At 50.0% G+C, this 57,671-nt stretch carries 51 protein-coding genes, 2 pseudogenes and 1 riboswitch (2 of these 54 cut by a window edge); of the genes and pseudogenes, 34 read left to right on the top strand and 19 right to left on the bottom strand.

Features of this window, described 5'->3' with window-relative positions; translation table 11 throughout:
* Together NSQ22_RS03705 and NSQ22_RS03710 are read left to right on the top strand one after the other, a co-directional pair.
* Positions 1-717, top strand: partial view of an ABC transporter permease gene (locus NSQ22_RS03705; protein ID WP_339264599.1) — the 3' portion only. 276 nt of this gene lie to the left of the window's left edge; 717 of the gene's 993 nt are visible here — the last part of the coding sequence; the start codon falls outside the window, past its left edge; it ends in the stop codon at positions 715-717.
* Positions 683-1,480 (top strand): ABC transporter ATP-binding protein, encoded by a 798-nt coding sequence (locus NSQ22_RS03710; protein WP_011886880.1) that lies wholly within the window; start codon positions 683-685, stop codon positions 1,478-1,480. Before NSQ22_RS03705 ends, NSQ22_RS03710 begins: the two co-directional genes overlap by 35 nt.
* A 59-nt stretch (positions 1,481-1,539) precedes the next feature.
* On the opposite strand, the gene dat is transcribed toward NSQ22_RS03710, so the two are convergent.
* Positions 1,540-2,403, bottom strand: a complete 864-nt coding sequence (gene dat, locus NSQ22_RS03715) for a D-amino-acid transaminase (RefSeq protein WP_011886881.1) — start codon at positions 2,401-2,403, stop codon at positions 1,540-1,542.
* Positions 2,404-2,607: 204 nt separating this feature from the next.
* Here dat and NSQ22_RS03720 point away from each other — a divergent pair, with 204 nt between their 5' ends.
* Together NSQ22_RS03720 and NSQ22_RS03725 are read left to right on the top strand one after the other, a co-directional pair.
* A complete protein-coding gene (locus NSQ22_RS03720) occupies positions 2,608-3,324 on the top strand; it encodes an AzlC family ABC transporter permease (RefSeq protein WP_008879100.1) in 717 nt (238 codons plus the stop codon).
* On the top strand, positions 3,317-3,622 hold the full coding sequence (locus NSQ22_RS03725) for an AzlD domain-containing protein (protein ID WP_008879099.1): 306 nt from the start codon (positions 3,317-3,319) through the stop codon (positions 3,620-3,622). The genes NSQ22_RS03720 and NSQ22_RS03725 overlap by 8 nt, the downstream gene beginning before the upstream one ends.
* A gap of 91 nt (positions 3,623-3,713) precedes the next feature.
* Here NSQ22_RS03725 and NSQ22_RS03730 read toward each other — a convergent pair whose 3' ends face one another.
* Entirely contained in the window at positions 3,714-4,304 is a 591-nt protein-coding gene (locus tag NSQ22_RS03730; protein ID WP_011886882.1) for an SCO family protein, read from the bottom strand.
* Between the two features lie 192 nt (positions 4,305-4,496).
* On the opposite strand from NSQ22_RS03730, the gene aceA reads away from it, so the two are divergent.
* The 9 genes from aceA (at position 4,497) to NSQ22_RS03775 (ending at position 20,059) form a co-directional block, all read left to right on the top strand.
* A complete protein-coding gene (gene aceA / locus NSQ22_RS03735) occupies positions 4,497-5,783 on the top strand; it encodes an isocitrate lyase (protein ID WP_011886883.1) in 1,287 nt (428 codons plus the stop codon).
* A 104-nt stretch (positions 5,784-5,887) separates the two neighbouring features.
* On the top strand, positions 5,888-6,082 hold the full coding sequence (locus tag NSQ22_RS03740; RefSeq protein WP_008879094.1) for a hypothetical protein: 195 nt from the start codon (positions 5,888-5,890) through the stop codon (positions 6,080-6,082).
* A gap of 132 nt (positions 6,083-6,214) precedes the next feature.
* Positions 6,215-6,763: a competence protein ComK gene (locus tag NSQ22_RS03745; RefSeq protein WP_008879093.1), complete on the top strand. Its 549-nt coding sequence runs from the start codon at positions 6,215-6,217 to the stop codon at positions 6,761-6,763.
* A gap of 93 nt (positions 6,764-6,856) precedes the next feature.
* Positions 6,857-7,480 (top strand): TVP38/TMEM64 family protein, encoded by a 624-nt coding sequence (locus NSQ22_RS03750; protein WP_011886884.1) that lies wholly within the window; start codon positions 6,857-6,859, stop codon positions 7,478-7,480.
* Positions 7,477-8,031, top strand: a complete 555-nt coding sequence (gene lepB, locus NSQ22_RS03755; protein ID WP_011886885.1) for a signal peptidase I — start codon at positions 7,477-7,479, stop codon at positions 8,029-8,031. The genes NSQ22_RS03750 and lepB overlap by 4 nt, the downstream gene beginning before the upstream one ends.
* A 262-nt stretch (positions 8,032-8,293) precedes the next feature.
* On the top strand, positions 8,294-11,797 hold the full coding sequence (gene addB, locus NSQ22_RS03760) for a helicase-exonuclease AddAB subunit AddB (protein ID WP_301336406.1): 3,504 nt from the start codon (positions 8,294-8,296) through the stop codon (positions 11,795-11,797).
* A complete protein-coding gene (gene addA / locus NSQ22_RS03765; protein WP_339264189.1) occupies positions 11,794-15,522 on the top strand; it encodes a helicase-exonuclease AddAB subunit AddA in 3,729 nt (1,242 codons plus the stop codon). Before addB ends, addA begins: the two co-directional genes overlap by 4 nt.
* Before the next feature lie 17 nt (positions 15,523-15,539).
* Positions 15,540-16,718: an exonuclease SbcCD subunit D gene (locus tag NSQ22_RS03770; protein ID WP_011886887.1), complete on the top strand. Its 1,179-nt coding sequence runs from the start codon at positions 15,540-15,542 to the stop codon at positions 16,716-16,718.
* Positions 16,715-20,059 (top strand): SMC family ATPase, encoded by a 3,345-nt coding sequence (locus NSQ22_RS03775; RefSeq protein ID WP_339264191.1) that lies wholly within the window; start codon positions 16,715-16,717, stop codon positions 20,057-20,059. Before NSQ22_RS03770 ends, NSQ22_RS03775 begins: the two co-directional genes overlap by 4 nt.
* Before the next feature lie 89 nt (positions 20,060-20,148).
* Here NSQ22_RS03775 and NSQ22_RS03780 read toward each other — a convergent pair whose 3' ends face one another.
* The 7 genes from NSQ22_RS03780 to NSQ22_RS03810 all read right to left on the bottom strand — a co-directional run bounded on the left by NSQ22_RS03780 (position 20,149) and on the right by NSQ22_RS03810 (position 22,384).
* Positions 20,149-20,370, bottom strand: a complete 222-nt coding sequence (locus NSQ22_RS03780; RefSeq protein ID WP_008879086.1) for a spore germination protein — start codon at positions 20,368-20,370, stop codon at positions 20,149-20,151.
* The gene (locus NSQ22_RS03785) at positions 20,370-20,759 is read right to left on the bottom strand and encodes a spore germination protein GerPE (RefSeq protein ID WP_008879085.1); all 390 of its coding nucleotides are present in this window, start codon (positions 20,757-20,759) and stop codon (positions 20,370-20,372) included. The genes NSQ22_RS03780 and NSQ22_RS03785 overlap by 1 nt, the downstream gene beginning before the upstream one ends.
* On the bottom strand, positions 20,756-20,947 hold the full coding sequence (locus tag NSQ22_RS03790; protein WP_008879084.1) for a hypothetical protein: 192 nt from the start codon (positions 20,945-20,947) through the stop codon (positions 20,756-20,758). The genes NSQ22_RS03785 and NSQ22_RS03790 overlap by 4 nt, the downstream gene beginning before the upstream one ends.
* Positions 20,948-20,949: 2 nt before the next feature.
* Positions 20,950-21,546, bottom strand: a complete 597-nt coding sequence (locus tag NSQ22_RS03795) for a spore germination protein GerPC (RefSeq protein ID WP_011886889.1) — start codon at positions 21,544-21,546, stop codon at positions 20,950-20,952.
* An 83-nt stretch (positions 21,547-21,629) separates the two neighbouring features.
* Positions 21,630-21,854, bottom strand: a complete 225-nt coding sequence (locus NSQ22_RS03800; RefSeq protein WP_011886890.1) for a spore germination protein GerPB — start codon at positions 21,852-21,854, stop codon at positions 21,630-21,632.
* 15 nt (positions 21,855-21,869) lie between these two features.
* The gene (locus NSQ22_RS03805) at positions 21,870-22,091 is read right to left on the bottom strand and encodes a spore germination protein (protein WP_008879081.1); all 222 of its coding nucleotides are present in this window, start codon (positions 22,089-22,091) and stop codon (positions 21,870-21,872) included.
* A 68-nt stretch (positions 22,092-22,159) separates the two neighbouring features.
* Positions 22,160-22,384 carry a spore germination protein gene (locus NSQ22_RS03810; protein ID WP_008879080.1) on the bottom strand — a complete coding sequence of 75 codons (225 nt, stop codon included), beginning with the start codon at positions 22,382-22,384 and terminating at the stop codon, positions 22,160-22,162.
* A 146-nt stretch (positions 22,385-22,530) separates the two neighbouring features.
* On the opposite strand from NSQ22_RS03810, the gene NSQ22_RS03815 reads away from it, so the two are divergent.
* The 3 genes and pseudogenes from NSQ22_RS03815 (at position 22,531) to NSQ22_RS03825 (ending at position 24,807) form a co-directional block, all read left to right on the top strand.
* Positions 22,531-22,755: a spore germination protein gene (locus NSQ22_RS03815; RefSeq protein ID WP_008879079.1), complete on the top strand. Its 225-nt coding sequence runs from the start codon at positions 22,531-22,533 to the stop codon at positions 22,753-22,755.
* Positions 22,756-22,879: 124 nt separating this feature from the next.
* Positions 22,880-23,386, top strand: a pseudogene (locus tag NSQ22_RS03820) (AMP-dependent synthetase); the annotation flags it as partial.
* A 251-nt stretch (positions 23,387-23,637) separates the two neighbouring features.
* Positions 23,638-24,807, top strand: a complete 1,170-nt coding sequence (locus tag NSQ22_RS03825) for a DUF418 domain-containing protein (protein ID WP_108437919.1) — start codon at positions 23,638-23,640, stop codon at positions 24,805-24,807.
* A 12-nt stretch (positions 24,808-24,819) separates the two neighbouring features.
* On the opposite strand, the gene NSQ22_RS03830 is transcribed toward NSQ22_RS03825, so the two are convergent.
* Positions 24,820-25,002, bottom strand: a complete 183-nt coding sequence (locus NSQ22_RS03830; protein WP_223812822.1) for an aspartyl-phosphate phosphatase Spo0E family protein — start codon at positions 25,000-25,002, stop codon at positions 24,820-24,822.
* 309 nt (positions 25,003-25,311) lie between these two features.
* Here NSQ22_RS03830 and NSQ22_RS03835 point away from each other — a divergent pair, with 309 nt between their 5' ends.
* The 3 genes from NSQ22_RS03835 to NSQ22_RS03845 all read left to right on the top strand — a co-directional run bounded on the left by NSQ22_RS03835 (position 25,312) and on the right by NSQ22_RS03845 (position 29,677).
* Positions 25,312-26,220, top strand: coding sequence for a fumarylacetoacetate hydrolase family protein (locus NSQ22_RS03835; RefSeq protein ID WP_008879077.1), 909 nt, complete (start codon positions 25,312-25,314; stop codon positions 26,218-26,220).
* Between the two features lie 140 nt (positions 26,221-26,360).
* Positions 26,361-26,714: a YisL family protein gene (locus NSQ22_RS03840; RefSeq protein ID WP_008879076.1), complete on the top strand. Its 354-nt coding sequence runs from the start codon at positions 26,361-26,363 to the stop codon at positions 26,712-26,714.
* A 122-nt stretch (positions 26,715-26,836) separates the two neighbouring features.
* Positions 26,837-29,677, top strand: a complete 2,841-nt coding sequence (locus NSQ22_RS03845; protein WP_011886894.1) for an EAL domain-containing protein — start codon at positions 26,837-26,839, stop codon at positions 29,675-29,677.
* 130 nt (positions 29,678-29,807) lie between these two features.
* Here NSQ22_RS03845 and NSQ22_RS03850 read toward each other — a convergent pair whose 3' ends face one another.
* On the bottom strand, positions 29,808-30,356 hold the full coding sequence (locus NSQ22_RS03850) for a DUF2777 domain-containing protein (protein WP_081157088.1): 549 nt from the start codon (positions 30,354-30,356) through the stop codon (positions 29,808-29,810).
* Positions 30,357-30,625: 269 nt separating this feature from the next.
* On the opposite strand from NSQ22_RS03850, the gene asnB reads away from it, so the two are divergent.
* A complete protein-coding gene (asnB, locus tag NSQ22_RS03855; RefSeq protein WP_081156988.1) occupies positions 30,626-32,473 on the top strand; it encodes an asparagine synthase (glutamine-hydrolyzing) in 1,848 nt (615 codons plus the stop codon).
* A gap of 52 nt (positions 32,474-32,525) precedes the next feature.
* On the opposite strand, the gene NSQ22_RS03860 is transcribed toward asnB, so the two are convergent.
* Complete coding sequence (locus tag NSQ22_RS03860; protein ID WP_081156990.1) at positions 32,526-33,878, bottom strand: MATE family efflux transporter; 1,353 nt, start codon at positions 33,876-33,878, stop codon at positions 32,526-32,528.
* Between the two features lie 127 nt (positions 33,879-34,005).
* On the opposite strand from NSQ22_RS03860, the gene NSQ22_RS03865 reads away from it, so the two are divergent.
* Positions 34,006-34,866: an AraC family transcriptional regulator gene (locus tag NSQ22_RS03865; RefSeq protein ID WP_081156992.1), complete on the top strand. Its 861-nt coding sequence runs from the start codon at positions 34,006-34,008 to the stop codon at positions 34,864-34,866.
* 66 nt (positions 34,867-34,932) lie between these two features.
* Here NSQ22_RS03865 and NSQ22_RS03870 read toward each other — a convergent pair whose 3' ends face one another.
* Complete coding sequence (locus NSQ22_RS03870; RefSeq protein ID WP_081157003.1) at positions 34,933-36,699, bottom strand: alpha-glycosidase; 1,767 nt, start codon at positions 36,697-36,699, stop codon at positions 34,933-34,935.
* Positions 36,700-36,947: 248 nt separating this feature from the next.
* Between NSQ22_RS03870 and NSQ22_RS03875 the strand changes: the two genes are divergently transcribed.
* The 8 genes from NSQ22_RS03875 to NSQ22_RS03910 all read left to right on the top strand — a co-directional run bounded on the left by NSQ22_RS03875 (position 36,948) and on the right by NSQ22_RS03910 (position 44,696).
* Complete coding sequence (locus NSQ22_RS03875; protein ID WP_081157005.1) at positions 36,948-38,222, top strand: extracellular solute-binding protein; 1,275 nt, start codon at positions 36,948-36,950, stop codon at positions 38,220-38,222.
* A 69-nt stretch (positions 38,223-38,291) separates the two neighbouring features.
* Positions 38,292-39,572 carry a sugar ABC transporter permease gene (locus NSQ22_RS03880; protein WP_171355414.1) on the top strand — a complete coding sequence of 427 codons (1,281 nt, stop codon included), beginning with the start codon at positions 38,292-38,294 and terminating at the stop codon, positions 39,570-39,572.
* Positions 39,572-40,414, top strand: a complete 843-nt coding sequence (locus NSQ22_RS03885) for a sugar ABC transporter permease (protein WP_008879065.1) — start codon at positions 39,572-39,574, stop codon at positions 40,412-40,414. Before NSQ22_RS03880 ends, NSQ22_RS03885 begins: the two co-directional genes overlap by 1 nt.
* 73 nt (positions 40,415-40,487) lie before the next feature.
* Positions 40,488-42,023: an alpha-amylase family glycosyl hydrolase gene (locus NSQ22_RS03890; RefSeq protein ID WP_008879064.1), complete on the top strand. Its 1,536-nt coding sequence runs from the start codon at positions 40,488-40,490 to the stop codon at positions 42,021-42,023.
* 16 nt (positions 42,024-42,039) lie between these two features.
* Positions 42,040-43,059, top strand: a complete 1,020-nt coding sequence (locus tag NSQ22_RS03895) for a LacI family DNA-binding transcriptional regulator (protein ID WP_008879063.1) — start codon at positions 42,040-42,042, stop codon at positions 43,057-43,059.
* 177 nt (positions 43,060-43,236) lie between these two features.
* A complete protein-coding gene (locus NSQ22_RS03900; protein WP_099232966.1) occupies positions 43,237-43,917 on the top strand; it encodes an O-methyltransferase in 681 nt (226 codons plus the stop codon).
* A gap of 103 nt (positions 43,918-44,020) precedes the next feature.
* Positions 44,021-44,305, top strand: a complete 285-nt coding sequence (locus tag NSQ22_RS03905; protein ID WP_230459261.1) for a hypothetical protein — start codon at positions 44,021-44,023, stop codon at positions 44,303-44,305.
* 40 nt (positions 44,306-44,345) lie between these two features.
* Positions 44,346-44,696 (top strand): antibiotic biosynthesis monooxygenase, encoded by a 351-nt coding sequence (locus NSQ22_RS03910; RefSeq protein WP_029761421.1) that lies wholly within the window; start codon positions 44,346-44,348, stop codon positions 44,694-44,696.
* Between the two features lie 535 nt (positions 44,697-45,231).
* Here the strand turns inward: NSQ22_RS03910 and NSQ22_RS03915 are convergent.
* From NSQ22_RS03915 to NSQ22_RS03925, 3 genes are all read right to left on the bottom strand, one after another.
* Entirely contained in the window at positions 45,232-46,095 is an 864-nt protein-coding gene (locus tag NSQ22_RS03915; protein ID WP_029761420.1) for an SDR family oxidoreductase, read from the bottom strand.
* A 339-nt stretch (positions 46,096-46,434) separates the two neighbouring features.
* Positions 46,435-49,845, bottom strand: a complete 3,411-nt coding sequence (gene metH, locus NSQ22_RS03920; protein ID WP_029761419.1) for a methionine synthase — start codon at positions 49,843-49,845, stop codon at positions 46,435-46,437.
* Complete coding sequence (locus NSQ22_RS03925) at positions 49,838-51,688, bottom strand: bifunctional homocysteine S-methyltransferase/methylenetetrahydrofolate reductase (protein ID WP_328191260.1); 1,851 nt, start codon at positions 51,686-51,688, stop codon at positions 49,838-49,840. Before NSQ22_RS03925 ends, metH begins: the two co-directional genes overlap by 8 nt.
* A 72-nt stretch (positions 51,689-51,760) precedes the next feature.
* Positions 51,761-51,862: riboswitch (SAM riboswitch) on the bottom strand.
* A 620-nt stretch (positions 51,863-52,482) separates the two neighbouring features.
* Here NSQ22_RS03925 and NSQ22_RS03930 point away from each other — a divergent pair.
* Genes NSQ22_RS03930 through NSQ22_RS03945 form a run of 4 tightly spaced genes read left to right on the top strand, consistent with a single transcriptional unit; the run spans position 52,483 to position 56,224 of the window.
* Positions 52,483-53,574 carry an ABC transporter ATP-binding protein gene (locus tag NSQ22_RS03930; protein ID WP_051358533.1) on the top strand — a complete coding sequence of 364 codons (1,092 nt, stop codon included), beginning with the start codon at positions 52,483-52,485 and terminating at the stop codon, positions 53,572-53,574.
* Positions 53,544-54,350, top strand: a complete 807-nt coding sequence (locus tag NSQ22_RS03935; RefSeq protein WP_008879052.1) for an ABC transporter permease — start codon at positions 53,544-53,546, stop codon at positions 54,348-54,350. Before NSQ22_RS03930 ends, NSQ22_RS03935 begins: the two co-directional genes overlap by 31 nt.
* Positions 54,347-55,150, top strand: a complete 804-nt coding sequence (locus NSQ22_RS03940) for an ABC transporter permease (protein ID WP_008879051.1) — start codon at positions 54,347-54,349, stop codon at positions 55,148-55,150. The genes NSQ22_RS03935 and NSQ22_RS03940 overlap by 4 nt, the downstream gene beginning before the upstream one ends.
* On the top strand, positions 55,151-56,224 hold the full coding sequence (locus tag NSQ22_RS03945; RefSeq protein WP_029761831.1) for an ABC transporter substrate-binding protein: 1,074 nt from the start codon (positions 55,151-55,153) through the stop codon (positions 56,222-56,224).
* Between the two features lie 67 nt (positions 56,225-56,291).
* Here the strand turns inward: NSQ22_RS03945 and NSQ22_RS03950 are convergent.
* Positions 56,292-56,531: pseudogene (locus NSQ22_RS03950) on the bottom strand (DUF1572 family protein); the annotation flags it as partial.
* 167 nt (positions 56,532-56,698) lie between these two features.
* On the bottom strand, positions 56,699-56,905 hold the full coding sequence (locus NSQ22_RS03955; protein WP_008879049.1) for a hypothetical protein: 207 nt from the start codon (positions 56,903-56,905) through the stop codon (positions 56,699-56,701).
* Positions 56,906-57,081: 176 nt separating this feature from the next.
* Between NSQ22_RS03955 and NSQ22_RS03960 the strand changes: the two genes are divergently transcribed.
* Positions 57,082-57,237 (top strand): hypothetical protein, encoded by a 156-nt coding sequence (locus tag NSQ22_RS03960; RefSeq protein WP_216361405.1) that lies wholly within the window; start codon positions 57,082-57,084, stop codon positions 57,235-57,237.
* Between the two features lie 188 nt (positions 57,238-57,425).
* Here NSQ22_RS03960 and NSQ22_RS03965 read toward each other — a convergent pair whose 3' ends face one another.
* Positions 57,426-57,671 carry the 3' end of a YajQ family cyclic di-GMP-binding protein gene (locus NSQ22_RS03965; protein WP_008879048.1) on the bottom strand. Its footprint extends 246 nt past the window's final position, so the window shows 246 of its 492 coding nt (coding positions 247-492); its start codon lies off the right edge, out of view; the stop codon is at positions 57,426-57,428.

Below are 57,671 nucleotides of genomic sequence, written 5' to 3' on the forward strand. Positions count from 1 at the left end.
TTGTATTCAATTAATCTGCGTATTATGGGAAAATCGAATGTACCGCTGTTGCAGCAGGAGACGGTCATTACGAAGATCACAGCTGCTTGGCAACAAACTGGATTCGATGCGGTGCTCAATCAACTGCTTTCCTTTACGGGATTTGCACCGCGGACATGGGCTATCTTATGTTCGATGGCGGTGCTAACGTTGGTGGTCAAAGGGGTTCTTGATTGGTTAATGAAAACAGAGGTTGGGATCGCGCTGCGGGCGGCCGGAGACAACAAACCGATGGTAGCGAGCTTTTCCGTCAACACAGATTGGCTCATCGTCTTTGGACTCGGGCTGTCAAATGCGCTTGTCGCCTTTTCTGGAGCGCTTATCGCCCAGTATGGGGGATTCAGCGATGTCAACATGGGGGTCGGGATGATTGTCATCGGTTTAGCTTCGGTGATTATCGGCGAGGCGTTGTTCGGCGCCCATTCGGTTGTGCGCGCGACGTGGGCGGTCATCGGCGGCGCTATCGTTTATCGTCTTATTTTGGCGCTCGCTTTACGTGTCGAGTTTTTGGAGACGGGCGATGTGAAATTGATTACCGCACTCATTGTCATATCGGCGCTCATCGTGCCAAACGTGTGGGCGGCACAAAAAGAAAAGCGGCGGAAAAAGCGGAAAGCGCAGCAATTGGAAAGGGGGGAGCCCGTTGCTGGAGCTAAAACGAATTACAAAAGTATTTAATGAAGGCACGGCTGATGAGAAAATTGCGTTGCGCGGCATTGATTTAACGCTTTCCCCCGGCGATTTCGTCACCGTCATCGGCAGCAACGGTGCTGGAAAGTCGACGTTGATGAACATCATCGCTGGGCGGCTGTCTCCTGACACGGGTGAAGTATGGATCAACGGCCGCAACGTGACGACGCTCAAGGAGCACGTGCGCGCCCGCTATATTGGACGCGTCTTTCAAGATCCAATGGCTGGCACTGCACCGCATATGACGATTGAAGAAAATTTAGTGCTCGCCTACAATCGGACGAAGCGGCGCACGCTTCGCCTCGGCGTCACGAGGCAAAAGCGTGAATGGTTTCGGGAAACGCTACAATCGCTCCATTTAGGGCTGGAAAATCGGCTTACCGCCAAAGTGGGCCTTCTTTCCGGTGGAGAGCGGCAGGCGCTCTCGTTATTGATGGCGACGTTTACGAAGCCGGATGTGCTTTTGCTTGACGAGCATACTGCTGCCCTCGATCCGGCGCGGGCCGAGCTTGTGACCGAACTGACGAAGCAAATCGTCGCCCAACACAATTTGACGACACTGATGGTGACGCACAATATGGAGCAGGCGATTCGCCTTGGTAATCGGCTCATCATGATGGATGGCGGACAAGTCATTTTTTCCGCCGAAGGAAAGGAAAAAGAGGAATTGACGGTCGAGCGGCTACTTGAGGAGTTTCAGCGCATCCGAGGCAGCCAATTCGCCAGCGACCGCGCTGTGCTCAGCTCATAAACAAAACGAGGTGTCCCAAGGAAGAGCGTGGGGACACCTCGTTTGTTCAACTAAGCCAGTCAAGCGTTGCTTGTGGCCGGTTGTGTCGCCTTTTGGTAAGCGGCTTGCAACGATTTTGTTACCGTTCCTGGCTGGCCGTTGCCGATTGTTGTGTCATCGACTTGAATGATCGGAATAATAGCTGAGGTTGTGCTTGTTAAAAATAGTTCGTCTGCTTCGGCAATATCATGAACCGAAAACGCTTTTTCAATCAGTGGGATGCCAAGATCGGCGCAAAACTGCTTCACTTTCGTGCGGACGATGCCGTTTAAAATCCGTTCTGTCGCCGGATGGGTGTACACCGTTTCGCCTTTGACAAGAAACATATTGGACGAACTGCCTTCGGTCACGACGCCGTCACGGTGGAGAATGGCTTCAAACGCTCCACGCTCGACCGCTTCTTGTTTCGCTAGCACGTTCGGCAACAAATTCAAGCTTTTAATATAGCAGTACTCCCAACGAACGTCTTTCGTTAAAATGGCGCGTACGCCGTGTGTCATTTCATCTGTTTTTCTTGCCATCGGTTGGATGTAGGCATACAAATTGGGACGATTTTCTGTCGGGAACGCATGGTTGCGCGGAAAGCTGCCTCTTGTCACTTGCAAATACAAAATCGCATCTTCGTGCACATCATTCATACGGCGAAGCTGTTCAAGCCGCTCGGACAGCTCTTCGGGAGCAAATGGGACAGACAAGCGAATAGCCGCTGCCGAACGGTACAGGCGGTCGAGATGTTCTTGAAGCCAAATATATGCTCCGTTGTATAGGCTCACTACCTCATAGACGCCATCGCCAAACTGCAAGCCGCGTTCTTCCATGGGATATGTTACTTGCTCGCAGCGGAGAACGCCACGTTCGGTCAATACATACGGTTTCACTGACATAAAAGTGCACTCCTTTTCAATTGCGCGAATAATAAATCAATTCGATTATATCATAAATTGATTTCCTCCCCTACTCCCGCTTTGCTCTAAGCGGGGGTTTCCTGATTAATAGAAATAAAAGAATTGACATATGTTCGGGTTGCGAAATGACAGCAATTTTTAGACAATAAACATATCAAACTAGTGAAACGGGGGAATGGATGGATGGAAACGACATGGACGGCTAGTAAAATGGCGCCGTTTCGTCAAGGGATGCAGGCCGGAGTGGCGATCGCCATCGGCTATATGCCGATTGCCCTGACGTTTGGGCTGCTTGCCAAGACGACCGGGCTGACGCTCGCGGAAACAGTGCTTATGAGCGTCATCGTCTTTGCTGGCGCCTCGCAATATATTGCGCTCAGCTTGCTTTCGGTCGGTACCGGTATATTTGAAATCATTTTAACGACATTCATTTTAAACATTCGCCATTTTTTAATGTCCGCTTCCCTCAGCGAAAAAGCGGAGCCGGATGAGCTTTGGAAAAAGGCGCTGTATGCATTTGGCATTACGGATGAAACGTTTTCTGTTGCGGCTATGAAAGAGGGAACGGTCAACGCCTCGTATATGTTTGGATTGATTATGATGGCGTACGGTAGTTGGGTTGTCAATTCCGGCATCGGTTATGCTGTCGGGAAGAGTTTGCCGGAAAGCTTGCAAGACAGCATGTCAGTCGCTTTGTACGCCATGTTTATCGGCTTGCTCGTCCCGGCGCTAAAAAAGCAGCGGAAAACGGTATGGTTGGCAGGATTGGCCGCCGTATTCAACTCGCTCGGTACCTTTGTCTTTCATCTATCTAAAGGATGGTCGATCGTACTGGCGACGCTTCTTTCGGCAGTCGTTGTTCAATGGTTGGCGAAAGAGGGAGGGAATAAGGATGAATAACGCGATCATTTGGATGATTATTGGCATGGGACTCGTCACTTACTTGCCGCGAATGTTACCGCTTGTGCTGTTCGGACGCGTCGAGCTGTCGCCATTTTGGCAAGGGGTGCTGAAAAATGTGCCGTACGCTGCACTTGGTGCACTCGTTATTCCTGATATTTTTTTCATTCAAGACGATATTCTTTTTGGGATCATCGGTTTTGCGGCGGCTGTGATTGCGGCCTGGCTAGGAGCGAATGTCATTATTGTCGTGCTTGCTTCGGTCGCAGTTCTTAGTTGTTATTCTATGCTTATTTAAAGTGTCAATCGTTCAATGCGAATGGTCAATAAAAAAGGGAGCAGACAATGCTCCCTTTTTCATTTCCATAGGTTGCCCGTATATCGAACCGTCATGATAATTCATCCATAATCACTTCGTACACTTCATCAACACGAAATCGTGATTCCCCCATGCCGATCTGTTCAATGACCCGTCCGTCCCGATTGAGCAAGTAAGCGAGTGACGTATGCACCATCATGCCGTTTCCGGGGTCACGGTATTGGAAGTTGAAGGCGTCTGCCGTCTTTTTTGTCTCTGCTTCACTGCCACGCAAAAACACCCACCCTTGTCCATCAGCAGTCACTCCAAACGTATTCGCATATGTTTGCAGTTTTTCCTTCGTGTCGCGTGCGGGGTCAATGGTGATCGTAACGAATTCCACGTCACGCCCGAACACTCCAGCTTTTTGCAGCCGGTCGCGCAGTTTCGCCATCTGCATCGTCGTATTTGGGCAAATATCCGGGCAGTTCGTATAGATGAATTCGACAAGTCGAACTTTTGGAGGCAAGTCGTCAAAGGAATAAGGGGCTCCCCATGCTGTTTCCATCGTCACATCATCGGGCAGACGCATAGCAGACGGTTTATAAACAGCAAAGTAAAAGATGCCGATGCTAATGCCAACAAGCACAAGGGCTGCGACAATCATATACCATTTTTTCATGATCATCACTCCTCTACTATTGATCATACCAAAATGATGGACAGAAAAAATATCGTTTTTATGAACGTTATGCGTCTATTTTCTTAATTAAAAAAAGTTTCAAAAAAACACTTGCATTTTTTTCTAACTGTTATATAATAAAAACCGTAAACATAACAATGTAATATAACAATAGGGATGGGGGAAGGAAAAATGGCGTCATTTGCTGAACGTGTCCGACAATTGGAGGAAAGTTGGAAAAATGAAGAGCGCTGGAAAGGGGTCGTCCGTCCGTACAGCGCCGAAGATGTTATTAAACTGCGCGGCTCGCTTGATATTGAGCATACGCTCGCTCGACGCGGAGCTGAAAAGTTATGGAAGCTGTTAAATACGGAAGATTACGTTCATGCGCTCGGTGCGTTGACCGGAAATCAAGCCGTGCAACAAGTGAAAGCTGGATTGAAGGCCATTTACTTAAGCGGCTGGCAGGTAGCGGCCGATGCCAACCTCGCAGGACATATGTATCCGGATCAAAGCTTGTATCCGTCCAACAGCGTTCCGCATGTAGTCAAACGTATTAACCAAGCGTTGCAACGTGCAGATCAAATCCAATATTTAGAAGGTAGTGGAGATGTTGACTATTTTGTGCCGATCGTTGCTGACGCGGAAGCTGGATTCGGCGGCCAGCTGAACGTGTTTGAGCTCATGAAAGCGATGATCGAAGCCGGGGCGGCCGGCGTCCATTTCGAAGATCAGCTGTCGTCGGAGAAAAAATGCGGCCATTTAGGTGGGAAAGTGCTCTTGCCGACGCAAACGGCGGTGCGCAACTTGATCGCAGCGCGGCTTGCTGCTGACGTCATGGGTGTCCCGACTGTGCTCATCGCTCGCACCGATGCGAATGCTGCTGACTTGATCACAAGCGACATTGACCCGCGCGATCAACAGTTTATTACCGGCGAACGGACGACGGAAGGGTTTTATCGCACACGGGCAGGCCTCGACCAAGCGATCGCTCGCGGACTTGCTTACGCGCCGTATGCCGACCTTATTTGGTGTGAAACGAGCGAACCAAATTTGGATGAAGCACGCCGATTCGCGGAAGCGATTCACGAGCAATTTCCAGGTAAGCTGCTCGCGTACAACTGCTCGCCGTCATTTAACTGGAAGAAAAAATTGGACGACGAAACGATCGCCAAATTCCAGCAAGAGCTCGGTAAAATGGGATACAAGTTCCAATTCGTCACTCTCGCCGGCTTCCATGCGCTCAACTACAGCATGTTTGAGTTGGCACGCGGCTACAAAGATCGCGGCATGGCAGCATACGCCGAACTGCAGCAAGCCGAATTTGCCGCTGAAAAGTACGGCTACACGGCAACGCGCCATCAGCGTGAAGTTGGTACTGGCTATTTCGATGAAGTCGCTCAAGTCATCTCCGGCGGCCAGTCGTCCACAGTCGCCTTAAAAGGGTCAACTGAGGAGGAACAGTTTACAACTGCTTAATGTAAATCAACAATGGATGTAGATGAAGGCCCGGTCTCTCCGGGCTTTTTTAGTGCATAAAAGGAAAAAGATGGCGCACCCTATAGGCATAGGGAGGCGATGGGATGGAAAAGAGAACAAATGATCTGCCGGAATTGATGCCCGCTGAATTTCGCGTTAGTACAGATCTCCATTTTGAACAATGGACGATGAATGAGGAAACGTACGCGGGCGATTCAGTCGGTGAACATACTGCGCTTGAGCAGGCTAATGAATACTTAGCAGCCAAAGAGATCGGCCAAATATTTGAAAATTCATAGCATACCCATGACGATCGTCATGGGTTTTTTTATGATAAAAAGACTAATAATTTTTTTCAAAATATAGAAAAATATAACTTTTGATGGTATGATAGAAGTAGTTATCAGTTGATTAGGAAAGGGGATGAATCGATGAAAGTGAATGAATTTATCGTGCTAGAACATTTTGTCGTAAGCCGTTATACAATGGCAATTCTTCCGTACTTGTTGAACAGCGACATCTATGCAAAAGTCATTGAGGAAGATGGCGAATATATTGTCAAAAAAACGCCAACCGACATCATTAAACAGAGCTGTGATTATTATGGATGCAGCTTCCAAGGTAGAAAAGAAGGAACAAAGGCGTTGATCGGCATCACTCATAAGGCACCGATCGCCGTCGAACCGTCCAATGGAATTTATGTCTTCCCGACTTCTTCCCCGAGAGATTCCGGCTGCGTTTGGTTGTCCCATATGCATGTCTATAGGTATGAACCTGCTAAATATGAGCGAACCGTCGTCTATTTCCGCAACGGAAAAAGCGTATTCCTCGATGTATCCTACAAATCCTTTATCAATCAATTATATCGAACGGCTCAATTGCGGACGAAACTGTCAGACCGAATGGAAGCAAGAGAGCGCAAGCTACAATACATATTCCGCATGCAGCAGAAAAAAGAAAAAGATGTGCCAGAGCATTGATGGTAAAAATGGGCTTTCACAAAGATGAGTTCAAATTGCACGACCGAGCGTGTAAAATAAAAATATAAACGGCATTTGAATGGAGAAAGATGCATGAATATGGAAACATTCGAACAATGGTTCACGCTCGATTACGTGCTTTCCTTGCTCGAACATTACCGCTCATTTGGCGTGTTTCCCGGCATTGCCGCGACGCTGCTCGAGTCGTTTTTTCCGATTTTGCCGATGGTCGTTTTTGTCATGGCGAACGCCGCTGCGTTTGGATTGTGGAAAGGATTTTTCATTTCTTGGCTCGGTGCTTCGCTTGGATCGCTCATCGTGTTTTGGTTAACGCGGAGAATCGGCCGGCAGCGTTTCTTTCATTTTGTCCGCCGCCATCAAAAAGTGCGTCGGTTCATGCACTGGATCGAACGACACGGATTTGGCCCACTGTTTTTGCTTTATTGTTTTCCTTTCACTCCGTCAGCGCTCATTAATATTGTCGCTGGGCTGTCGGGCATCAGCCGCCAACAGTTTGTGCTTGCGGTATTGCTTGGAAAGATGGTCATGATTTTTATGATTAGTTTTATCGGTTATGACATCGTGGCGCTTGTTCGTCAGCCATTGCGCACGGCTGGAATTGCTTTGGTTGTTTTGTTGCTTTGGTATGCAGGAAAACGGGTAGAAGCAAGATTTTCGCTGACAGAAAAACAACATGGCGAGGGGGGTGGGGAATGACGAAAGAAAAGAAAAAGGAAAAACGGAGATATCATTGGCCATGGCTGACCGTCGTTTGCTTCATCGTGGCGCTCCGTTTTTTTGTTTTCAGCAGCTACATGGTAGAGGGAAAATCGATGATGCCGACGCTGCAAAGCGGCAATTTGCTGATTGTCAATAAACTGTCCTACGAAATCGGATCGATCCGCCGATTTGACATTGTCGTTTTTCATGCCAACCAAAAGGAGGATTATGTAAAGCGGGTTATTGGGCTGCCGGGGGACCGGATTGAATATAAAAACGATATATTGTATGTCAATGGAAAAAAAGTTGACGAACCATATTTACGACCGTATAAGAAAAAATTGATTAGCGGCAAGCTGACGGGCGATTTTACCCTTGAAGAGGTGACCGGAGAAAGACGAGTGCCGGCCGGTTGCATTTTCGTGCTTGGCGATAATCGGCTTGGCAGTTGGGACAGCCGCCATTTCGGTTTTGTCAAAATCGATCAGGTCGTCGGCAAGGTCGATCTTCGTTATTGGCCGTTTGAACAGTTTGCTTTCCGTTTTTAGGACAGCGACTTGCAAAACTCGGTTGTCGGAGCGCCAGCTAGAGAAAAACTTTATTTCTTTGCCGAAATTTGCCGTCCGAAGCCCATGATTGGAAACGTGAGCTTCGGGCGGCGTTGCTTTGAAATCTTTTTATGGGATTGCTTGGGGTAACGATGTTTTGATGTTTCGTTGCTGTAGTAGATGAATAGAGCTGATACAGCTCGTCAAATACGAACATGTGTGCTAAAATGAAGGATAAAGGAAATGAATGGTGGTGATTGCTATGTCGCTGCGGTTTTTGCTTGGCCGGTCAGGAAGCGGAAAAACGACTGCCTGCCTTGAAGAAATTCGCCGCCAGTTACAAGAAGATCCAAAGGGAAGGACAATCGTCTATCTTGTCCCGGAACAAATGACGTTTCAATGCGAATACGCGTTAATACATACGGAGGGAACGGAAGGGATGATCCGCGCCCAAGTGTTCAGTTTTCCCCGCCTCGCTTGGCGCGTGCTGCAAGAAACAGGCGGCATGAACCGTTACCATGTTCACGACGTTGGCGTGCAAATGATGATTCGCAAAATTATTGAACAGCGCAAACAAGAGCTGAAGCTGTTTGGACGCGCGGCAGACAAAAGTGGTTTTGTCGAACAGCTGCATGAGATGATCGCAGAGTGCAAGCGGTATTGCTTGACGCCGGATGAACTCCGCCGCCATGCCGGAGTGCTTGAAAGTGGATCAGGCCAACCAGGCCGTCGACTGCTAGCGGATAAGTTAAGCGATGTGGCACTCGTTTATGAAGAATTGGAACGAAGCCTTCTTGGCCATTATCTTGATTCGGAAGATTATTTGCGCTTGCTTGTTGAGCACATCCCCCGCTCCAGCTATTTGCATGGTGCTGACATTTATATCGACGGCTTTCATCATTTTTCCCCTCAAGAATATATGGTCATAGAACAGCTTCTTCACCGCTGTCGGCGCGTCACCGTTTGCTTGACGGCCGATCGCCCGTACGATGTCGGGATGCCGGACGAGCTCGATCTCTTTTACTTGCCCGCACAGACATACCGTCAGTTGCGTGAGCTCGCTTTGGCCAACGATATTATGATTGAATCGCCGGTCGTGCTTTCCGTAAACCGTCGCCACCAAGACAAGGCGCTTGCCCATCTTGAAGAGCAGTTTCATCGCCGCCCGCTGCTTCCGTACGAAGCGGAGACCGACGCGATCTGCCTTTACGAGGCGGCCAACCGCCGCGCAGAAATTGAGGCGGTCGCCCGGGAAATCATCCGTCTCGTTCGTGACGAAGGGGCACGCTACCGCGACATTGCGCTCATCATCCGCCAGACGGAGGCATATCGTGACCTTGTGAAAACAGTGTTTTTTGACTTTGACATCCCCTATTTTATGGATGAAAAGGAGCCGATGCATTATCATCCGCTCATTGAACTTGTGCGTGCGGCTTTGGAGACGGTGGTGACGCGTTGGCGCTATGAGGCGGTTTTTCGCGCTGTAAAAACGGATTTGCTCTTTCCGGTTGACGGCGATTTGGCCATGTGGCGTGAGGCGGCTGATAAGCTCGAAAACTACGTACTTGCCCATGGGGTGAAAGGCGAAAAGTGGACGAGCGACGAACGTTGGACATATCGCCGCTACCAGGCGCTTGACGGGCTGAATGTGCCGCAGACGGATGAAGAGCGGCAGTTTGAAGACAAGCTCAACGAATGGCGTGAGGCGTTGGCCGCGCCGCTTCGTCGGCTTGAGCGCCGTCTGCGGAGAGCTGCCGATGGGCGCGGTCTTTGCACGGCTTTATATCTCTTTTTAGAAGAGTTGCAAATTCCAAAAAAACTAGAGCAAATGAGCGCTCAGGCGGAAGCGGATGGACGCCTCGTCGAAGCGCGCCAACACGAACAAGCGTGGAATGCGGTTGTTGATTTGCTCGACCAATATGTCGAAATGCTCGGAGCGGAACCGTTGCCGCTTGCCGAGTTTGCCAAAATTATCGAAGCTGGGCTCGACCGGCTCGAATTCGCTCTCGTTCCGCCAGCGATCGATCAGGTGATCGTCGCTCAGCTCGACCGTTCGCGCCTGATTGATGTCAAGTATGCATTTATCATCGGCGTCAATGACGGCGTCATCCCAGCCAAAGTGAAAGATGAGGGATTAGTGGCCGAGGTCGAGCGAGAGCAATTGCGCGAACTCGGGGTGGCGCTTGCACCAGGAGGGCGGGAACAGCTATTTTACGACCCATTTTTTGTTTACTTGGCTCTTGCCTGCCCGAGCCGACGGCTATACGTTACGTATCCGCTTGCTGATGGTGAGGGGAAAGCGCTCATGCCGTCCCCGCTCATTAAGCAGTTAGTTCAATTGTTTCCGCGTGTATCTGTTCATTTATGCGGCAATGATCCGTTCGATGCTCCCGAAGAGAAGCCGGAGACGTTTGTCACCGTGCCGCGGGCGACACAGACGTACCTCATCAGCCAGCTGCGGGCGTGGAAGCGAAATTATGGTATCGATCCGCTTTGGTGGGATGTATATAACGTGTTAATCAGTCATCCGGAGTGGAGGGCGCGAGTAGAGCAGGCTGTGTCAGGGCTGTTTTATACGAATCAGGCGGTGCTCAAAAGAGAATGGAGCCGACGGCTGTACGGAAAAAAAATTCAGGCGAGCGTCTCGCGCATGGAGCAGTTTCAAAAATGTCCGTATGCCCATTTCGCCTCGCATGGGCTGCGCCTGAAAGAGCGGAACGTCTTTCGCCTTGAGGCGCCGGATGTTGGACAATTGTTCCATGCTGCCATTAAGCAAATTGCTGACCGAGTGCGTGAACAGCACCTTGATTGGAAACAGCTATCAAGATCAGAATGCGAGCGGCTGTCGGCCGAAGCAGTCGAGCGGATTGCCCCGCTCATCCAGCAACAAGTGTTATCAAGTTCTAACCGCTATGAATATATGAAACGAAAATTAAAAAATGTTGTTGCCCGCACGACGCACGTATTGAGTGAACATGCGCGGGCAAGCGGCTTTGCTCCGGTCGGGTTCGAGTTGTCGTTCGGACCGGGCGGCGACTTGCCCCCGCTTCGTTTCCAGCTTCGCGACGGAACAGTGATGGAGCTCGTCGGACGAATCGACCGCGTTGATAAGGCGGAAAGCAGCCAGGGCGTGCTCCTTCGTATCATCGATTACAAATCGAGCGCCAAAACGCTCGATTTGACGGAAGTATATTACGGCTTAGCGCTGCAAATGTTCACGTATTTGGATATTGTGCTGACGTACGCTGAACAGCTTGTTGGAGAGCCAGCGTTGCCGGCAGGGGTTCTTTATTTCCATATCCACAATCCGATTATTCAAGCCAAGCAATGGCTTGACAATGAAATGGAAGTGGCGAGAAAGTTGCTTGAGCCGTTCCGGATGCGCGGGCTGTTGCTCGCCGATGCCGAGACAATTCGGCTGATGGACAGCCAAACAGAAAACGGGCAATGGTCGCTCATTGTGCCTGCCCAGCTGACGAGAACCGGAGCGATCCACTCGCGTTCTTCAGTGGCGAGCGCCTCTGATTTTGCCGCGTTGCGCCAACACGTCCGCCGCTTGTTTGTGGATATTGGTGGGCAAATTGCCGACGGGGTCGTCTCGATCGCCCCGTACAAGCTGAAAAACAAAACGGCGTGCGAGTTTTGCGCCTTTAAACCGGTATGCCAATTTGATGAGGCACTGTCCGGCAATGGATATCGGAAACTCACGCCACAGACGAAGGATGCGGTGATCGAAACATTAGGGAAAAGGGAGGAAGAGTCATGAACGCCACGTTTCGCCCGAAGCCCGCTGGAAGTCGGTGGACGGATGAACAATGGAAGGCGATTGCAGCCGGCGGCCGGGATATTCTCGTCGCTGCGGCGGCCGGATCGGGAAAAACGGCTGTTCTCGTCGAGCGAATTATTCAAAAGGTGACGGCGGAAGAAGGGGCGGTCGATATCGATCGCCTGCTCGTCGTCACGTTTACGAATGCGGCAGCGGCCGAAATGAAAGCGAGGATTGGCGAAGCGCTTGAACGGGAGCTTGCCAATCGGCCGCATTCGCTCCATTTGCGGCGTCAACTCAGTTTGCTCAACCGCGCTTCGATTTCGACGCTCCATTCGTTTTGTTTGGATGTGATCCGCAAGTATTATTATTTGCTCGATTTGGACCCGTCGTTCCGCATTGCCGATGAGACGGAAATCGAGCTGTTGAAAGAAGATGTCCTTGAGGAACTGCTTGAGGAGGAATACGGGAAGGCGGACAATGAGCGCTTTTTCGCTGTTGTCGATGCCTATACCGGTGACCGCAGTGACGCGGAGCTGCAGGAGATGATTTTGGCGCTTTACGAATTCTCCCGTTCCCATCCGGCACCGGACGAATGGTTGGCCGATTTAGTATCGATGTATGATGTCGATGAACAAACGAATGTCGAGACGCTGCCACCGGCACGCTATATCGCCCAACACGCAGCGATGGAGTTGGCGGCGGCTAAGCGGTTTATCGGCTTGGCTTTGGCGCTTGCCGAGAAAGAAAGCGGGCCAAAGCCGTACGAGAAGCGGCTGCGCGAAGATATGGACTTAATCGCTGATTTGGAAAGACGGCTGTCCGGGTCGTGGGATGAGCTATATCATGCGTTGCAATCGCTGTCGTTTGGTCGTCTTCCTCCTTGCCGCGGCGACGGATTTGACGCAGAACTCATCGATGAAGCGAAATCGTTGCGTGATCAGGCGAAGAAGAAAATCGAAGCACTGCGCGACAACGTGTTTTCGCTCCATCCATCCGCCTGGCTTCGCCACATGCGTGAGATGAAGCCGGTCGTCGAAACGATCGCCGCTCTTGTCCGCCGTTTTTCCGCCATGTTTGAAGCAGCGAAACGGGAGAAAGGGATCGTCGATTTTTCCGACTTAGAGCATTACTGTTTGCGCATTTTGCGGCAGTACGATCCGGAAACTGGCGAATGGCAGCCGTCATCCGCGGCTTTGGAATACCAGGCACAGTTTGATGAAGTACTCGTTGATGAATATCAAGATACGAACCTTGTCCAAGAAACGATTTTGCAGCTCGTCAAAAAAGGAAGCGAGCGAACGGGCAACTTGTTTATGGTTGGCGATGTCAAGCAGTCGATTTACCGATTCCGCCTCGCTGAGCCGATGCTGTTTCTTGATAAGTACAAACGGTTTACCGCTGATGGAGAAGCAGGAGGAATGAAAATCGACTTGGCGAGCAACTTCCGTAGCCGTGCTGAGGTGCTTGATGGAACGAATTTTTTATTTGCACAAATCATGGGGGAAGCGGTCGGGGAAATGGTTTACGATGAGGCGGCGCAGCTCAAGTACGGCGCCGATTATCCGGAGGGAACGGATGCCGTTCCGGAAGTGATGATCATCGATCGGCAGCGTACGTCGGAAGAGGACGAAGAGGAAACAGCCGAACTTGAGGCGGCCGAGCTTGAGTCGCGTTTGATGGCGGAAAAAATTAAAGAGATCGTTTCCCGCCCGTTTTATGTGTATGACCGCTCAAGTGGACAACAGCGGCGCGCCATGTATCGCGATATCGTTGTGCTCGTCCGTTCGATGACAAATGCGCCGCAAATGATTGAACAGCTGCAGGCGCAGGGCATTCCGGCCGCCGCTGATTTATCATCTGGTTATTTTCAGGCGACGGAAATTTCGGTTATGTTGTCGCTGTTGAAAGTGATCGACAACCCGTATCAAGATATTCCGCTAGCGGCTGTGCTTCGCTCACCACTATTCCGGTTTGATGAAAATGAGCTTGCTATGATCCGCCTCAGCGACCCAAAAGGCACGTTTTTCGAGGCGTTGCAAGCGTTTTGTCAAAAAACAGCAGAAACGGGTGAGGAAGAGAACGCTAAGGAAAAAGCGATTTCCTTTCTCAACAAGTTGGAAGAATGGCGTACGATGGCGCGCCGCCGTTCATTAGCGGATCTGATTTGGCAGCTGTATCGAGACACACAATTTTATGATTTTGTTGGCGCTTTGCCGGGCGGAAAGCAGCGGCAAGCCAATTTGCGCGCCTTGTATGATCGCGCCCGGCAATATGAATCGACGTCATTTCGAGGGCTGTTCCGCTTTCTCCGCTTCATTGAACGGCTGCAAGAGCGCGGCGATGACTTGGGGGCGGCCCGTCCGCTTGGCGATCAGGAAGATGTCGTGCGCGTCATGACGATCCATAGCAGCAAAGGACTCGAATTTCCGATCGTTTTTCTTGTTGGACTTGCCCGCCCGTTTTATACGCGCGACTTGCATTCCCCGTATTTGCTTGATAAAGAGCTCGGTTTTGCCGCCCGGTTTGTCCATCCGCGGCTGCGCATCAGCTATCCGACGCTGCCGCTGTTGGCCATTCAAGTGAAAAAGCGGCTTGAGCTGCTTGCCGAGGAAATGCGCATTTTGTACGTCGCGCTCACAAGGGCGAAAGAGAAGCTGTACTTGCTTGCTTCCGTCAACGATGCGGATAAGGAGATTGAAAAATGGAAAGGGGTAGCTGCTGAAAGCGGTTGGCTCCTTCCTGACGATGTGCGTGCATCAGCCCGCTCGTACTTAGATTGGATCGGTCGAGCGCTCATCCGCCATCGAGACGGGCGTTCTTTAGTCGAGGTGAATCGGCCGGACGAAATTGCTTTCCATCCGTCGGTGTGGCGTTTTGAGATCGTGTCGGCGGCCAAACTTCGCAACGCTGAGGTATCAACCGATCGGGAGGATGGCGGCGCGCTTGTTGCGCTCGAACAAGGCCGCCCTGTTCCAACTCAAGGGGAATGGGAAGAGGAAGCAAGGCGGCGCTTATTGTGGCGGTATCGCTACGGCAAGGAGACGGTCGTGCGCGCTAAGCAGTCAGTCTCAGAACTGAAAGAACAGCAGGCGTTATTTGGCGAACAGGCGGACGAATGGCTGCCGCGCAAAGGGACGGCACCGCTGTTCTCCCGGCCGCGTTTTATGCAGGAAAAAACGTTGACACCGGCCGAAAAAGGAACTGCGCTTCATGTGGTCATGCGCCATCTCGACTTGCACGCACCGATGGACGAATCGTCAATCCGCAGCCAAATCATTCGGCTTGTGGAAAAAGAATTGCTGTCGGCTGAGCAAGCGGAAACGGTCGATGCCGCCGCGATCGTCGCCTTTTTCGCCACGGACATCGGCCGCCGTCTTTGCGCCGCCCGCGAAGTATACCGAGAAGTGCCGTTCAGCTTAGGGCTTCCGGCTGACGAGCTATACGGCAGCGAAGGGATGGAGAGCGGCCGCCGCCTGCTCGTGCAAGGGGTGGTCGATTGCGTGTTTGCCGATGAACGCGGTTATGTGGTGATCGACTATAAGACGGATGAGGTGACGGGCCGTTTTGCCGGCCAAAAAGAGGAGGCGACCCGCTTTTTGCTTGGTCGTTACGGGGGACAAATGCGCCTCTACCGGCGGGCCATTGAACAAATTTGGCGCGTGCCGGTGGCGGAATGTTACTTATATTCGTTTGACGGTGAATATTTTCTTGCAGTGGAGTGAAGCGGAGGGGGAGAGACATGCGCATTTTGCATACGGCGGACTGGCATCTCGGGCGAACACTCGAGGGTCGAAGCCGGTTGGCTGAGCAGGAGGCGTTTATCGATGAGCTCATCGAAATTGTCGAGAAAGAACAAATTGACGCCATTTTAATGGCCGGTGATGTATTTGATTCCGTCAATCCGCCGGCGGCGGCGGAACAATTGTTTTACGAAAGTTTAGCCCGCCTGTCCGACAAGGGACGGCGGCCAGTCGCCGTCATCAGTGGAAATCATGACCATCCGGACCGCATCAGCGCCGCCCGGACGTTGCTTTCCGATTATCATATTTTTCTGTTCGGCCGTCCGGAAGCTTCCGTTTGCCGAATTGATGTCCCCTCATGCGGGGAGACGATGATGCTTGCTCCGTTGGCCTATCCGTCCGAATCGCGCCTTGCTGAGCTGCTGTCGTCTGATCATCGGGAAGCGGTGCTTCGTGACCGTTATGATGACCGCATCCGTGCACTGTTAGAGATGATGGCCGCTTCATTCACTGAAAAGACGGTCAATATAGTGATGAGCCATCTTTATGTCGCCGGCGGCCGTACGTCCGATTCTGAGCGGCCGATTGAAGTAGGTGGCGCCTATACAGTGGCGGCGACGAGTTTGCCGAAAGCCGCCCAATATGTGGCGCTCGGTCATCTACACCGGCCGCAGGACGTCAAACGGGCGGAGACGGCAGCACGCTATTCCGGTTCACCGCTCGCTTATAGCTTTTCCGAAGCTGGGCATGCCAAATCGGTCACGGTCGTTGATGTGCACCCGGGCGGGGCGGCTAGCGTGACGGAAATTCCGCTTGCCGCCGGCAAGCCGCTCGTCCGTTGGAAGGCGACAGAAGGGCTCGCCCAAGTGTACCGTTGGTGCGAGGAAGGAAAAGACCAGTCGTGCTGGGTTGATTTGGAGCTCCATGTGACTGAGCCGTTAACAATGGAAGAAATTTACCGGTTGCGCAAGCTTCATCCAGGTTTTGTTTATATCCGTCCGGTGTTTCCCCAACGGGTGGAAGAAGAGGCTGAAGTGAGCCGCGAGGCGCTCTCGCTTGAAGAGATGTTCTGCCGTTTTTACAAACGGCAAACAGGGGGACAGACGCCGGATGAAGAGCTCGTCCGCCTTTTTTTAGAGCTGGCGGCGGAAGAAGAGCAGGAGGGGGGAGAGGAGTGAAGCCGATTTCACTGACGATTGCCGGGCTTCATAGTTTCCGCGAAAAACAGACGATCGATTTCACTGTGCTGTGCGATGGTGGCGTGTTTGGTATTTTCGGTCCGACCGGAAGCGGCAAATCAACGATTTTAGACGCCATTACGCTAGCGCTGTTCGGCAGTGTTGAGCGGGCCGCTAACCGCACTCAAGCGATCATCAATCATGCTGAACAAGAATTGTTCGTCTCATTTACGTTTGAGCTCGAAAATGCGGCGGGAGCCAAACGGTATACAGTGGAGCGCAGCTTGAAAAAGGTGGACGAGTGGCGGACGCGAAGCGCCGTCTGCCGGTTGATCGAACATCAACCGGAGCCGGTCGTGCTCGCTGACAAACTGTCCGATGTGGACAAAGCGATTGGACAATTGCTTGGTCTGACGATGGAAGATTTCACCCGGGCGGTCGTCTTGCCACAAGGCAAATTTGCCGAATTTTTATCGCTTAAAGGGGCAGAGCGGCGGCAAATGCTGCAGCGCCTGTTCCATCTTGAACGGTATGGGGACCAACTAAACAAAAAGCTGAAAGATCGGCTTATCGCCGCTGAACAAGAAGAGGAAAAAATCGAAGCGGAGAAGGCCGGGCTTGGTGACGCGTCGAAAGCAGCACTCGAGCAAGCGGAGACAGAGGAGCGGGAGCTGGCAGCGCTGCTGGCGAAGCGAAAAAAAGAGCTTGAGGAAGTCGAAGCAAATGTTGAACGGACGAAACAGCTTTGGGTGTGGCAGCAAGAAAAAGAAACGATCGAAAGAGAGCTGGCTGAGCTGCGTCGGCATGAGCCGGATATCCGTGCGCTCGAAGTAAAAAAAGAGCGCGCTGAGCAGGCTGAGCGCATTTGGCCATACTGGGAACAGTACGAACAGGCGCGACGTTCACAAATAGCGGCCCTCAAACGGTACGAAGAGCTGGCGCGAAAGCTGGAGACGGCCAAGGCTAGCCACGAGGAAGCAGTGCGCCGCTATGAGCAGGCACGGCTGGAAAAAGCGAGGCGAGAACCAGAGTTGCTGGCGCAAACAGAGCGGCTGCGCCAGGCGGAACAACTCGAGCGGCAAATGGAGACAATCAAGCGCGAGCTTGCTGCTCTCGATGAGGAGCACAACCGTTTGGCGGTTCGGGAGAAAGCGGCGCAACGTCAGTTCGAAGAGGCGTCTGCTTGGTATGAACGCGGCATGAAGCGGCAGCAGGAGCTAAAAGAAGAGCTGCAACGATATACGGAGGCACTAGCTAGAAAAGACGAAGTAGAGCGGGCGCATGGGGAGAAGCGGCAGATCGAGCAAGCGGCATCAGCCGTCGCCCGTGTTGATGCACAGCTTCGGCAAAAGGAAGAGGTTTGGCGCCAAGCGGAAGAGGAACGGATCAAGAGGGAACGTCAGGCGGCCGTTGCCGGCGCTCGGCTTCATCAGCTGTTTCGACTTGTGGAGAAAACGTATCATTCCGTCTGTGAGCGGCAGCAAGACATCGAAAAACGGCTGTATGCGTTGCAGCAGGACATCGAGGCGGAGCGGGAGCGGATTGAGGAAGCGCGAACGGCAGAACTGGCGGCTGTACTGGCAGAACGACTCCGCCCCGGGGAGCCGTGCCCGGTGTGCGGGTCGCGCGAACACCCACATCCGTCCACCAAGCCGTATTCCACCGGCCAGGGGCGACTGCCTGATCTTGAGCAGGAGCGGCGACAATGCGAGCAAGATTTACAAACTTTGTTTTCATTAAAGGCGCAGCTCGAACAGCTTGCGGGGCTTGCTGCTGGTCATGGGGTACCTCCTGTCTTTACTGAGGGCCGCCCGACAGAAGAAGTGAGCGATGTCTTCGTTGAAGTACGAGCGCTTCAGCAGGATATCATTGAGCAAAAAGAATCCGTTTATCGGGCGCTTGCACAATGGAACGAAGCGGAAGCAGCAAGGCGTGAAGCGGAAAACGCATGCCGATGGGCAGCAGCTGATATGGAAGCGTTGCAAGCTGAGAGGCGGCGTCTAGAAGAAGAACGGCAGCGGCTTGAACAGCACTGGCGGCAGACCTACCCTTCTTTTTCGCTCGAGACGATCGACATCGTATACGAGCAGCTTCGTGAACAAGAGAAAAAGTGGCGCGATGTGCAAAAACGGCTTGAGGATAGTGTGCCGTTTTTAGAAGAAAAACAGCGGGCAAAAGAGAAAGCGGCTGAAGAACAACGTCGGATCGAGACGGAGCGGGTTCGCCTTGACTCACTCATTAGCACCAAACAGCAGCTATGGGAAGAGTATGAACGACAGCGACGCGAGAAAGCTGGTCCTAACCCGGTGGCTCAGCAACTTCGGGAAGCGGAATCGGAATGGCGCCGGCTGCAAAACGATGAGCAGCAGGCGTATGATGAATGGCAACGTGTCCAAAAAGTGTATCAAACGCTAGAAAGCGAGACAAAAGTGGCCAAGCAGGCGGTCGAAGAAGGCGCACGTCGTGAAGAAGAAGCGCTCGCCCGTTGGCGCCTCGTCCTTGCCGATACTACGTTTGCCGATGCTGAAGAAGCTGAACGGGCGAAAGCGACGAAGGAACAATGCAGCGAGTGGGATGAAGCCATCCGCCGCTATTGGCGCCAAGTTGAACAGGCGGAGCACCGTCGGGCTCAACTTTCGGCGGCCCTTGGCGAGGAGGCAGTGAGCGCTGAACAATGGGAGATGTTGCAGCGTGTATACGCCGAGCTAAAAGCGGAAATGGAAACGATGACGCAACAACTTGGGGCGGTTCAAGGAAAAGTGGCGGAGCTGAGAAAAAAACATGCTCGTTTTGTTGAACTCGAGGCAAAGCAAACGCAGCTCAGCCGGCAAATCGAGCGGTACAAGCAACTGCAGACATTGCTTCGTGGCAATAGTTTTGTCGAGTTTATGGCGGAAGAGCAACTCGAACAAGTGACGGCCATAGCGGCTGAGCGGTTGCAACGGTTGACAAGGCACCGTTACTCGCTTGAACTTGATTCACAAGGCGGATTTCTCATTCGCGATGACGCCAACGGCGGCGTCAGAAGGCCAGTGGCCACGCTCTCCGGTGGGGAAACGTTTTTGACCTCATTGTCACTGGCGCTGGCGTTGTCGGCGCAAATTCAGCTGCGCGGCGAATATCCGCTCCGGTTTTTCTTTTTGGACGAGGGCTTTGGTACGCTTGACGCCGAGCTGCTCGATATGGTGATTTCCGCTTTGGAGAAGTTGCATACACAGCAGTTGGCGGTCGGCGTTATTAGCCATGTCCAAGAAATTCGCACGCGTCTGCCGCGGAGGCTCATCGTTGAGCCAGCGGAGCCATCGGGCCGCGGCACGCGCGTCCGGCTGGAAACGATGTAGAGAGCGTTCATTCAATGAACGGAACGAGTTTTTGGTAAAGTAAAAAAGGGGGCAGTCTGCCCCCTCTGTTTGTTGGCTTTTGGTCATGTTCAGTTGTTAGCGGTAACGTTTTGGTCAAACACATCTGAGTCAATCGTGTTCGTAAAGCTAATGACGTTGTTCGTCATGATGAGGTCACCAGTATTAAAGCCGCCGGATCCGCCTAGTGCTTTTGTAGCGACTTTCGGTGCAATATACAGGCAATCACCCATTTGGACGACGGCGCCGCCTTCGACGGAATTGATTTTAATCGGTCCAACGAATGAAGGCATTACGAATCCCTCCCTCTTGTTGGCGCAGGACCGTCTAGATGGCGGATATGTTTAATTCGTGACTCCGCCTCTACGGTGGAGGTTGACCCGATATGAACGATAGACGAAGAAGAAATCCCGAGCACGCGGACTGACCGAGCTGAAATGACCGGAGATTGATGGAGCGTCTGCTTTGAAGTGATCGGCGACGGAAAAGACCAGCGTGGGATCGGTTTTGTAAAGACGGGGAATGTTTGTTCTCCTTCTGAACCGAAAAACAACTCGTGTTGCCGCTGAACGGCTAAATCGCATGTACGGGCAGAAATCCGTTCTGAATCGCCGATTTGCAATACAGAGCTAATGACTACTGTTTCCGAATGAAATGCTTGCACAACTGACGTTCGCTTCACGATTCTTCCCCTCGAACCTGCACGAGCGGAACGAACGGACCGATAATAAGCGATTCCGGCGGTGTGTCAAACGCAGATGATAAGTTGATCACATCGGCGTCGCCGATTAAAAACAGTGAGGCGCTGGCGACCGCCACAAGATGGATATCGCTGACGTGCACATCGCGGTTGATGACGGTGTAATTCACGTTTATCCCCCCCCAGAAGGCAAATGTTTGAGAAACGCATCAAGCGATTGTTCGATGTCAGCTTTCACTTTTTGAAAAATTTCATTTTCGACCGTCTCATCGCGGTCACCTGGCGGAACATAACCATTGTTCGCTTTCTCCTGCAAATAAAAACGAATGCGTTCGTCCGTTTGCCGGGCAATGTCTTGCAAAATAAATTGCCGGTACGTATCGTCAAGGCTGCGGCCGTATTGGCGTTCAAGCTGTTTTAGCGTTTCCGGTGCTTCCTTGTTGAGGTAGGAGGCCACTTTTTCTTGAATGGGGCGCATCAGCACGGGTTCCGGCTTCGAAATCACTGTTTTTTCTGGGTCAACGGCAAAGTCTTCAATTGTTTCCCCGGTTCCTGGAGGGGTGATTCCGATGTTTAGCGTCCCTTCAAGCGTCTCGATTTTGAGTTGATCAAATTTATATTCAATCCGTTCGATCGATGTGCGCGGCTGGGCCTCGATTTCCTGAAGCTGGGCTTCGAGAATACGAAGGCGTCGTTCAAGCACCCGTATTTTTTTGGTTTGCCATGATAAATAGCGGTGTAGCTTGACGAAATACTCGTATAAACTCATCGTGCACTCCCATCCTCTCCTAAGAGCCCTCTTACTTCAGTATATGGACGTCCCCTGGTTCTCATCACTCTTTTCTGTTGAGTTTAGAGATTGGCCGAATGGAGAGGAACGAGAGGGCCGACCGGTTGCGCTTGCGGACCGAGCGGTACAGTCGCTTGCGGGGCTGGACCGGTGAATCCACCGGTGTTGGAGAGCGTCGACAGTGCCTGAATGCTGCCAGCACTGCCAATTTGCAAAACGGATGAGTTTGTCACCGAACCGATCCGCAATTGATGAATGCAAATGCTTTGGCTGATATAAAAATTCAACCTCCTTCCCCTCCTCTATACGTTGCCAACGACATTTTCGTCGGCAACATCAGCGTCATTCGTGTTCGTATTGCTGTAATAGTTATAGATATAAAGCCCGTCGCCAGTGTTAAACGAACCGGCTCCAGCGAACGTTTTTGACACACTTTGCGGGGAAATCGCAAACACATCTCCAATATGGAACACGCCGCTGCTCCCGACGCTGTTCAGTTTCACGATTCCGACAAAAGCCGGCATGGGGCATGCTCCTTTCATCACTTCGTAGGTAATACTAGTGTATGGGCACAAGTCGGAAAACGTTCGCTCTAATTGTTGGCTGTATTATTCGAGTCGGAAAAGTCCGGATCTCCTGTGTTCGTAAAGCTAACAAACGTATTCGTCTGCAAGAAATCTCCGCAGTTGCTGCCACCTGCGCCGGCATGCGACTTACCTGTGCTCTTTGGCGCGATTTGTAATACATCGCCAAAATTGACGGTGCCATCCCCGCTCACATGGGTAATTTTAATCGGGCCACTAATAAATGAAGGCATAAGACTTCCTCCTCCCCCCGTATCTTTAATTATATTGTATGAAAGGGGAGAAAAATCGGTTCAGTGGAGGACAGAGGTCTAGGTGGCCGCCAGCTTGGCTGCATACGATAAAAAAAGGGGAATGGAGAGAAAGGAAGGAGAAGGCGATGCCAGCAATCGTCATTGGCGGGATTAAGGTTACGAGCGTGGACGGCAACGGCACCGTAAACATGGGGGATGTGTTACAAATCGCTCCCAAAAGTACATTAAAAGCGAACTCCGGTGCCGGCGGTGGCAATACTGCTGAGTTTTTGCAAACGAACACGTTTTGCAGCGTCACGAATACGATTGATTCAGATGTGTTTGATTCTGGTGTAAAAGGAAACAACTAGACGGTCGACAATGAAAAAGACCGTCTTTTTCTTTTTTTCTATCTTCACTATATAATGTTATTGGGAATTTTCTAAAATATATGGTCGGGGAGATGAACGTACCGCTTTGTGCATACCCATCGGAATGCCTGCTGAATAAAAGCAGCGGAAGAAAGCAAAAACCGGCTATCCGATGATCGGATGCGAAGTGAAAGTCGTCAACGATCATGGAGAGGAAGTGCTGCAGAGTGGACGGGTAATCGGTGAGGTGATTGCCCGCAGCCAAAGGGGATTGGAAAAATGACGAAGCGACAGTTGGTTGCATGCAGGAGATATGACGACAGGACATAATGATATCGTCAGCCGAAAAAAGGATATTATTAGTGGAGAAGAAAACATTTCCTCGGTTGAAGTCGAAGGAACGCTTTATGCTCATCCATCTATGCTCGAAACGGTCATTCGTTATCGCCGTGTCGCATGAAAAATGGGGAAACGCCGCATGCATTCGTCGTTGTTCAACCCGGGCATACGAAGAGGAACTGATCACCTTTTCGCGGGAAAAATTGGCTCACTTTAAGGCGTAGCATTTGTGGATGAACTGCTAAAGACCGCCTTTGGAAAAATTCAAAAAGTGTATTTACACCGTCAATAGTGGGATTCACTCGAAAAAGCGGGGTGTTACGTAAACGGATGACGTGACGGATGCACCACTGCGCTAACCAGAGACACGAAATGAAAACGACAGGCGGACGAATCGCCTCACATGACGGAAGGGCGCGGTTCGGCGGGGACATGACCGCTAGCTGTAAAGTGAGCTGATGAGGCGTTGGGTGATGCGATGATGTTGCTGAATAGGTGAGCTGGCCTCCTCGACATAACGGAGAGATAGAAAGAAGGGATCATGTGACGCCTTTATCGGCAGATCGAATTGCGGCAGTTGATGTTTTGCGCGGATTTGCTTTGTTTGGTATTTTGCTTGTTAATATGCGTTATTTTTCGTCACCGGCGTTATATGTGGAAGACGTTGACGGCAACACCTTCAACCGTGTGGTTGCCGCAGCGATCGATCTTTTGTTTGAAGCAAGCGCCTATCCGCTGTTTGCCTTTTTATTCGGATTCGGTACGATCGTACTTTACCACCGATTGCATCAGCGTGGGGAGCGGCCGTTTCCGATTTTGCTGCGCCGCTTCCTCCTTTTGCTTGTGATCGGCATCATTCATGCGTTCGGCCTTTGGTTTGGCGATATTTTAATTCCGTACGCGCTCGCCGGGCTTATTTTGCTTTTGTTCATGAACGCCCCGTCACATTGGTGGCGGATGGCGGCGTTGGCCGGTTTTTTCTTTTTTCACATCCTCGTAATATTGTTGCTATTCATGAGTATGCTGGCCGGGGGAACGGAGACAGCTGAGGGCCAAGCGGCAGAGGCAGCTGCCGCCCTTCACCATTATCAAAGCGGAACGTTTCGCGAGGTATTTTGGCAGCGATGGCACGATTGGTCGTATCTCAATGGTGATGGCGGACTTTTATTTACGTTGTTGGCTGTATTGCCGTTTTGTTTCCTCGGCGGATATGCCGCTAAAGAGCATTGGCTCGAGGCCGGACGCTATCCAACCGCTGCGCTGCGACGCTTGATGAGTGGAGCGCTATGTCTTGGCCTGGCGTTAAAAACGATTCCGTATTGGGCTGGGGCCAACACGTTGACGATGTATATTCAAGACAACTTTGGAGGTGCTGTTTTGGCAGTGTTCTACGCCATTGCTGCCATGTTGGTTTGCAGGAAAACGAACTGGCAGCCAGTGTGGCGATGGCTGCAAGATGCCGGAAGAATGTCGCTTACTCACTATCTCACACAGTCACTCATTTGCACCTCCCTTTTTTACAGCTATGGTCTTGGATGGTACGGACAATTGAACGAATGGCAAGGAGCGCTATTGGCGATCGGGATATATGTCGCTAGTTTATGGGCAAGCCACTGTTGGTTCACCCGATTTCGTTTTGGCCCGGCAGAGTGGCTGTGGAGATGGGGAACGTACGGGATGCGTCCACCTTTTCGACGACAGCCGGGTCAATAAAAAATCCGTCCCTCATTGGACGGATGGAACAGGCGGTTCAAAAACCGTGGTTTGCTGCAAATATTGGTTGATCAATCGGTCAAGCTCTTGGCTGCATTGGATCGTTTCTTTCGCTGTAAATCCATAGGTGAGAGCCAATTCGATCATTTGTTGTCGTTTTTCTTCGATTAGTAGGAGAACCATTTCCTTCACCATCAATTCTATTGAAATGTTGGTTAAGGCTTGTCGCTACCAGTGACCGAGGTGAGACCTTTGTTGTATGACTAAGGTCATAACTGACAGCTATAGTGGAAACTAAACATTATTATACATATAACGACGGAAAAAGGAAGCGATTCGGGAAAATAAGTGGTAAATTTCCTAATTTAGACAAAATTCTACAAAAAACAGGACTTTGTCTCGTGAATAGCGAATAGAATAGTCAATGCGCTGCGATGGGGGGATGCAGTCTGTATGCCTGCTCCCGTGCATTTGAACACTTAGGTAGAGAAGGAGAGGAAGACAGTGAAACTAATTACGGCTATTTTCAATGGAGGAGAACCAGCAATCGGAGTGGTGCCGGAAGGGGAGGAGACGGCTATTCATTTGCGCCGTGCTGAACGGGCGATGGACGGGAAGGAGACCATTCCGTCATCCATGCTAGAGGCCATCGCCCAAGGGGATGCTTTTTTGGCTCGAGCTCGGGAAGTTGCCGATTGGGCTCTTCGCTACTCGGGAGCGAACTACGTCTATCGCCTTGGTGATATTCGCCTCCTTGCCCCGATTCCGCGGCCGGCGAAAAACGTTTTTTGCATCGGCAAAAACTATGTTGACCATGCGCTTGAGCTGGGAGATGCCGCTGATGTACCGAAGCATTTAATCGTCTTCTCGAAAACGCCGACGACGGTCATTGGCCATGAGGAAACGATTTTGCGCCATGCGGATGTCACTGACGAAGTGGACTATGAAGGGGAGCTCGCATTGATCATTGGTAAAAAAGGGCAGGCGATTCGCCGCGAAGAAGCGCTCGATTACGTATTTGGATACACGATTATCAATGATGTGACCGCCCGTGATTTGCAGGAGCGACACCAACAATATTTGCTCGGCAAAAGCTTGGACACGTTCTGTCCGATGGGGCCATGGATCGTGCCAAGCAAATTTGTAACAAATCCGAACGATTTACGCATTGAAACGCGAGTGAACGGCGAAGTACGGCAGCAGGCGAGCACAAAACAGTTTATTTTTCCGATTGAATCGATCATTGAGACGATCTCAAAAGGCATGACGCTTGAACCGGGCGATATTATTGCTACAGGAACGCCGGCTGGGGTCGGCAAAGGAATGAATCCGCCGCGCTTTTTGCAAGCAGGTGATGTCGTCGAAGTGACCATCGAGGGAATCGGCACGCTGCGCAACAAAGTCGGGGAATGAGCTAAGCACAAACAGAGATAGCATGCCGCCGAAAAGGGTTATCAAAAATAGAGGAGTTTTTCATCTTTCGTAATGTTTGTCAACAGCTTGCCGCCCATGCTATGATGAGAATGGACTTGGGAAAGTTGGAGGGATACACATTGACACATGCCCATATTACGAGCTGGTTCATTATGATTATCTTATTCTTGATCGCTGTATCGATGCAGCGTTCAGGGGCGGCCAAAGCCAACATTATAAAAATGGTTTTGCGGCTGTTTTATATTATAACTATCATTACCGGTTTGCTTTTGTTGCATAGCATCGCCTCGATTTCTGGACTTTACTGGCTGAAAGCGCTCGCCGGATTATGGGTAATTGGAGCGATGGAAATGGTTCTTGTGGCGGGAAAAAAAGGAAAAAGCATGGCGGCAGGATGGACGCAATGGGTGATTGCGCTTGTTGTGACGTTATTCCTCGGTTTGCTGTTGCCGCTCGGCTTTGATTTGTTCTAAACAAAGCGGTAGCCCAACAGCGGGTTGCCGCTTTTTCCTTCGAGAAAAATGTAGTATGTTAAAATCAATAATTATTTTTTAGTATTCTGATTGTTTTGTTGATGGGGGAGGCGTTATTGTTCATGCGTTCGTTGCGTTGCCGCCATGCCGAGGAACTGTACCGGCTAGTCGAGGATGATTTTTCTGCGCTGCCTGGGTCATTGTTCATCCAAGTTGCCGCTGACGATGAAGAGCAGGTTCGCCATACGGTCGAGTTAGCGGCACGCCGTTGGCCGAGCGCCCATCTTGTCGGAGTGGCGGGATCATTGCCGATCATCGGCGAAACAACGTTTTTAGCCAGCGTGATGTCAATGGCGCAATCCAGTGTTTCGTCGCTGGCCTTGTCGGCGGTTGACTCTGCTCATCCGACCGAGCTGGCCGCGCAGATCGCAGAGGCGGTCATTCACGAAGAAACGGCATTGCTCTTATTATTTACCGATTGCCGCGCTGCTTTGCTGCCTCTTCTCCGTCATTTGCCGCTTGCCAACGAACGGATGACCATCGTCGGCTGCACCCTTCCGGACGGTTGCGCTTTATTTTCGCGCGACGGCCGTCTTGATAAGGGGGTGGTCGCTGTCTCATTCAGCGGCGCGTCACTTCGGGTCCGCTGTTTCTCCCCGTTTTTATGGGAACCTGTTGGTTTGGCGTTCTTAGTAACGAAAAGCTCCGACCAACAGATCGGCGAGCTCGACGGGCAAAAAGCATCACTTTATTTAGAACGCTATTTAGGGAAAGAATTTATTGATCGATTACCATTTTCTGGAATGGAGTTTCCTTTTGTTGTGGAGCGGAACGGATATTATGATTGCTTGCCGATCATAGGGATGGGTGAAAACGGAACGATCACGGTCAACGGCCATGTTAGTGAAGGGGAAAAAGTGAGATTTGCTTACATGCATGCTCCCTCATTTTACTCAAGCATGCACGATTTGACGATACAAACGGCTAAGCAACCAGTCGGGGACATGATATTTTACTATAGTACGGCATTAGAAGGGTATACGCGTCCAATGCTTGAGGGGATGGTTTCAGCGTTCGGGAAAGCTACTTCATTTCCGGCTATGGAGGTTATGGTAAAAGACGCGTATACAACTGGGCGGTTAGGAGCGTTTGCTGCTGTTTCATTAATGGAAGGGGCAGTGTCGACACAAGACAGGCCAACTTTGGATATACCGCAGCCGCCGGAAGGGATAACGACGTTAGCTCAGTTGATGTCGACATCATCACGCGATATGGAACGGCTTCATGCCCGCCTGCAGATGTCTGAACAGCGATATAAATCACTGTTTGAACATAATACCGATATTGTGTATTCCACCGATTTGCACGGTCATTTTACAAGCGTCAACCCTGCCTTTGAACGAGTGCTTGGCTATAGGAAAGAAGAAATTTTATATACCAATTCCCTCAAGTATGTTCATTCAAGCGACATCCCCCGCGTCACCCGCTATTTTTACCGGGCACTGCGCGGAAATGTGCAAACGTATGATTTGGAAATTCCGACGAAGTCAGGAGAACGGCTCCTTTTTCAAATGAAAAACATCCCGATTATTGTTGACGGGAAAAAGGTCGGCATTTACGGGATCGGGCACAACATTACAGAGCAAAAGAAAGCAGAGGAGAAAATTTCTTATTTGGCGTACTACGACCCGGATACAAACTTGCCGAATCGGACGAAATGGATGGAATTGTTTTCTAAACAACTGAAAAGAGCGAAACAGAAACAGCAGAAAGTAGTAATCGCCTTAATTGATCTCGACCGGTTTAAATGGATTAACGACAGTGTTGGTCATTACGCTGGCGACGATATTTTGCGTCAACTTGTTGAGCGTATGAAGCGCGTGCTGCCGGCCGGAGCGCAACTTGGACGATTTCATGGCGATAAGTTTTGTTTGCTTTTTCCGTTAAAAACGAGCGCCGGGGCGGCGACCGAAACCGCGCTTCAACTTGTACGCGAAGTATCGAAACCGACAGTGTATAGCCAAAAAGAGTTTTTTATTACGGCCAGTATCGGATTAGCCGTGTTTCCCGATGACGGAGCGGACGAACACACGTTGTTGCGCCATGCCGACATGGCAATGAACAGCGCGAAAAAAAGCGGCGGCAACCGGGTGGAGCGCTACTGTGCTCAAATGAATGAAGAAGCGGTGCACCGGCTGGAAATGGACAGCTATTTACGCAAGGCAGTCGAAAAAAATGAATTGTTCCTTTGCTATCAGCCCATTGTCAACGTACGGACTGGTGCGGTCATCGCTACAGAGGCACTTATTCGTTGGCGGAACCCGCAGCTTGGACTGGTGCGGCCGGATGAGTTTATTCCACTGGCTGAAGAAACCGGATGGATTCATGAAATCGGGCGTTGGGTGCTGCAAACTGCTTGCCAACAGACGAAGCGATGGCAAGAGATGACGGGCAATGACAAACTAGCTATTTTTGTCAACGTTTCTGCCGTACAGTTTCAGCATGAACGATTTGTAGATGATGTGAAACGAGCGCTCAAGCAGTCGAATTTGTCGCCGTCATGCCTACATCTTGAACTGACGGAACATTCGATGCTTCGTCATCTATCGAGCACGATGCGAACGCTAGACGAATTAAGGCGGCTTGGCGTTGGCATCGCCGTTGATGATTTCGGGAGCGGGTATTCTTCGTTCCATTATTTAAAGCAGCTGCCGGCGACTATTTTGAAAATTGACCGGGCGTTTATCGAGCATTTGCATGCTAATGCGTCCGATGCGGCTATCGTTAGCGCGATGATTACAATGGGGCGCGGGTTAGGGCTCGAAACGGTTGCTGAAGGGGTCGAGACGCTAGAACAGCTTGAACGTCTCCGCGACTTACAATGTAGCTATGCTCAAGGGTATGCGCTTTGTCCGCCGCTTATGGCTGAAGAGGTGACTCCGTATGTGGCAGGGCAGCAATAAGTATTTTTATCTAGTTGATCAATAAGGATAACGTCGCCACCGTATCCGATAAAGTGGCTGTTTACTTTTCAGTTGAAGGCGGGATACCCGGTCAGCAGCGAAACAACGCAGCTGCCGACCGCTTTCGTCTTCAGCCGATTTGGGTGCAAATGGCCCGTTCACCGTTGTTCAACGTGATTTCAAATCGGTCGCTGGATGCTTGGCCGCGCTCATAGTAATGGTGGACACTACCGATCTGTTCGGTGTTGTCATAAATGATGAAATTGACGCCGGTTGATTTGGCAAACAATAGGCCGTTGTAGCAATACAGGCAATCGTAAAGAGAAAAACCGAGGCTGTTTAGCCATTGAACGAACTGAAAAAAAGCTGGATCGGGGAGCGAGGCCAGCCATTGCCGATACGCATATGTCAGCCGTTTGCGGAAACGGATACGGTCGCCGTTTGTCAGGGGAAAAATGCCGAGATCAGTAGCGATCATGCCGGTTTCTTGCCACTGTCCGGATAGCCAGTGACCATAGCGGAACAGCTCGATGCCTTGTTCCGCCATTTCTTCGACTAGAGACGCTTCCTCCGCCTCTTCATCAAAAAATATCCATTCATCGTTCACAAACTCTACAGTTCCTTGCACGTAAGCACGGGGCTGTTCAGCAATACACTGCAAGCGCTCTTCAATATCCAATTTTTTCATCCTCCTTGTATTCCTCTTTTTTTCCACTTTTTTGTTTGTTTATTCGTTTGGTTGTTGTCTTCGGACAATTCATCGAAATCAACGATAGTGCATAAAATGGAATCATGCCGAAGCGGCAATGACTATCGCTCTGCTAGGAGGAACGATAGTCGAGGATAGCCGCGAGGAAAAAGGGGAACGGGCGATCGAAAGAACAATGTGAACGGTTCGGGCGAACAAATATTTATTTGCCATTTTTGATAAAGAAAGGATTGGTTCGTATGTGTGGCATCACTGGCTGGGTGCATTTCGGGCGTGATTTGCGCCGTAAGCAAGAGGTGATTACCAGGATGACGGAGACGCTCGCTAAACGTGGACCGGACGATACGAATACATGGCTCGACACTCATGCTGCGTTCGGTCATAAGCGGCTCGTCGTTATTGACCCGGCCGGCGGCAAACAGCCGATGATCCGGAACAAAAACGGACACCGCTACACGATCGTTTACAACGGTGAGCTATACAATACGGAAGACATCCGTAAAGAACTGTTGCACAAAGGCTACCGGTTTGACGGCCATTCTGATACAGAAGTGCTGCTCGCCGCTTATATAGAGTGGAAAGAACAATGTGTCGATCGGTTAAACGGTATTTTTGCCTTTGCTGTTTGGGATGAGGAGCGGGAACTGTTATTTATGGCGCGTGACCGTCTTGGAGTCAAACCATTGTTTTACCGTCAACAGGCTGAAGAGTTGCTGTTCGGCTCCGAAGTGAAGGCAATTTTAGCTCACCCTGATGTAAAAGCAGAAGTCAGTTATGAAGGGTTAGCGGAGGTATTTGGGCTCGGTCCGTCGCGCACACCGGGACATGGAGTATTTTATGGTGTCCAGGAACTGCGCCCGGCGCACGCGTTAACCTTCTCCCGTACCGGGCTTCGCGTCTGGCGGTACTGGAACGTCGAAAGCGATGTCCATCGTGATTCGCTCGGGGAAACGATCGAGAAGCTGCGTTTTTTATTGACCGATGCTGTCACACGCCAGCTCGTTTCCGATGTGCCGGTATGCACCTTTTTGTCGGGCGGCGTTGATTCAAGCGCCATTACAGCGATTGCCGCCAACGCTTTCGCCGCTAACGGGAAAGGACCGCTCCATACGTACTCGATCGATTATGAAGGAAACGATCAATATTTTCAGGCGAACGATTTTCAGCCAAATACAGATGCGCCGTTTATTGAACAAGTGTCAAACAAGTTTCAAACGATCCACCATCGCTGCGTGATCACTCAAGAAGAGCTGTTCCAACATTTGCGTGATGCAGTGATCGTCCGTGACGTTCCAGGCATGGCTGATGTCGATTCTTCGCTCCTTTGGTTTTGTAAACAAATTCGTGAGCAGTTTGTCGTGAGTTTATCTGGAGAATGTGCGGATGAAATTTTCGGCGGCTATCCGTGGTTTCATCGTCCAGATGACTTAGCAAGAAAAGGGTTTCCGTGGATGCGCTCGATTGAAGCGCGCATTGGCTTGTTAAAAGAAGAATGGCGGAAAAAACTTCGCCTTGACGACTACGTGCAAATGCGTTATGAAGAAACGCTTGTTGAAGTGCCGCGTCTTGAAGGGGAAAGTGCCGAGGCGGCGAAGCGGCGTGAACTGTTTTACTTAAATATGATTTGGTTTATGACGACACTGCTTGACCGGAAAGACCGGATGAGCATGGGGGCGAGCCTTGAGGTACGTGTGCCGTTTGCTGATCACCGGCTCGTTGAATATGTTTGGAATATCCCATGGGAAATGAAAATGTACGGAGGACGAGAAAAAGGTATTTTGCGCAAAGCACTTGAAGGGCTGCTTCCGCAAGACGTGCTCTATCGAAAGAAAAGTCCGTACCCGAAAACACACCATCCGCTGTATACGAAGTTGGTGAAGCAATGGCTCAAGCAACTGCTTCGTGATCGTTCTTCTATCTTGCACGAGTTTTTCGATCAAGAAAAACTGACGGCGCTTGTTGAATCGGGAGGGAAGTCGTTCCAAATGCCATGGTTCGGGCAACTCATGACCGGACCACAGCTGCTTGCTTATCTTGGCCAGGTGCATGTTTGGTTTGACCATTACGGCATTCATATTAAAGAATAAGAGCTGCGTGAGGGCGCAGCTCTTATTCTATTGAATAGCAAAGAGAGCAGTACTATGCCATTTTCGCTTGCGGCGCCACCGCTTTTTTCATCCAGATGCGCGACCGCCATCGCCAAAGCATCAATAGTCCGCGCAACCATTCATCAGCGATGAACGATAGCCAAATGCCGACAAGGCCAAACCCGAGGGCAATGCCAAATACATACGCTACCGTCACTCCGACTCCCCACATGGACAAAATGCCCATATAGACAGGGAATTGCACATCCCCGGCCGCTCGGAGCGAGCTGACGATGACTAGATTGAAGGAGCGGCCTGGTTCTAGGATGATGGTCAACAGCAATAGTTTACGGCCAAGGTTAATCATTGACCGGTCATCAGTAAAGAGTGAGAGCAATGGTTCGGCGAACCAATAGGTGACAGCGGCCATTAGCACTGATATAGCGATTGCGCTGTATAAGCTTTTTAAGCAGCGGTCGTACGCTTCTTTGTACCGTCCGGCGCCGACGAAGTGGCCGACAAGAATTTGCGTCCCTTGGCTGACTGCAATGCCGAATAAAAACACGAACATGATAATGTTTTGTGTATACACCCTCACGGTTAGCGCTTCAGCGCCAAGCCATGTGATGAAGTAGGTGATGACCATTTGCGCTGTATTGTAAGAAAGATGTTCCCCGGCTGCTGGAACGCCGATTTTCAGCAACGAGCGCAAATGGCGGAACGGTAGCGTACGAAACGCCCGCGGGGCAAGGGAAATGCCTGCTCGTTTGGACAATAAAGCAACCAACACCGCAAAACCGATCAGCCGGCTTACTGCTGTTGAAATGGCCGCTCCTTCCGCCCCGAGGGGAGGGAGGCCAAACGATCCGAAAATAAGGAAATAGTTGCCGATGATATTCAAGACGTTCATGCCAATCGTTACATACATCGTATCCCGCGTAAAGCCGTAGCTTTTCAAGATGGCACCGACCGTCATCATGAGCGCCTGAATGAATGAAAATCCGCCGACAATGGTTAAATAACGGTTCCCTTCATCAAGCAGCTCTGCCGGCAAATCCATCATCCGCAAAATCGATGAGCTAAACGCAGCCAAACAGGCGCTCAACAGCAGTCCAAACAACAAGTTAGCGGCGATGGAAACAAGTGATACTTCGATCGCTTCTTGTTCTCGCTTGGCGCCTAAATATTGCGCGACGAGAACTGCCGTTGCCAAGGCAACGAAGTTGAACAACACGATCGTTAAGGCGATGATTTGATTTGCAACCCCGACGGCAGCGACCGCATGATCTGAGTACTGGCTGAGCATGAGCGTGTCAGCATTGCCCATCACCATATACAGCATCGTTTCAATAAAAATAGGCCACGTCAATGAAAACAGTGACCACGTTTTGGCCTCACGGCGCATGTTGTGACAACTCCTTTTTCTTATTCCGACTAGAACGATATATCAAGTTTAGCCAGTTTGTTGCATAATGGAAAGAGAGAGAAACGATTTCACTTGCATTTTTCCGACAAGAAAAGAGGGGATGACGATGGACTATGTCACGTTTTCGTTGCCACCTTTGCCTGTGTTCATTAAAGGGGCGGAAAGTGTATTTCCAGCAGGAAAACGTCATTTCCGCCGAACGTTTTCGGTCTTCGACTTGCTTTATGTCAAACAAGGCTGCTTATATATGACGGAAGACGGACGTGAATTTGCCGTTGGCAGTGGACAATATTTACTGTTGATCCCGGGAAGGGAACATTACGGGCATCGTCCGTGCAGTGAACGGACGGAGTATGTTTGGCTTCATTTTTTGTTGACGGATTATGAAGTGGTTGCCGATCACCCAGTCAGTCGGCAAACAGTGATGGAAAAAGAGGCGACGTACACGGAACCGATCCAATATCGGCTCGCCATTCGCCAATATGGGGAATTAAAACAACGAGAGAGGGCTGAACAGCTGCTCAACCAGATTGTTGAGTCAAACGTCGATCGGGATATCGAGCGGCCGCTGCGGCAGTTGCTTCTGTTTGTCGAATTCCTTTGGCACTTGCAAAAGCAAGAGCTTTCTGTTCCAAACGCTTCAGAACAGGTCAGCGCTGCGGCGGTGGCGTATATCGAAAACCATTTCTGCGAGCCAGTGACATTGGAGAGGGTTGCTCGCGAGCTTCGCTTTCATCCGGATTACGTCACTCGGTGCATGCAAAGAACGCTCGGGATGGGCTTTAGCCATTATTTGGCGTACTACCGATTGTCAAAGGCGAAACAATGGTTGGCTGAAACAAATGAAACGGTCGAGGCCATCGCCAAACGAGTTGGCATTGATGACAGCGCTTATTTCTCGCGTTTATTTAAAAAAATGGAAGGGATGACGCCGACTGAGTATCGGCGTATAGCCCAACGCGTATAACACCGGTGCAGCGGCTGCACCGGTGTTCATATATTGGCTGCTATTATGATTGTCTATGAAACAGGTCTACCAACGTTCTATTGCATAAAGTACAAACCCATAGGGCGGTAAGGAGGTGCAAAGCGTTTCTGCCTCGGCTGCAAACCGTTCCCCAGTCAAGAGGTTAACGAGCCATGTTCCTCTTGCATCGAGCGGGATCGGGATGTCGGCTTTTTGGTCGCTCCGATTGATGATGACTAACACCGTTTCATCTCCATCTGTTTTTTTGTAAATAAGATAGTTCATTTCATCATCGGCATGAAGAAAGGAGATTTCCCCGCGGCGTAGTGACCGATACTGTTTGCGCAGCGCTATCAGCTGCTTGACGTGTTGGTGCAGCTCTTTGTTTTGTTGCATCGGATCCCACACCATGCACTTCCGGCACTCGGGATCGTTTCCGCCCGTCATGCCGATTTCATCCCCATAGTAAATGCATGGTGAACCCGTGAACGTCAGTTGAAACAAAAATAACAACTTCACCTTGCGGATATCCCCGCCGCAAACGGTGAGAATTCTTGATGTATCATGACTGCCGAGCAAATTGAATGCGGCCTCGTTGACATTGTTCGGATACGAATGAAGTACATGCACCATTTGATTAGCAAACTGGCGTGCACCAATCTCTTCCTTGGCGAAAAAGCGGAGCACCCCGTCTGTAAACGGGTAGTTCATGACCGCGTCAAACTGGTCACCGCGCAGCCACGGCATCGCATCATGCCAAATTTCCCCGAGGATGTATACGTCCGGTTTCAGTGCCTTTACTGCCTGGCGGAACTCGCGCCAAAATTCGTGGTCGATTTCATTGGCAACATCAAGCCGCCAACCGTCAATGTCAAACTCACGAATCCAATATGTCGCAACATCAAGCAAATAACGCTTCACTTCTGGATTGGCGGTGTTCAGCTTTGGCATTTGTGGCACGAATGCAAATGTATCGTAATTCGGCCGCGGCTCTGTTTGCAGCGGAAATTCATGAATGTGAAACCAGTCCTTATATTTTGAGGACTCACCGTTTTTCCATACATCTTGGAACGGGGCGAACTCATAGCCGCAATGGTTAAACACGGCATCGAGCATAACGCGGATACCTTTTTCATGGCAACGGTCGATGAGCGTTTTCAACGTTTCTTTATCCCCAAAGTGTGGATCGACTTCAAAATAATCAGCGGTATCGTATTTATGGTTTGACGGAGAACGGAAGATCGGCGTTAAGTAAATACCGGTAATACCAAGGTCAACAAGGTAATCGAGATGATCGATAATCCCTTGCAAGTCGCCGCCAAAAAAGCTGGTTGGTGTTGGATCCTCGTTCCCCCACGGCCGCGATCCTTCTGGACTGATTGATGGGTTGCCGTTGGCGAACCGCTCAGGGAAAATTTGATACCAGACTGTATCCTTTACCCAATCCGGCGCCTCGAATAAGTCGACTCGATGAAGAAAGGGAAAGCAAAAGTAGTAAGCCGTATCATCGATTGGAGCCTCAAAGTAAAACCCTTTTTCTGTATAAACGAGCTTCTCCTCTCCTGAATACAGCACGAACCCGTAGCGTAACCGGCGATAGGGAGGTTTGACTTCGGCGAACCAATAATCAAACAACTCGTCACTTCCTGTTTTTCGCATCGGCATCGTTTGAAACTGCCAAGCTCCGTTTTGCCAGTCATACGGGTCACCATGCAGCAGCTCAACACGATCGATATCGTCTTTTTTTGTTCGAAGACGAAGATGGAGTGTCTCACTATCATAGGCATAGGCGTAGTTGTCAGCCGGGCGGTGGTAGATGGCTTCTTTCCTCATTTGGCCTCTCCTCCTTCATATATGAAAGCAATCGTTTGCATGATTGCCATCCTCTGATTAAAGAGTACGAAAAGAGAGAAAAAAAGTCAAATTCAGTAGAAAAAAAAGCTTGTAAAATGAAAAATAGGCGATATAATAGAAATGAGCAGTGCAATCGTTTTCACAGAAATAGTTTTAGTTTATCTGTGCAAACGATTTCCTATTGATTGGACTGCAGTGATTATGTAATGACAAATAGGAGGGGGATTATGAGGAAGGCATTCTCTTTAGTTCTCATGGCTGTAATGTTGATTGGCATGTTGGCTGCCTGCGGACCGAAACGGGACGTTGAGCAATCGAAGCAGGCGAACCAAGGAACGACGGAAAATGCGCAAAAACCGGAAAAGCTCGTCGTTTGGGTAAACGACGACGAAAAACAAAAACAAGCATTAAAAGATATTTTCCAAAAGTACACAGAAAAAACCGGGATCAAAATCGAAATGGTTGCGGTCAGCATGCTTGATCAAACGAAAAAACTAGCGCTTGACGGCCCGGCTGGCAAAGGTCCAGACGTGTTCTATCAACCGCATGACCGCATCGGCGACATCGTGCTGCAAGGGTTGGCCGACCCGATTGATCTTGGTGATGCGAAAGGCGAGTACAGTCCGACAGCGATTGAGGCGGTAACGTATGACGGTCAAACGTATGGCGTACCAACAGTGGCTGAAACGTATGGAGTTTTCTATAACAAAAATTTAGTGTCAGAAGCGCCGAAAACGATAGATGATTTGATGAAGATTGCCAAGGAAAAAACGAATGCGGCGAAAGATCAATACGGATTTTTAATGGAAGCGGAGAACTTCTATTTCGTTTACCCATTTTTTGCTGGCTACGGCGGCTATGTGTTTAAAAATGAAAACGGCAAATACGACACGAGCGACATCGGATTGGCGAATGAAGGAGCAGTCAAAGGAGCGGAGCTCGTTCAATCATGGTTTCAAAACGGTTATATTCCAAAAGAAGTCACCAATGACGTTATGAACGGTCTGTTTACGAAAGGAAATGTAGCGGTAGCCATCACCGGCCCGTGGAACATTGCCTCGTATAAAGAAGCGTTAGGTGACAAGTTGGCGACAGCGCCGCTGCCTGTGCTCGAAAACGGTGAGCATCCGAAATCATTTGTTGGTGTCAAAACGTGGATGTTGTCTGCTTACTCGCAACATAAAGAATGGGCCGTTGATTTCATGAAGTTTGTGACGAATGAGGAAAATTCGCTTCATTACTATGAAGTAGCCGGAGAAATGCCGGCGAACGAAAAAGCGTTGACGAATGAGAAAATTACGAATGACCCATTGATCGCCGGCTTTGCTGAGCAAATCCAATACGGTGAGCCGATGCCGAACGTGCCAGAAATGTCGCAAGTGTGGGACCCGATGGGGAACGCCCTGCAATTTATTGCCAAAGGCGACGACCCGAAAGCAGTGTTGAATGAGGCGGTCAAAACGATTCAAGATAAAATCGCGGCCAGTGGCGCTGGAAAATAACATGTCATACGGTGGTGGATAGGCTCATGTCTATCCACCATTCTTATCCATCAATAGGGGGGAGTTCGGATGTCGGAAGCAAGCGCTCGTCATCGGCCGGAGGTGGCGATGGTGCTGTCATTGCTGTTTGCTGGCCTTGGTCAATTGTACAACCGTCGATATATCAAAGGGATTGTATTTATTGTCATTGAAGCAGCCTTTTTAATCACATTTTATAACTTTTTGAACATCGGGTTGTGGGGACTCGTTACGCTTGGGGAAATCCCGATGCTCGATCACTCAATTTTTCTGTTGATTCAAGGATTGGTTTCGGTCATCATCATCGCTTTTGCAGTCGCGCTGCACATTGCGAACATCATTGATGCGCGAAACGACGCCCGTCGGCGGCAGCGTGGCGAGCCCGCCCCCTCGCTTATTGAATCATGCCGCAATGCGTGGGACCGAGGGTTTCCGTACATCTTTGTGACGCCTGGACTTGTGATGCTTTTGTTTATCGTCGTGCTGCCGCTGTTGTTTATGGTGTCGCTTGCGTTCACCGACTACAATTTGTACCACTCGCCGCCACGGCATTTGTTGAATTGGGTCGGATTTGAAAACTTTAAAAACTTAGTGTCGATCCCAATTTGGAAGAGCACGTTTTTCAGCGTTCTCTCGTGGACGATTGTGTGGACGGTCGTGGCGACGACGATGCAAATTGCTCTTGGGTTGTTTTTGGCCCTGTTGGTCAACGATCCGCGCATTAAGTTTAAACGGTTCATCCGTACGGTGCTCATTTTGCCATGGGCCGTGCCATCGTTTGTCACGATTTTAGTGTTTGCGGCGATGTTTAACGATAAATTCGGGGCGATTAACCGTGAAGTGCTGAACTTGTTCGGATTGTCCATCCCATGGATGACCGACCCGTTTTGGACGAAAGTGGCGCTCATTTTAATTCAAACGTGGCTTGGGTTCCCGTTTGTATTTGCGTTATTTACCGGTGTTTTGCAAAGTATTTCCCGCGATTGGTATGAAGCGGCCGACATCGACGGGGCGACGCGCTGGCAAAAGTTCAAATCGATTACCTTGCCACATGTGCTGTATGCGACCGCACCGCTATTAATCATGCAATACGCTGGGAATTTTAATAACTTTAATATCATCTATTTATTTAATGATGGCGGCCCGGCGGTGCGTGGGCAAAATGCTGGCGGGACGGACATTCTCATTTCGTGGGTGTACGATTTGACGTTTACGACGAACAACTACAATATGGCGGCCGCGATCTCGCTCATCATCGGTTTGATTGTCAGCGGATTTGCCATCTATCAATTCCGGCGCACCCGTTCCTTTAAAGAGGAGGGGAACATTTAATGAACCGCAAATGGAAATCACACATAGAAGTAGCGCTCATTTACTTGTTTATCGCGTTTATGTTTGTCGTCATCGCCTATCCGCTCCTGTGGACGATCAGCATGTCACTCAATCCGGGCACAAGTTTGTACTCAGCATCGATCATCCCGGAAAAATGGACGCTTGAGCATTACAAATGGCTGTTTACGAGTCCGGATAGCAATTATTTACTTTGGTATAAAAACAGCCTGTTTGTCGCGGCGGCCAACGCGGCGTTGTCCGTTTTGTTTACGGCGCTCATCGCCTATGCGTTTTCACGCTATAAGTTTATCGGGAGAAAAACGGGGCTGTATTTGTTTTTAGTGTTACAAATGTTTCCGTCACTCATGGCGATGGTAGCACTGTATATTTTGCTTAATATGCTCCATTTGCTCGATTCACTTTGGGGACTGATTCTTATTTATGTCGGCGGGCAAATCCCGTTTAACGCCTGGCTTGTGAAAGGTTATTTTGACACGATTCCGCGCGAGCTTGACGAGGCGGCACGCATAGACGGAGCCGGCCATTTCGGTGTCTTTTTCCGCATTATGCTGCCGCTTGCTAAGCCGATTTTAGCCGTTGTCGCTTTATTTAACTTCATGGCGCCGTTTACTGACTTTTTACTGCCGTCCATTGTCTTGCGCGATCCGGAGAAATTTACGTTGGCAGTCGGGTTGTTTAACTTTATCAGCGACCGATTTGCCAACAACTTTACCCGCTTTGCTGCCGGTTCCATTTTGATTGCCGCTCCGATTGCCATCGTCTTTTTATTCCTGCAACGGTATTTGATTTCCGGCTTAACAGCGGGTGGCACAAAAGGGTAAGAATCGCTATCATAAATAGTGGGCTTACCCGTTTCCAAACAGAAAAAATAGACAGTAAAGGAGGGAAACGGAAATGGGGAACCGGCTTTTTATGCTGTTCATCCTTCCGTTCCTTCTTTTTTATGCCATGCCGGTTGCGGCGGCGGAAAAAGAAGAACGGACGTGGCAAGACGAAGCGATTTATTTTATTATGGTCGATCGTTTTAACAACATGGATTCAACGAACGACCAAGACGTCAATGTCAATGATCCAAAAGGGTATTTTGGCGGTGACTTAAAAGGGGTGACAGCGAAGCTCGATTATATTAAAGAAATGGGCTTCACTGCCATTTGGCTGACTCCCATTTTTAAAAACAGGCCGGGCGGCTATCATGGCTATTGGATCGAGGACTTTTACGAAGTCGACCCGCATTTTGGCACGCTTGATGACCTCAAGACGCTCGTCAAAGAGGCGCATAAGCGCGATATGAAAGTGATTTTGGATTTCGTGGCTAACCATGTCGGCTACGACCATCCGTGGCTTCATGACCCGGCGAAAAAAGATTGGTTCCATCCGAAGAAAGAGATTTTCGACTGGAACAGCCAAGAGCAGGTGGAAAACGGTTGGGTGTATGGACTTCCCGATTTGGCGCAGGAAAATCCGGAAGTAAAAAACTATTTAATTGACGCAGCCAAATGGTGGATTAAAGAAACCGACATTGACGGTTACCGACTCGACACGGTACGCCATGTGCCGAAATCGTTCTGGCAAGAGTTTGCGAAAGAAGTGAAAGCGGTAAAAAAAGACTTTTTTCTCCTCGGCGAAGTGTGGAGTGATGATCCGCGCTATATCGCTGATTACGGAAAGTATGGCATCGACGGGTTTGTCGATTACCCGCTGTACGGTGCGGTGAAGCAGTCTCTTGCCAAACGTGATGCATCGCTTCGGCCGCTCTATGATGTATGGGAGTATAACAAGACATTTTACGACCGCCCGTATTTGCTTGGATCATTTTTGGACAACCATGATAACGTCCGATTTACGAAACTCGTCATTGATCATCGGAACAATCCGATTTCACGCATGAAAGTAGCGATGACGTATTTGTTCACTGCGCCGGGCATTCCGATTATGTACTACGGAACAGAAATTGCGATGACTGGAGGTCCTGATCCGGACAATCGCCGCCTGATGGACTTCCGTGCCGATCCAGAAATCATCGATTATTTAAAGAAAGTGGGCCCGCTCCGCCAACAGTTGCCATCATTGCGGCGCGGCGATTTTACGTTGTTGTATGAACAAGACGGCATGGCGGTGTTTAAACGCCAATACAAAGACGAAACGACGGTCATTGCCATTAACAACACGAGTGAAACGAAGCACGTTCATCTGACGAACGAACAGCTGCCGAAAAACAAGGAATTGCGTGGCTTTTTGCTCGATGACCTCGTCCGTGGCGATGAGGATGGCTACGATATTGTCTTGGATCGTGAAACAGCAGAAGTGTACAAATTACGGAACAAAACGGGAGTTAACGTGCCGTTTATCGTTGCAATGGTTGCGGTTTACGCACTATTTATCTTGTTTTTATACATGGTGAAAAAACGAACAAAACGGACAAATGAATAAAGAAAGGAGGTAGTATATGACCGTTACGATTAAAGACGTCGCCAAACGAGCCAATGTCGCGCCGTCGACCGTCTCGCGCGTGATTGCCGATAGCCCGCGCATCAGTGAGAAAACAAAGCAACGGGTGCGCGAGGCAATGAAAGAGCTTGGCTACCATCCAAATTTTATTGCCCGCAGCCTCGCAAGCCAAGCGACGCAAGTGATCGGCATCGTCATGCCAAGCTCAGCTGATCAGGCGCTGCAAAACCCGTTTTTCCCGGAAGTGATCCGCGGCATCAGCAAAGCTGCCCATGAAAAACGGTACGCCTTGCAAATGTCAACCGGGGAAAAAGAAAGCGACATTTACGAACGGGTGATCGAGATGTTGCAAGGGCGGCGTGTTGACGGAGTGATTTTGCTTTATTCGCGGCAGAACGACAAGTTAATGAAATACTTGCAAAAACATGGCTTCCCGTTCGTTGTCATTGGAAAACCGCACCAAAAAGCGGAACAAGTGACCCATGTCGATAACGACAACGTCCAAGCTGGAAAAGATGCCACCAACTATTTAATCGACCATGGCCATGAGCGCATCGCTTTTGTCGGTGGCAATCCACAATATTTTGTGACCGCCGACCGTCAAGAAGGCTATGAAGAGGCGCTGCGTGAAGCTGGACTGTTGTACCGACCGGAATACGTCGTTCATGAAGAGTTTTTGCAAGAAGGCGGCCGCGAGGCAATGAAGGAGCTGCTTTCTCTAGCCGAGCCGCCGACCGGGCTTGTCGTTGCTGATGACCTCATGGCGCTCGGGATGGTCAAAACGCTCGATGAAATTGGTCTTCGCGTTCCGGAAGATGTGTCGATCGTCAGCTTCAACAACACCTTGCTCGCCGAAATGTCGCGCCCGCCGTTGACTTCCGTCGATATTGGCATCTTCCAACTCGGCTATGAAGCGGCGAAAAGTTTAATCGAAAAAGTCGAAAATCCAAATGAACCGATCAAGCGCATCATCATCCCACACCGGCTCGTTGAGCGGGGATCGTGTACGAGGCGGTGATATGACTGAAGGAAAGACGTCCATCATAAGGATGGGCGTCTTTTTTCTTCCCCTGTATAAAGAAGGAAAAGTGACTCGTTCTCTGTAAATAAATATAGTTGCAAACACAAAAATTTGACAATTAAGAAATGTTTGTATACGATTGTATACGAGTATTAAAAAGAGAGGAGCTCTTGTATGCATCCGGAACATCGGTTTGATCCGCAAGATGGATTGGATGTTTTTCGCCGTCTGAACCGTTACATGAATGAACTGTTTGGATCGCAAGATGAGGTGCTGACAAATATTCTTCGTTCGATTGAGGTCCATGGTTTGCCGCCGATTTCCGTCTCACCGGCCACCGGGAAGTTGCTCACGATGCTTGTGGCCATCTCTGGCGCCAAAAGAGTGCTTGAAATTGGTGCGCTAGGTGGCTACAGCGGTGTTTGCTTAGCGCGAGGAATGGGTCCTGAAGGTACGTTAACGTCGCTTGAATTGGTCGAAGACTATGCGCGTTTGGCGCAGCACCATCTCGAAAAAGCCGGTTTTGGCAGTCAAGTCACGTACATCATCGGTCCTGCTTTGGAGAGTCTTAAGACGCTTGTTATGGACCGCCAATATTTTGACTTTTTCTTTATTGATGCGGATAAAGATAACTACGTCAATTACCTCGACTATTGCATCCAATTAGCGGAGCCGGGAGCGATCATCGTTGCTGACAACACATTGGCTGGCAGCGGCATCGGTTCACCGCGCGCCCTCGAACGACGTGGAGAAATCATGAAGCAATTCAATGAAACTGTAGCGCTTCACCCTCAGCTTGACGCTATGTTCATCCCGATCGGCGATGGTGTGACTGTAGCGCGAGTGAAAGAGTAAAGTGGATGGAAAGGAGAAAACGATGATGCGTGGAAGAGAGGGACATTTTTGGCCCGAACATGGTAAGCTGCTTGATGGATGTCCTTCGTGGAAACGAGAACGAATGGGCCAAGGGTCTCATCGCGGCGCTAAAACGTTCCGTCGCAGGCGGGCGCTCGAATTTTTAGAACGTCTGTACGTCAAGCGTGCAACGTTGAAGCAGCAGTTGCAAACACCGGAACTGCAATCGATCCATCCGGTGTTGACCGGAGAGCTGAAAGCGATTGAAATGGTGATGAATGAGTTCATTCAACTGTTTGACATTCATGAAGAGGAATTAAAGATGATGCCGATGTCTAGCAACACAGATGAAGCTCAAGGCAAAGAGGACCAAAATGAGGAAAAGTAAGCGGAACATTTACACATAAAATGAAAGGGAGAAGAGGACGATGTTTATTCAAATGCGCAAAATCACGGTAGCGGAAGGATACGCAGATCAAGTAGTCGAACGGTTCAGCCAGCCGGGAATCGTCGAACAGCAAGACGGATTTGTCGATATGAAAATTTTAGTCAAAAAAAGACGCCGTGGTGACGACGAAGTCATCCTTTTGGTCACATGGGAATCGGAAGAGCATTGGAAAAAATGGGAGAAAAGCGATGCCCATATCGCTAGTCATAAAGCGAGACGTAATGAGTCAAAGCCAGAGTTCATTCTCAATGTCGAAGTGAGTCATTATGAAGTCAAAGCGGTGAAAAGCGCTGTGGCGTCATCAGTTCGAGGAGATGAGCGGGCTTTTTAAATTAAATTGATGCATTCATAAATTTTGAACCCATAACAATAGGCCGATGGTTTTTTAACACTCATTTGACAGAAGTGGGACTGATGCTAAAAAGCATTGTCAGCCCATATGTCGATTTAGTAAGTCAGAAAGCGCCATCAAGCAGTTTTTCTATTCGAAAAACCTAACAGATACCTTGTTTTTCTTTATGCAAGAACGATCAATAGGAACAAAATAATCATTTCATCAGTCTTCTCGATTCATCAAGAGCGCTTCCTTTATCATGTTCAAGACATTCTTATGTTTTTTGTATACCTACCTAAAAACAAATGACCACATCATTTTTTTGAGCCATATGAAAACAAAGCGGCCCGTCTCTTTGGTGATGGAGACGGGCAAAGAGAAGAGGGGCACCTTCGAAACGAAGGAGAGGAACATCATAATGTTATCGTAATGGTTCTTTACATATCATTCCACTTTTTTGTAAGAAAAGATAACGTAATTTTATGAAAAGGTGTTGGAACAGTGGCCGCCAATTTCACGGAAGCCGTTGTCATCAGCCGCTAATGAATTTGCCTCCGTCAACGTGAAGGATTTGCCCAATCATGTACGACGATTCATCGCTCGCCAAAAAGACGTAGCACGGGGCGACTTCACTCGGCTGGCCTGGCCGTTTCATCGGGGTGTTGGCGCCGAACGTGGCGACTTGTTCGCTTTTGAATGTCGATGGGATGAGCGGCGTCCAAATGGGGCCTGGGGCGACACCGTTGACACGGATGCCTTGGCCGACGAGCGCTTTGGCGAGCGAACGGGTAAAAGCAACGATTGCCCCTTTCGTTGCCGAGTAGTCGATGAGTTGCTCGTTTCCTTCATAAGCGGTAACTGAAGCAGTGTTAATAATGGTGCTCCCGTTTTTCAAGTGCGGGAGCGCCGCTTTCGTTAAGAAAAAGTAGCCGAACACGTTCGTGCGGAACGTTTTCTCTAACTGTGCGGCGGTGATGTTAAGCAAGTTCGGCTGCGGGTGCTGTTCGGCCGCGTTGTTGACGACGATGTCAAGCTTGCCGAATGTCTCGACGGTCTGTTTCACCGCTTCTTTGCAAAAGGCTTCGTCCCCGATGTCTCCCGCAATGGCTAGACACCGTCTTCCTTCCTGTTCGACGAGCCGTTTCGTTTCCTCGGCGTCCTTATGTTCGTTTAAATAAACGATCGCCACATCGGCACCTTCTTTAGCGAAATGAACCGCGACCGCCCGACCGATGCCGCTGTCACCGCCACTGATGATAGCGACTTTATTTTCGAGCCTGCCGCTTCCTCGATAAGTGTCTTTGATGGTGACTGGCTGCGGGTTCATTTCACTTTGCAGACCCGGTTGGCGTGTCTGGTGCTGCGGAGGCAGCGTCGTTTGTTGCTTTGTGACCATATGTTCTCCTCCTTGGCATGTATTGTCATCGTTAGTATGGAACGGAGGAGGGGAAATATGTGCACAGAGACGATGAAGGAGCCGGTAGTTTTCCGCCCGCGTTTCACTTCATATCGCGATTTCTTCAATCGATGGTTTATCATTTTCCGACAGAAGACTCCCTCTTCAATTTCGTACAGGGCGTAGGCCAGAAATCAGGGGGAGATGAATGGCAGTTGGTGATAAAACACTTATTCATGATTATAACAATTATAAAGATGATTGAGTCCATTGTCCGATGATCTGTTTGTCGTAAAAATAGGAAAACGAGCCGGCCGATTCAGCCAGCTCGTTTTCTGTTTATAACACATTGAAATACCTTGCTTCCGGATGGGCGAAGACAATTGCTGAGACAGATGCTTCCGGCTCCATCATATAGCCGTCAGTCAGACGGATACCGATATCTTCCGGGTGAAGGAGACGGAACAGTTTTTCTTGATCTTCCAAGTTCGGGCAGGCCGGATAGCCGAACGAGTAGCGCTGGCCTTGGTATTTGGCGGCGAAGCGCTCTTCCATCGTGAAGTCCGGGTCATCCGGGAAGCCCCAACGGTCGCGCATAATTTGGTGGATGCGTTCAGCGAACCCTTCGGCGATCTCGAGCGCCAATGCTTGGATGGCATGGCTTTTCAAAAATTCGCCTTCGTCTTTCCAGCGCTGGGCGAGTTCACGGATGCCGCCCCCGGCGGTGACAGCAAAGAAGCCGACATAGTCGATTTCCCCACTTTCTTTTGATTTCAAATAATCGGCAAGACAAAGGAACGGCGCCCGCGGCTGGCGCGGGAAGTCAAACGTCTCAAGCACGGTTTGCCGGTCGACAGGATCGTAAATATAAACGCGGTTACCGTCGCTTTGTGCCGGGAAAAAGCGATAGACGCCTGCGGGCTGAATCCAGCCGCGCTCCTGCACTTCAGCGAGCAATTCATCGACAACTGCTTTTAAGGCGAGCGCTTTTTCGTCTTTTTCTTCTAACAGCCGCTTCACTTTTCCTTTCAAACCGAGATGATGGCCGAGCACCATTTGCCAGTTGACGTACGGCAACACGTGCCCAAGCGGTACATCACGCAGCACGTGGCGGTCGAGGTCGGCTGGGATATAGACCGGGACATCGGTCGAGACGTTGGATTTGACAGCTGTGGCGGCACCAACCGCCCGTGCCGGTTCGTTCTCTACCCTTTCTTTTTTCATATAATCGATCGTACCTTGTTGGATTTGGTTGGCAAGGGCAAGCCCGTCCATGGCGTCTTTCGCGTACAAGACGATGCCATCATATTCCGGCGCGATTTTGTTTTCTGTAAACTTGCGCGTCAAAGCGGCGCCGCCGACTAAAATCGGGGTCGAAATGCCGGCTTGACGCAAATCTTGGGCGGTAACGACCATCTGTTGGGCGGATTTGACAAGCAAGCCTGATAGCCCGATAATGTCTGGCTCGTGTTGGCGCGCCGCCTCGATCAGTTGCTGCGGGGCGACTTTAATGCCAAGATCGACCACCTCGTAGCCATTGTTGCTTAAAATAATGTCGACTAAGTTTTTACCGATGTCATGCACATCACCTTTGACAGTGGCAAGCAGCACTTTTCCTTTTGTGCTTCCTTCTTTCTTTTCCATATATGGTTCTAAAAAGGCGACAGCCGCTTTCATCACTTCCGCACTTTGTAGGACTTCGGCGACGATGAGCTGGTTGTTGTTGAACAACCGTCCGACTTCGTCCATGCCGGCCATGAGCGGGCCGTTGATGATCGACAGCGGGTCGGAGTACGTTTCAAGTGCTTGTTCCAAATCAGGAATAAGCCCGTCTTTCGATCCCTCGATGACGTAGCGGGCGAGTCGCTCTTCCAAGCTCAAGTTCGTCTCTACCGGTTTGGCGGTTGTGATTTTGCTTCGGTAAAATTCGATAAATGCATTTAACGTTTCGTCACTTGTGTCAAACAGGAGCGCCTCGGCCATCCGCACTTCGTTTTCTGGAATCGAGGCGAATCGCTCAAGCTTCTCGGTGTTGACGATGGCATAATCCAAACCAGCTTGTGTGCAATGGTATAAAAAGACAGAGTTTAGCACTTCGCGCCCGGCTGGCGGCAAGCCGAACGAGACGTTGCTGATGCCGAGCATCGTTAAACAGTCAGGCAGCCGCTCTTTAATGAGACGGATGCCTTCGATCGTTTCTTTTGCTGCACCGATGTACTGCTCATCACCGGTGCCGACTGGAAAAACAAGCGGGTCGAAAATGATGTCTTGCGCCGGAACGCCGTAGCGGTTCACGAGCAAGTCATACGAGCGCAAGGCGATCTCAAGCTTTCGTTCGGCGGTGATGGCCATCCCTTGTTCATCGATCGTCCCGACGACAACGGCAGCGCCGTATTGGTGAAGCAGCGGTGCGATTTTCGCAAACCGCTCTTCGCCGTCTTCGAGGTTGATCGAGTTGATGATCGCTTTCCCTTGCGAATAGGTGAGAGCGCACTCGATGACGCGCTCATCGGTCGAGTCGATGACAAGCGGCACTTTCACTTTTTTGATCACGTGGCGGACGAATTGTTCCATATCGTACCGTTCGTCGCGGTCTGGGTCGGCAAGGCAAATGTCGATGACATGAGCACCGTTTTTTACTTGGGCGCGGGCGATTTCTGCCGCCTCTTCGTACTTGCCTTCGGCGATGAGACGCTTAAATTTGCGCGAGCCGATGACGTTCGTCCGTTCGCCGACAAAGAGCGGGCGCATCGTTTCATCGTACATGAGCGCCTCGATGCCGGAGACAGCGTGTATGTCAAACGAAGACGGGATGACTCGCGGCGGAAGATCGCGCACCGCTTCGGCAATGGCGCGAATATGGTCCGGTGTCGTGCCGCAACAACCGCCGACAATGTTGATCCAGCCTTTTTCAGCAAAACGGCGAATTTTCTCTGCCAACATGTCCGGCGTTTCATGGTAATGCCCTTCTTCGTCCGGCAGACCAGCATTTGGATAGCAGCTGACCGCTGTGTCGGCGAGCGTGGCGAGCGTGCGCAAATGGTCGGTCATAAATTCCGGACCGGTCGCGCAGTTTAAGCCGACAGCGATCGGATTCATATGGCGGATGGAGATGAAAAACGAATCGATCGCCTGCCCGGCAAGCGTCGTGCCCATCGGTTCAATCGTTCCAGAAATCATAAGCGGTACGCGGCGGCCGACGGCTTCAAACGCTTTGGAAATGCCGATGAATCCCGCTTTGACGTTCAGTGTATCTTGGCACGTTTCCAAAAGTAGAAGGTCGACACCGCCTAACAATAGTCCGCGTGCCTGTTCTTCATAGGCGGTAACAAGTTCGTCAAACGTCGCTCCGCCCGTCACTGATAACGTCTTTGTCGTCGGTCCCATCGAGCCGGCGACAAAACGCGGCCAGTCCGGCGTCGAGAACAATTCGGCCGCTTGTTTCGCCAGTTTCGCGGCCTCGATGTTCAGTTCGAGCGCTAAATGCCCAAGGCCGTATTCGTCAAGCACGATGCGTGTCGCCCCGAACGTGTTCGTTTCGATTATGTCGGCGCCAGCTTCCAAGTACGCTTCATGAATATGGCGGATGACATGCGGGGCGGTGAGGGTCAAATATTCGTTGCACCCTTCGTACGCCTCGCCGCCAAAATCAGATGCTGATAGGTTGGCGCTTTGGATCATCGTCCCCATGGCGCCGTCGATGACAAGAATTTTTCGCTGTAGTTGCTGTTCTAAGGTGATGTTAGCCATGAACAACCTTCCTTTCTTTGGCGGCCGCTTCTTTTTCGTGAATGTAGCGGATGAGCTCAACCGTCATGTCATAACGCAAAAACGGCGTAATTAAATAAATGCCGTTAAACAAGTCGAATGCAGCGTCAATAAGCGCTTTGGCGATGGCAATTCCTTCGCGCGTTGCCTCGACTGGGTCGTTGCCGCACGCCGCCATGCGGGCGCGAATCTCATCGGAAAGCGTAATGCCCGGCACTTCATGATGCAAAAAGTCGGCGTTGCGCGCGCTCACAAGCGGCATAATGCCGATGTAGATCGGTGTGTGAAGATGCTTCGTCGCTTCGTACACCTCAACGATTTTCTCTTCTGAATAAACAGGTTGGGTCAAGAAATAATGAGCGCCGCATTGAATTTTTTTCTCCATGCGTTCAACGGCTTTATCTAAATGGCGGACGTTCGGATTGAACGCTGCGCCGATTGAGAAGTTCGTTTTTTGCCCGAGCGGTTTGCCGGAGTACGACAGTCCTTCGTTAAACTGGCTGATTAAGCGGATTAAGTCGAATGATGATAAATCATACACCGATGTTGCTCCAGGAAAGTCACCGATTTTCGATGGGTCGCCGGTAATAGCGAGCACATCGGTAATGCCGAGCGTATGCAACCCCATTAAATGCGACTGCAAGCCGATCAAGTTGCGGTCACGGCACGTAATATGGATGAGTGGACGGACGCCGAGTTGTTCTTTCACGATTGAGCCGACCGCGACGTTGCTGATGCGCGGCGTGGCGAGCGAGTTGTCAGCGAGCGTTAGTGCATCAATGCCGGCATCATGGAGCGCTTTGGCTCCGACGAGAAACTTGTCAATACCTAATTGTTTTGGCGGGTCGAGCTCAACGATCACCGAGCGGCGCGTGCGGGCTAATTCTGAAAGCGGCGTTACTGCCGACGGGTTGTCGGCTTGCACTGATACTGACACGGCACGCCGTTTTACCGTTTTTTTCGTCACGGGTTTCCGGTCTTGAAGCGCCCGAGCCATCGCTTCAATATGTTTTGGCGTCGTGCCGCAGCACCCGCCGATTAAGCGCACCCCTTGGTCACGAAACGCTTTAGCCGTTTCCTCGAAATATTCGGCATTTGTCTCATAGACGAGCCGACCGTCGCGGTAGTCGGGGAGGCTCGCGTTCGGGTACGCCGATAAAAAGGCGCGCGTTGGCAGCGGTACTTCTTCCAGCGACTGAAGCATATGGTAAGGCCCGAGCCGACAGTTCAGCCCGACAACATCGGCGCCAAGCGCTTCTAAGCGTGCGAGGGCATCAGCGAGCGGCGTGCCGTCTTGCAAGACGCCAACTTCATGAAGCGATACGTGGGCGATGATCGGTAAGGTTGTCTCTTTGCGGGCGATGGTGAGCACCGTCTCTAACTCTTCTAAATCGTAATACGTCTCAAGCAGCACGCCGTCCACGCCCTCAGCAAGCAAGACAAACAGCTGCTCGCGGAACGTCCGCTTCACTTCCTCAAGCGGCACAGCGCTTTTGTTCAATGTGCGCAGTCCGCCGATTGTTCCGAGTACGTGCGTCCGCCCGTTCGCCGCTTGCTTGGCGAGCCGCACCGCCGCCCGGTTGATGGACGGCACCTCGTCCTCAAGGCCGTAGCGGGCGAGTTTTACATAGTTGGCGCCGTATGTATTCGTCTGGATGACATCAGCGCCCGCCGCGATATATGCCTCGTGAATATGGACGATTTCTTCTGGTTTTGATAGATTCAATTCTTCAAAACAACGGTCAATACCATGGGAATATAGAAGCGTCCCCATCGCCCCGTCAGCGATCAGCACGCGTTGTTTTAACTCATCAAGCAATCCCACGTTCCGATCCCCCCGTTTCTCCGTAAATAAAAAGAAAAAAGCCTTCTAAGAAGAAGACTTGTCATTCGCTTCTTCTTATCTTCCAGGCTTCCGCCTGTCTGGATTTAGCACCTTGGCCGCGGCCAGGTTGCTGAGGGTTCACCGGGCCAGTCCCTCCCCCTCTCTTGATAAGAATGTTTGTATGAAGTTGTTGGGCAATGTTCTGACTATTACTCTATAATTTAGCGCATTTTCTGAAATTGTTCAATACAGTAAAGAGGGAAAATTGAAAAAAATGAGGCGAAGGGAAGGGGAGTTTGGAGGAGGATCATCGTAATGAAAGGTGTTGCTAACATGTATGAACATCTGTCTATGGAAGAAGTGCAGGATCGCTGAATCTTTGTTTTTTCGCTCGTCATGTTGAATGCTATTTTGACAGTTGTCTTCCTTCGGCGAAAGCACTTAGGAGTGGTTGTTCATTTTCTGTTGCTCTCTGTCGCAGTCGCCTTAGCGTTGAGGGGTATCATGTTTGACTTTATTGATGTGCAGGCATCGGAATCAATCTTCTTTCTGCTTGGCAAGGCGGGAATATCGGTGAAGAGTGGGATGAGGAGTTTGCTAGTTGAAATCGCAAAGCTTTCAAGGCGATATGAACCATGGGAAGCCCGTCATTCCAAGTTGAGGGGGGGGTTCTGTTGCTTTTGTTCTCCCTTATTGATTTTTACTAATGCCCGTCATGATTTTTCCATTGCCCTTTTGTCATTCATATGTTCTAATTAGGAATGATGGAAATGGAAAGGGTAGGGGGTGCAAAGGTGAGCAGACAAGAAATCATCCGCTTTGACCATGTGACAAAAGAATATGATGGGACAGCGGTATTGGATGATGTTAGTTTTGAGATGGAGAGAGGAAAGTTTTATACATTACTTGGGCCGTCGGGATGCGGGAAGACGACGATTTTGCGGCTGATTGCCGGGTTTATTGAGCCAACTGATGGCACCGTTTATTTCCATGGGAAGCCGATGAATGACGTCCCACCAAACAAGCGGCAAGTCAATACAGTGTTTCAAGATTATGCTTTGTTTCCGCATTTGGACGTATTTGAAAATGTCGCCTTTGGCTTGCGCATAAAAAAGATGAAAGAAGCCGACATTCGCCAAAAGGTGAGTGAAGCGCTCCGGTTTGTCAACTTGGAAGGGTATGAGCGCCGGCGCATTCAAGAAATGTCCGGCGGCCAACGTCAGCGCGTTGCGATTGCGCGGGCGATCGTGAATGAGCCGGAAGTGCTGCTTTTGGATGAGCCGCTATCGGCCTTGGATTTGAAGCTGCGCACGGAAATGCAGTACGAGTTGCGGGAGCTGCAGCGCCGATTGGGAATCACGTTTGTGTTCGTCACGCATGATCAAGAGGAAGCATTGGCTATGTCGGATTATATATTCGTTTTGAATAAAGGGAAAATCCAGCAGTTCGGTACACCAAAAGAGATTTACGATGAACCAGTCAATCGGTTTGTCGCCGATTTTATTGGGGAATCGAACATTTTATCGGGGCGCATGATCGAAGATTTTCTTGTCGAGTTTGCCGGACAGCGTTTCGTTTGTGTTGATCATGGTTTTGCGCCTAATGAACCGGTCGACGTTGTCATCCGACCGGAAGATTTGGAACTTGTGGCGCCGAAAGATGGTCAGATCGTCATTCGTGTCGATTCGCTGCTCTTTCGCGGTGTTCATTATGAAATTTGCGGCTACGATGAAAACGGCAACGAATGGCTTGTTCATTCGACAAGAAGAGCAGAAGTGGGGGAAACGGTCGGTCTCCGGTTTGAACCAGAGGCGATTCATGTCATGCAAGTCGAGAGGGAGAAAGGAGACGTAGAATGGAACGGGCATGGCGGAACTGGTATTTGATCCCCTACGTCGTATGGCTTGTTTTGTTTGTTATCGCACCGATCGTGTTTTTAGTGTATGAATCGTTTTTGGATATCGATGGGCAGTGGACGATAGCCAATTATGAAAAAGTGCTGACGCCCATTTATTTGAAAATGATGGCTTATTCATTCTGGTACGCATTTTTAATTACCCTTGTATCATTATTGATCGGTTATCCAACTGCCTATTGGTTGACAAAAACAAAGCATAAACAGCTATGGCTGTTGTTGCTCATTTTGCCGATGTGGGTGAATTTGTTGTTGAAAGTATATGCGTTTTTAGGATTGTTCGGCACGTACGGGTTGGCCAACGCCTTCTTGCAAGCGATCGGCATCGGAGCGCGGCAGCTGTTGTTTACTGATTTCAGCTTTGTGTTCGTCTCGGTGTATATTTTTATTCCGTTTATGGTGCTGCCAATTTTTAATGCGTTAGAAGAATTGCCGCCGACCTTGATTGATGCTGCCCGCGATTTGGGCGCTTCGGCGTGGACAACGTTTCGCCGTGTCGTTTTCCCGCTGACGCTTGGCGGGGTGAAAGCCGGCTGCCAAGCGGTGTTTATCCCCGCGTTGTCGTTGTTTATGATTACGCGTCTTGTTGCGGGCAATCGCGTCATTACGCTTGGTACCGCCATTGAACAGCATTTTCTCGTCACCCAAGATTGGGGGATGGGGGCAACGATTGCCGTTGTGTTAATGATCGCGATGGCGATCATTGTCTTCTTGACAGGAAGCGGAAGGAAAGAGGGAAGTCGATGAAACGTACACATCGGTGGGGGCGCTTATATTTGCTGGTTGTGTTTGCTATTATGTACACGCCGATTGGGTACTTGATGTATTATTCGTTCAACAGCGGCGGGACAATGCACGATTTTCAATCATTCACGTTGGAATGGTATCGCGAGGTATTGTCAGATGATCGATTGTTGATCATCGTGCTCAATACGATTGTCGTCGCTTTGTTGTCAGCGGCAGTCGCGACGATTTTGGGCGTCATCGGGGCATTGGCCATTTATTATGTCAAGCGGCAACGGACGAAACATACCCTTCTCGCCCTCAACAACGTGCTGATTGTCAGTCCGGATGTCATTATCGGTGCTTCGTTTTTATTGCTGTTTACGCTGGCTGGCATTAAGCTGGGGTTTACGTCCGTGCTGTTGTCCCATATCGCCTTTAGCGTGCCAATTGTCGTATTGATGGTGTTGCCAAAACTCGAGGAAATGAGTCCGACGTTAATCGATGCGGCGCGCGATTTGGGAGCAGGGCCGTGGCAAGTGCTGTCGGGCGTTGTACTTCCGTTTTTGACGCCGAGCATATGGGCCGGATTTTTTATGGCGCTCACCTATTCGCTTGATGATTTTGCCGTGACATTTTTTGTCACCGGAAACGGCTTCTCGACGTTATCGGTAGAAATTTATTCACGGGCGCGCCAAGGCATTTCCTTATCAATCAATGCGCTGTCGACATTGCTGTTTTTGTTTACGATGTTGCTTGTCGTCGGCTATTACGTGCTCAGCCAAAAAGGCGGGAGAATGTATGGGATAGGGGGGCGGAAGTAGGTGAAACGGCTTGTTCAAGGATTTGCTGCTATATTCATCGCCGCGTTCGCCCTCATGTTCATGACCCAGCAGCTGAACGAAGCGGAAGGATATGGAGGCGACAAGACGGTCAGTGTGTACAACTGGGGCGATTACATCGACCCTGCGCTTATCCGGAAGTTTGAAAAAGAAACCGGCTGGAAAGTGATTTACGAAACGTTCGATTCGAACGAGGCGATGATGGCGAAAATTGCTCAAGGCGGCGCGACGTTTGATGTTGCCGTTCCGTCCGATTACGCCATCAGCAAAATGATTGAGGAAAACTTGCTCTTGCCGCTTGACCATAACAAGCTGCCGAATTTGAAATATATCGAACCGCGGTTTCTCGACTTGTCGTTTGATCCGCATAACCGGTATTCGGTGCCGTATTTTTGGGGGACGGTTGGCATTGTCTACAACCGCGAGATGCTTGGCGGCAAAACGATCACCGACTGGAACGATTTATGGGATCCAAGCTTGCGTAATCAAATTTTGCTTGTCGATGGGGCGCGTGAAGTGATGGGGATGGCATTAAACAGCCTCGGCTATTCGCTCAATGATACGAACAAGCATCATCTGCGAGAGGCAAAACAAAAGCTCGACCGGCTCATGCCGAATGTGAAGGCCATTGTTGGCGACGAAATCAAGCTGCTTCTCGTCAATGAAGAGGCGGCCATCGGTGTCGTCTGGTCGGGCGATGCGGCGGAAATCATTGCCGAAAACGACAAGCTCGATTATGTCGTGCCCGAAGAAGGATCCAACTTATGGTTTGACAATATGGTAATTCCAAAAACGGCGAAAAACATCGAGGGAGCGCACGCGTTTATCAATTTTATGCTTGATCCAAAACATGCGGCACAAAACGCTGAGTATGTCGGCTATTCGACGCCGAATAAAGCGGCGCTTCGCTATTTACCGAAAGACATCGCCAACGACCAGCGTTTTTATCCGGATTTAGATTCGGTCGGACGTTTGGAAGTGTATGAAAACTTAGGAAAGCGCATGCTTGCCTACTACAATGAGCTGTTTTTGGAGTTTAAGATGCATCAAAAGTAAACAATCACCGGATGAGCGAGTGCGTGTCTAGAAAAACTCGACACGCGCTCGCTTTTTGTTGAAAAAGTTAGTGCTTTCTTTTTCTCGGGATCGTCAGTGTCTTCCAGTGATCGGCGTTTAGCTGTTTCGCGATATAGACGATTTGTCCGATATGATACGAATAATAATACATTTGCCGCTCAATTGCTTCGATGACGGAATGGGGTTTGACGCGGATCGTGACCGTCCGCAACAAGTCCGTTGCTTGCAGTTCGTTCAGCGTTTGAAAGAAAGCAGACCATCCCTTTTCCCAGTAAGCTTCTATCTTACCATACAACCATAAAAAAGCAATATATAGTACGATTTTTTAAAAAACATACTATATAATGTGTTTCGGGTAGCTGTTTTTTTATTTTGTCAAGCAGAAAAAACAATAGAAAACAGGGAAAAAGGGAGAAAAAATTCCTTATTCATTGAAGATCTTTTTTAAACCGTTTAACTATTAGCTTTTATTTCATTTTCTAACTCTTCAATTTCTAAATGCCATTTATCTCGTGTACTATACAAAATTTCGCATACTAATTTTGAAAAGGAGTCTTTATTTTGATTTATCTCTTGCTCTAACTGTTTTAAATCCGCTTTTAATTTTTCAACTACTTCTTTTTTTTCGTCGATAGATATATATTCGTAAATTTTTTTCATGAATACCACTCTCGTTTCTACCCGAAGAATTGATCAGAGTTAATTTAATGATTTCTCCCTTACCATATTCACTATAATAATCCAAGTAAAGAAAATAACTCCTTTTTGCTACGTCTGCGCACTACTGGAAAATCTGGTACGCCACCACGCAAAACGTCGCTGCTTCGAATATGACGATGGCCGCCCCAGCGCGAATCGCGCTCGTCGCTTCAACACTCGGCCGCCCTAGCGCGGAAGGAGAAACGATGCGCCTTGTCGGGCCGATTGTCGGTGTGGCGCTGGTGATTATCGTTCTTGGCGTGCTTATCGGGAGAGCAGCGGCGGGAATGTAGAGGTCGCCTGCTTACTTCAGTCCCTGATATCATATGATCGGTTTTTGCTCTAATTCCAAGATAAGCTGCTCTTTTCCCTTGCTATAAGAATCCATATCATAAGCGAACTTGCCGGCTAGCTTCTCTTTCAAAATTCCTATCGTTCTGCTTGTAAAACAAAAAGCGGATGGGAGGTTTGCCTCATCCGCTTATCGATAATTCACAAACTGCACATCAATCGGCAAATCCGCTTCGCGAATGGCGGCGATCACCTTTTGCAAGTCATCTTTGCTTTTGCCGCTGACGCGAATTTGATCGTCTTGCACTTGGCTTTTTACCTTTAAGCCGGTGCTTTTAATGATCGTATTGATCTTCTTCGCATTATCTTTGTCGATCCCTTGGACAAGCTTGGCGCGCTGGCGTACCGTGCCACCCGAGGCCGGCTCAATTTTGCC

This window comes from Geobacillus sp. FSL K6-3411, from assembly GCF_037965715.1.
GTDB lineage: Bacteria > Bacillota > Bacilli > Bacillales > Anoxybacillaceae > Geobacillus > Geobacillus thermodenitrificans.

Coding starts and splice junctions, on each gene's coding strand:
- dat (WP_011886881.1), bottom strand. CDS start 2,403: ATGTCAGTGAAACCGTATGTATTGACCGAACGTGGCGTTCTCCGCTGC.
- NSQ22_RS03720 (WP_008879100.1), top strand. CDS start 2,608: ATGGAAACGACATGGACGGCTAGTAAAATGGCGCCGTTTCGTCAAGGG.
- NSQ22_RS03725 (WP_008879099.1), top strand. CDS start 3,317: ATGAATAACGCGATCATTTGGATGATTATTGGCATGGGACTCGTCACT.
- NSQ22_RS03730 (WP_011886882.1), bottom strand. CDS start 4,304: ATGAAAAAATGGTATATGATTGTCGCAGCCCTTGTGCTTGTTGGCATT.
- aceA (WP_011886883.1), top strand. CDS start 4,497: ATGGCGTCATTTGCTGAACGTGTCCGACAATTGGAGGAAAGTTGGAAA.
- NSQ22_RS03740 (WP_008879094.1), top strand. CDS start 5,888: ATGGAAAAGAGAACAAATGATCTGCCGGAATTGATGCCCGCTGAATTT.
- NSQ22_RS03745 (WP_008879093.1), top strand. CDS start 6,215: ATGAAAGTGAATGAATTTATCGTGCTAGAACATTTTGTCGTAAGCCGT.
- NSQ22_RS03750 (WP_011886884.1), top strand. CDS start 6,857: ATGAATATGGAAACATTCGAACAATGGTTCACGCTCGATTACGTGCTT.
- lepB (WP_011886885.1), top strand. CDS start 7,477: ATGACGAAAGAAAAGAAAAAGGAAAAACGGAGATATCATTGGCCATGG.
- addB (WP_301336406.1), top strand. CDS start 8,294: ATGTCGCTGCGGTTTTTGCTTGGCCGGTCAGGAAGCGGAAAAACGACT.
- addA (WP_339264189.1), top strand. CDS start 11,794: ATGAACGCCACGTTTCGCCCGAAGCCCGCTGGAAGTCGGTGGACGGAT.
- NSQ22_RS03770 (WP_011886887.1), top strand. CDS start 15,540: ATGCGCATTTTGCATACGGCGGACTGGCATCTCGGGCGAACACTCGAG.
- NSQ22_RS03780 (WP_008879086.1), bottom strand. CDS start 20,370: ATGCCTTCATTCGTTGGACCGATTAAAATCAATTCCGTCGAAGGCGGC.
- NSQ22_RS03795 (WP_011886889.1), bottom strand. CDS start 21,546: ATGAGTTTATACGAGTATTTCGTCAAGCTACACCGCTATTTATCATGG.
- NSQ22_RS03805 (WP_008879081.1), bottom strand. CDS start 22,091: ATGCCGGCTTTTGTCGGAATCGTGAAACTGAACAGCGTCGGGAGCAGC.
- NSQ22_RS03810 (WP_008879080.1), bottom strand. CDS start 22,384: ATGCCTTCATTTATTAGTGGCCCGATTAAAATTACCCATGTGAGCGGG.
- NSQ22_RS03815 (WP_008879079.1), top strand. CDS start 22,531: ATGCCAGCAATCGTCATTGGCGGGATTAAGGTTACGAGCGTGGACGGC.
- NSQ22_RS03830 (WP_223812822.1), bottom strand. CDS start 25,002: ATGGTGAAGGAAATGGTTCTCCTACTAATCGAAGAAAAACGACAACAA.
- NSQ22_RS03845 (WP_011886894.1), top strand. CDS start 26,837: ATGCGTTCGTTGCGTTGCCGCCATGCCGAGGAACTGTACCGGCTAGTC.
- asnB (WP_081156988.1), top strand. CDS start 30,626: ATGTGTGGCATCACTGGCTGGGTGCATTTCGGGCGTGATTTGCGCCGT.
- NSQ22_RS03860 (WP_081156990.1), bottom strand. CDS start 33,878: ATGCGCCGTGAGGCCAAAACGTGGTCACTGTTTTCATTGACGTGGCCT.
- NSQ22_RS03865 (WP_081156992.1), top strand. CDS start 34,006: ATGGACTATGTCACGTTTTCGTTGCCACCTTTGCCTGTGTTCATTAAA.
- NSQ22_RS03870 (WP_081157003.1), bottom strand. CDS start 36,699: ATGAGGAAAGAAGCCATCTACCACCGCCCGGCTGACAACTACGCCTAT.
- NSQ22_RS03875 (WP_081157005.1), top strand. CDS start 36,948: ATGAGGAAGGCATTCTCTTTAGTTCTCATGGCTGTAATGTTGATTGGC.
- NSQ22_RS03880 (WP_171355414.1), top strand. CDS start 38,292: ATGTCGGAAGCAAGCGCTCGTCATCGGCCGGAGGTGGCGATGGTGCTG.
- NSQ22_RS03885 (WP_008879065.1), top strand. CDS start 39,572: ATGAACCGCAAATGGAAATCACACATAGAAGTAGCGCTCATTTACTTG.
- NSQ22_RS03890 (WP_008879064.1), top strand. CDS start 40,488: ATGGGGAACCGGCTTTTTATGCTGTTCATCCTTCCGTTCCTTCTTTTT.
- NSQ22_RS03895 (WP_008879063.1), top strand. CDS start 42,040: ATGACCGTTACGATTAAAGACGTCGCCAAACGAGCCAATGTCGCGCCG.
- NSQ22_RS03900 (WP_099232966.1), top strand. CDS start 43,237: ATGCATCCGGAACATCGGTTTGATCCGCAAGATGGATTGGATGTTTTT.
- NSQ22_RS03905 (WP_230459261.1), top strand. CDS start 44,021: ATGGGCCAAGGGTCTCATCGCGGCGCTAAAACGTTCCGTCGCAGGCGG.
- NSQ22_RS03910 (WP_029761421.1), top strand. CDS start 44,346: ATGTTTATTCAAATGCGCAAAATCACGGTAGCGGAAGGATACGCAGAT.
- NSQ22_RS03915 (WP_029761420.1), bottom strand. CDS start 46,095: ATGGTCACAAAGCAACAAACGACGCTGCCTCCGCAGCACCAGACACGC.
- metH (WP_029761419.1), bottom strand. CDS start 49,845: ATGGCTAACATCACCTTAGAACAGCAACTACAGCGAAAAATTCTTGTC.
- NSQ22_RS03935 (WP_008879052.1), top strand. CDS start 53,544: ATGGAACGGGCATGGCGGAACTGGTATTTGATCCCCTACGTCGTATGG.
- NSQ22_RS03940 (WP_008879051.1), top strand. CDS start 54,347: ATGAAACGTACACATCGGTGGGGGCGCTTATATTTGCTGGTTGTGTTT.
- NSQ22_RS03955 (WP_008879049.1), bottom strand. CDS start 56,905: ATGAAAAAAATTTACGAATATATATCTATCGACGAAAAAAAAGAAGTA.
- NSQ22_RS03960 (WP_216361405.1), top strand. CDS start 57,082: ATGGCCGCCCCAGCGCGAATCGCGCTCGTCGCTTCAACACTCGGCCGC.